At 55.1% G+C, this 57,671-nt stretch carries 30 protein-coding genes, 1 tRNA gene and 2 pseudogenes (1 of these 33 only partly in view); 16 read left to right on the top strand and 17 right to left on the bottom strand.

Annotated elements, in window-relative coordinates:
* The first annotated feature begins 556 nt into the window (after positions 1 to 556).
* The gene (locus CGZ80_RS02030; RefSeq protein ID WP_143543695.1) at positions 557 to 1,546 is read left to right on the top strand and encodes a hypothetical protein; all 990 of its coding nucleotides are present in this window, start codon (positions 557 to 559) and stop codon (positions 1,544 to 1,546) included.
* Positions 1,547 to 1,554: 8 nt separating this feature from the next.
* Here CGZ80_RS02030 and CGZ80_RS02025 read toward each other — a convergent pair whose 3' ends face one another.
* Both CGZ80_RS02025 and CGZ80_RS02020 read right to left on the bottom strand, forming a co-directional pair.
* A complete protein-coding gene (locus tag CGZ80_RS02025) occupies positions 1,555 to 2,205 on the bottom strand; it encodes a PEP-CTERM sorting domain-containing protein (protein ID WP_094411099.1) in 651 nt (216 codons plus the stop codon).
* Positions 2,206 to 2,265: 60 nt separating this feature from the next.
* The gene (locus CGZ80_RS02020; RefSeq protein ID WP_158222512.1) at positions 2,266 to 13,995 is read right to left on the bottom strand and encodes an SdrD B-like domain-containing protein; all 11,730 of its coding nucleotides are present in this window, start codon (positions 13,993 to 13,995) and stop codon (positions 2,266 to 2,268) included.
* A gap of 553 nt (positions 13,996 to 14,548) precedes the next feature.
* On the opposite strand from CGZ80_RS02020, the gene CGZ80_RS02010 reads away from it, so the two are divergent.
* On the top strand, positions 14,549 to 15,001 hold the full coding sequence (locus CGZ80_RS02010; RefSeq protein WP_198953606.1) for a TM2 domain-containing protein: 453 nt from the start codon (positions 14,549 to 14,551) through the stop codon (positions 14,999 to 15,001).
* 51 nt (positions 15,002 to 15,052) lie between these two features.
* On the opposite strand, the gene CGZ80_RS02005 is transcribed toward CGZ80_RS02010, so the two are convergent.
* From CGZ80_RS02005 to CGZ80_RS01990, 4 genes are all read right to left on the bottom strand, one after another.
* Complete coding sequence (locus tag CGZ80_RS02005; RefSeq protein ID WP_094411096.1) at positions 15,053 to 15,841, bottom strand: MotA/TolQ/ExbB proton channel family protein; 789 nt, start codon at positions 15,839 to 15,841, stop codon at positions 15,053 to 15,055.
* A gap of 77 nt (positions 15,842 to 15,918) precedes the next feature.
* Positions 15,919 to 17,772, bottom strand: coding sequence for a hypothetical protein (locus tag CGZ80_RS02000; protein WP_094411095.1), 1,854 nt, complete (start codon positions 17,770 to 17,772; stop codon positions 15,919 to 15,921).
* A gap of 49 nt (positions 17,773 to 17,821) precedes the next feature.
* Positions 17,822 to 19,936: a hypothetical protein gene (locus tag CGZ80_RS01995; RefSeq protein WP_094411094.1), complete on the bottom strand. Its 2,115-nt coding sequence runs from the start codon at positions 19,934 to 19,936 to the stop codon at positions 17,822 to 17,824.
* 9 nt (positions 19,937 to 19,945) lie between these two features.
* The gene (locus tag CGZ80_RS01990; RefSeq protein WP_158222511.1) at positions 19,946 to 22,018 is read right to left on the bottom strand and encodes a serine/threonine-protein kinase; all 2,073 of its coding nucleotides are present in this window, start codon (positions 22,016 to 22,018) and stop codon (positions 19,946 to 19,948) included.
* 393 nt (positions 22,019 to 22,411) lie between these two features.
* On the opposite strand from CGZ80_RS01990, the gene CGZ80_RS01985 reads away from it, so the two are divergent.
* A complete protein-coding gene (locus tag CGZ80_RS01985; RefSeq protein ID WP_094411092.1) occupies positions 22,412 to 23,995 on the top strand; it encodes an RNA polymerase sigma factor RpoD/SigA in 1,584 nt (527 codons plus the stop codon).
* A 111-nt stretch (positions 23,996 to 24,106) separates the two neighbouring features.
* Here the strand turns inward: CGZ80_RS01985 and CGZ80_RS01980 are convergent, their stop codons facing one another.
* A complete protein-coding gene (locus CGZ80_RS01980; RefSeq protein WP_094411091.1) occupies positions 24,107 to 24,757 on the bottom strand; it encodes a hypothetical protein in 651 nt (216 codons plus the stop codon).
* 357 nt (positions 24,758 to 25,114) lie between these two features.
* Positions 25,115 to 25,187 (bottom strand) — tRNA-Thr (locus CGZ80_RS01975).
* Between the two features lie 463 nt (positions 25,188 to 25,650).
* Here CGZ80_RS01975 and CGZ80_RS01970 point away from each other — a divergent pair.
* The 4 genes from CGZ80_RS01970 (at position 25,651) to CGZ80_RS01955 (ending at position 29,154) form a co-directional block, all read left to right on the top strand.
* Positions 25,651 to 27,030 carry a tetratricopeptide repeat protein gene (locus CGZ80_RS01970; protein ID WP_233148169.1) on the top strand — a complete coding sequence of 460 codons (1,380 nt, stop codon included), beginning with the start codon at positions 25,651 to 25,653 and terminating at the stop codon, positions 27,028 to 27,030.
* A 220-nt stretch (positions 27,031 to 27,250) separates the two neighbouring features.
* Complete coding sequence (gene tgt, locus CGZ80_RS01965) at positions 27,251 to 28,363, top strand: tRNA guanosine(34) transglycosylase Tgt (protein ID WP_094411090.1); 1,113 nt, start codon at positions 27,251 to 27,253, stop codon at positions 28,361 to 28,363.
* Positions 28,360 to 28,662: a P-II family nitrogen regulator gene (locus tag CGZ80_RS01960; RefSeq protein WP_094411089.1), complete on the top strand. Its 303-nt coding sequence runs from the start codon at positions 28,360 to 28,362 to the stop codon at positions 28,660 to 28,662. Before tgt ends, CGZ80_RS01960 begins: the two co-directional genes overlap by 4 nt.
* A 99-nt stretch (positions 28,663 to 28,761) precedes the next feature.
* On the top strand, positions 28,762 to 29,154 hold the full coding sequence (locus CGZ80_RS01955) for a hypothetical protein (protein WP_143543694.1): 393 nt from the start codon (positions 28,762 to 28,764) through the stop codon (positions 29,152 to 29,154).
* Positions 29,155 to 29,241: 87 nt separating this feature from the next.
* Here the strand turns inward: CGZ80_RS01955 and CGZ80_RS01950 are convergent, their stop codons facing one another.
* Positions 29,242 to 29,499 (bottom strand): hypothetical protein, encoded by a 258-nt coding sequence (locus CGZ80_RS01950; RefSeq protein ID WP_094411087.1) that lies wholly within the window; start codon positions 29,497 to 29,499, stop codon positions 29,242 to 29,244.
* Between the two features lie 489 nt (positions 29,500 to 29,988).
* On the opposite strand from CGZ80_RS01950, the gene CGZ80_RS01945 reads away from it, so the two are divergent.
* From CGZ80_RS01945 to CGZ80_RS01930, 4 genes and pseudogenes are all read left to right on the top strand, one after another.
* Positions 29,989 to 30,960, top strand: coding sequence for a LysR family transcriptional regulator (locus tag CGZ80_RS01945; protein ID WP_094411086.1), 972 nt, complete (start codon positions 29,989 to 29,991; stop codon positions 30,958 to 30,960).
* A gap of 47 nt (positions 30,961 to 31,007) precedes the next feature.
* A pseudogene (gltB, locus tag CGZ80_RS01940) lies at positions 31,008 to 35,586 on the top strand (glutamate synthase large subunit).
* Positions 35,587 to 35,653: 67 nt separating this feature from the next.
* A complete protein-coding gene (locus tag CGZ80_RS01935) occupies positions 35,654 to 37,153 on the top strand; it encodes a glutamate synthase subunit beta (RefSeq protein WP_094411085.1) in 1,500 nt (499 codons plus the stop codon).
* Positions 37,154 to 37,395: 242 nt separating this feature from the next.
* A complete protein-coding gene (locus CGZ80_RS01930; protein WP_094411084.1) occupies positions 37,396 to 38,583 on the top strand; it encodes a serine hydrolase domain-containing protein in 1,188 nt (395 codons plus the stop codon).
* A gap of 214 nt (positions 38,584 to 38,797) precedes the next feature.
* Here CGZ80_RS01930 and CGZ80_RS01925 read toward each other — a convergent pair whose 3' ends face one another.
* From CGZ80_RS01925 to CGZ80_RS01910, 4 genes are all read right to left on the bottom strand, one after another.
* The gene (locus tag CGZ80_RS01925) at positions 38,798 to 39,760 is read right to left on the bottom strand and encodes a nitrilase family protein (protein WP_094411083.1); all 963 of its coding nucleotides are present in this window, start codon (positions 39,758 to 39,760) and stop codon (positions 38,798 to 38,800) included.
* A gap of 8 nt (positions 39,761 to 39,768) precedes the next feature.
* Positions 39,769 to 41,418, bottom strand: a complete 1,650-nt coding sequence (locus CGZ80_RS01920) for a protein kinase domain-containing protein (RefSeq protein ID WP_094411082.1) — start codon at positions 41,416 to 41,418, stop codon at positions 39,769 to 39,771.
* Between the two features lie 81 nt (positions 41,419 to 41,499).
* Positions 41,500 to 42,459: an asparagine synthase-related protein gene (locus CGZ80_RS01915; protein WP_233148166.1), complete on the bottom strand. Its 960-nt coding sequence runs from the start codon at positions 42,457 to 42,459 to the stop codon at positions 41,500 to 41,502.
* Between the two features lie 75 nt (positions 42,460 to 42,534).
* Positions 42,535 to 43,446: a class I SAM-dependent methyltransferase gene (locus tag CGZ80_RS01910; RefSeq protein ID WP_094411119.1), complete on the bottom strand. Its 912-nt coding sequence runs from the start codon at positions 43,444 to 43,446 to the stop codon at positions 42,535 to 42,537.
* A 140-nt stretch (positions 43,447 to 43,586) separates the two neighbouring features.
* On the opposite strand from CGZ80_RS01910, the gene CGZ80_RS01905 reads away from it, so the two are divergent.
* Positions 43,587 to 44,537, top strand: a complete 951-nt coding sequence (locus CGZ80_RS01905) for a ThuA domain-containing protein (RefSeq protein WP_094411081.1) — start codon at positions 43,587 to 43,589, stop codon at positions 44,535 to 44,537.
* A gap of 118 nt (positions 44,538 to 44,655) precedes the next feature.
* On the opposite strand, the pseudogene CGZ80_RS01900 reads toward CGZ80_RS01905, so the two are convergent.
* Together CGZ80_RS01900 and CGZ80_RS01895 are read right to left on the bottom strand one after the other, a co-directional pair.
* Positions 44,656 to 46,121, bottom strand: a pseudogene (locus CGZ80_RS01900) (DUF1501 domain-containing protein).
* Positions 46,118 to 49,015, bottom strand: coding sequence for a PSD1 and planctomycete cytochrome C domain-containing protein (locus CGZ80_RS01895; RefSeq protein ID WP_158222510.1), 2,898 nt, complete (start codon positions 49,013 to 49,015; stop codon positions 46,118 to 46,120). Before CGZ80_RS01895 ends, CGZ80_RS01900 begins: the two are co-directional and overlap by 4 nt.
* Before the next feature lie 563 nt (positions 49,016 to 49,578).
* Between CGZ80_RS01895 and CGZ80_RS01890 the strand changes: the two genes are divergently transcribed.
* The 3 genes from CGZ80_RS01890 (at position 49,579) to CGZ80_RS01880 (ending at position 54,600) form a co-directional block, all read left to right on the top strand.
* The gene (locus CGZ80_RS01890; protein WP_094411079.1) at positions 49,579 to 49,773 is read left to right on the top strand and encodes a hypothetical protein; all 195 of its coding nucleotides are present in this window, start codon (positions 49,579 to 49,581) and stop codon (positions 49,771 to 49,773) included.
* A gap of 262 nt (positions 49,774 to 50,035) precedes the next feature.
* A complete protein-coding gene (locus tag CGZ80_RS01885; protein ID WP_094411118.1) occupies positions 50,036 to 51,301 on the top strand; it encodes a DUF1559 domain-containing protein in 1,266 nt (421 codons plus the stop codon).
* 164 nt (positions 51,302 to 51,465) lie between these two features.
* The gene (locus CGZ80_RS01880; RefSeq protein WP_094411078.1) at positions 51,466 to 54,600 is read left to right on the top strand and encodes an FG-GAP-like repeat-containing protein; all 3,135 of its coding nucleotides are present in this window, start codon (positions 51,466 to 51,468) and stop codon (positions 54,598 to 54,600) included.
* On the opposite strand, the gene CGZ80_RS01875 is transcribed toward CGZ80_RS01880, so the two are convergent.
* Positions 54,590 to 56,359 carry a tetratricopeptide repeat protein gene (locus CGZ80_RS01875; RefSeq protein ID WP_094411077.1) on the bottom strand — a complete coding sequence of 590 codons (1,770 nt, stop codon included), beginning with the start codon at positions 56,357 to 56,359 and terminating at the stop codon, positions 54,590 to 54,592. The genes CGZ80_RS01880 and CGZ80_RS01875 overlap by 11 nt on opposite strands.
* Positions 56,360 to 56,566: 207 nt before the next feature.
* Between CGZ80_RS01875 and CGZ80_RS01870 the strand changes: the two genes are divergently transcribed.
* A complete protein-coding gene (locus CGZ80_RS01870) occupies positions 56,567 to 57,535 on the top strand; it encodes a heme-dependent oxidative N-demethylase subunit alpha family protein (RefSeq protein WP_094411076.1) in 969 nt (322 codons plus the stop codon).
* A 5-nt stretch (positions 57,536 to 57,540) separates the two neighbouring features.
* Here the strand turns inward: CGZ80_RS01870 and CGZ80_RS01865 are convergent, their stop codons facing one another.
* On the bottom strand, positions 57,541 to 57,671 hold the 3' end of the coding sequence (locus CGZ80_RS01865; RefSeq protein ID WP_094411075.1) for an exonuclease domain-containing protein. It continues 922 nt past the right edge of the window; only the last 131 of its 1,053 coding nucleotides appear in the window; its start codon lies beyond the right edge, outside the window; its stop codon occupies positions 57,541 to 57,543.

The following is a 57,671-nucleotide window of genomic DNA, read 5'->3' as shown; positions in this document are numbered from 1 at the left end:
GCTGGGAACGCGGTTGTGGTTGGGCCGGCGGGAGCCTGCGGTGCAGTGCGTGACAAGGCGGGAGCCTTGGCACGAGGTTTTGGTGGGGATGGCAATGGGCAAAGAGTGAAATTGACCTTCGGCCAATGGTGATTGTGGGCAGCCGTGGTCCTACGGCGTTGCCGTAGGCTACGGTGAGTGAGGCCTTCGGCCAAACGTTTGTGGAAAACGCAAGGGGCATGTCTGCGGCAGGCGGGAGCCTGCGGTGCAGGGCGTGACAAGGCGGGAGCCTTGTCACGTGGACGCTGCTTTCGGCGGAGCGAAAGGCGACAATGGTTTGTTGGGTGATTTGGCTGGGAAGGCGGGAGCGTGCGGTGCAGTGCGTGACGAGGCGGGAGCCTTGATACGAGAGCGCTACTTTCGGCGGAGTGAAAGGCGACGATGGTTTGCTGCCGGTGGATTCGATTTGCGTGCAATTTGATGTCGCGTTGCTAGGCAAATTATTGGTATTGCTTGGTCGGACGGCAGGTCTTCGTCGGACTTGGCACCATTTGCAGCTATCCACTCGAGAGAATCGATGTACGACCGCAACGCAAGGATGCGTTTCTTTCTCTTCTTGACCTGGATAGCGGTGTGCTTTGTCTCCGGCGGTGCGACTTGTTCGAGACATGAAGCAGTACTGACCTTACCCCCACCGCCTCCCGTATTGACGACTTCTCCAGTGGTTGGCGATATCGTTGCGGCGGTGAACCGTACCAGTGCGATCCGAGAGCTTTCGACAAACACCGCGAGCGTCGACGTCTTGTCGATGCCGGCACTGCCGAAACTTTCAGCGACTGTGAATCTACGCCGGGATCGAGATTTCCGAATGAGAGCCCGATTACCTGTCGTGATGGGATCGGGGTTGGACATTGGCAGCAACCAAGATCTGTTCTGGTTCGAAGTCCCCGAGAATTTCAGCCGCACGCTTTACTATGCTCGCCATGACCAATACCAAAGACAACTCAACCGTGCAATCTTGCCGGTCGACCCCACTTGGCTGATCGATTCGTTGGGCTTGGCCCAGATCAACCCGAATCAAATCGATCAACCCTTGCAATACACTGGCGACGGCAAGCTAGTCTTGCAAACCGCTGTACCGATGGCTGCTGGAACGTTTCGACGGATCTATATGATCGATGCGGCCGGTGGACACGTGATCGACCAATTCGTGTACTCGCCGGCGGGACAGCTGATCGCGGAAAGCCATGCGTCGAACCACGAGTTCTTTGCCGAGCACGGTTGTTCGCTTCCACATACAGTCCGGTTTAAATTGACACCTGCGGCAGGCGATCCGCTTGAAATGCAAGTCGATATCGGAATGTACGCGATCAATCAAATTTTGAGCGGGGATCCAAACCTGTTCGTGATTCCGCAGGGCGCGGCCAATGCGGTGGACTTGACCACGATCAGTCCCCTTGCGATGCCGCCGACGACGGCGGCACTCCAACCGGTCAACTATCAGCAAGAACTGACAGTTGGTTACCAGCCAGAACTGCCGAACTCACCTCAGTTTCGCGGCATGTAGTCGATCGACTATGACGCCTTACGACGCCGGCGTCGTGAGGCCGCGAATAGTCCCAGGGCTGATAGGCCCAACAAGGACGAAGGTTCAGGGATAGCAGTGACGGTGAATTGGGCCGATTCAAAGCTGACAGGTCCGGCAGGGAAAAACTCGTCATCAAAAAAGACGGTGCCAAGTTCCGTAGTGGGCGACAAACTTAGGGCCGCCGTTTCGCCAGCGTTTCCGACGACTTGAAAGGTCACCGTGCCCACAAGGATTTCGTGTGAAATTGCATTGTTGGCGATCTTGATACCGGAAATCGTTGACCCGCCTAAAACAGCAGAGAAGTCTCCATTGTTGATCTCCGTGGGAAGTGTATCGGTGAAGTCACTGTTGATCACGATGTCCGAATTGCTGGCGATATTCAAGACGTTCGCTTCTGGGGCGTCCGGCGCGTAGGTCAGAGTGACGGGGCCGAAGGACGTCAAACCAAGTGCGGAAGATGCAAATCGCAGCTCTTCTCCAAACGTCGCTGTCTCGCGAAAGATCACGCTCACGCTGATGGTAGAACCGGATTCAGCTTGATACGAAGACTGATCAAATCGGAAATCATAGATTAAGTCAGCTTGTGAATTGGACGCACCTAGAAGCAGCACGCCAACCAACGTTAAAGCGCGGAACATTTAAATTGCCTATCGGCTAGAAGGAGGGGAATCGAATGTGAATAACGTTGAAGGGTAGAACTAAAACAACAGTTTTTTTCCGTACTGGCCGCGGAAGTATAGGTAGTCCGTTCCGTTGACCGTACCGTCCTGATTGTAATCAAAGCGATCGTCAAAACCGGGTTGCCCTGAGGACTTTGCATAGGTCCCACGGAAGAATAGGAAGTCGGTTCCGTTGACCGATCGATCACCATTGACGTCACCGTAGAAACGGAAAAACTGGTCGCTTTCCTGATCGCCGAACACGAAGTCATCGCCGGCGAGCCCGTCACGGTTTGCGTCTAATCCGAAGCCGTCAACGGACACAATCTTTGCCGCGTCGACCCGCAATTCGAAGTTGCCATCGACAAGCGAGCCGTATTCGGCAAACGCTCCTTCAAATGCCAATACAAAGGTTCGGCTTGGGGTCCCAGAGGAAGGCGAAATGATCGTCCCGACCAAGCCTCCATTCGTGCCCCGTCGATGAACGGTGATCGCGCCGTCTTCTAAAATCACGTCGGTATCGAATTCGACGGTGACCGACTGGACTTGCGAGCGTTGACCGCTGCCGTCGTTAATCGTGACGTCGGCCTTGTCAATTTCGATCAGATTGTTGACGTCGACTTGAATGGCTTTTTCAAACGACAGACCGGCGGTGTCTGTCACGCGTACTCGAATTGAATAAGACGGCTTGAATTCATAGTCCAGTACGGTGTTTTGCCTGAATCGCAAACCATTGCCATCGATTAAGAAGTCTGTGTTGTCGGCGTCACCATTGCCACTGACCAGCTCAAACGTATGGGAGTCGTTTGGGTCTTGATCGAGTGCGGAAAGCGTCGCGAACAGCAGGTCGGCTGCAGAAGTATCCGTGTTTTCGTTGACCGAAACCTGTGACAACAAGATGTCACTGGGCGAGTGTTGCGGGGCCAGACCGAAATCGAGTCCCGATTTGATCGTCGGTAAGGAAAGCGAAACGGCATGATCACCAGACGAGGGAGCGGTCAATTGCCAACTGGGCGGAACGACGGTTCGTACGATCAAGCTGCCGGCACCGAGCGGCTGCCCAGGAGCTAGTTCGGTGAATTGATAAGTCCCGAGTTCGTTCCAAGGTGTCGCAGGATCATCATCCGCGGTGGTTTGCGTGGGTTCGTTCGTATTAAGCAGGCCATCGCCGTTGAGGTCCAAGTAAACCGTCTGTCCCGCCAGCCCCAATTCATTTGAATCCAAGTTGCCATTACGGTTGTCATCTTGCCAAACCGTTCCAGACAAGGTTGTTATCGGATCGATGCGTTGATCGACCAGTTGAAAATCGAGATTGGCAAATTCCGCGTCGGGGTAAACGCTGGCGGTATGGTAGGCCACGTCAGAAAGATCAGCGGCAAGTCCGTCGGTCTGGTACCCAATACCTAGGAAACGCAAGGTGAGACCGGTAAGCGTTTCTACCGAGATCGCGTTTTGATAAGAGCTATAGAACTCGCCGGCTGCAGATGCCAAGGCGACTCCACCGGATGGTACCGAGAGGCGTTCTTCGACAATTCCGGTTTCGGGATCAATGATGTAGCCGACACCGAATGCATTGCGGGTATACAAACGCGTGCCATCCAGCGTCGTGCTAAGGTTGCCGCTTGTGAATTGGACATCCTGGTTCAATGCATCGATATCGAGCGTTTGCACGACTGAGCCGCCTTCGACATCGATACGTGTGATGGTACCGAGCGAGCGATCAAGGACATAGAGATCGCCGCCGAGGACAGTCATGCCACCGTGATTCCCTTGCGGCAATTCGATGAACGCTTTTGTCGCTCCCGTTATGCGATCAAGCATCCAGACGCCTTCGCGAGTTGAATAGTACAAACCGTGATCATCCAGTGCCAAACCAGGGCTTGAAGTGTCTATCCCTGGTGCATCGAACGTTCGTAGAATCGATCCAGAATATGGGTCGTGTTGATGAATGACGGTCGGGCTGCCAGTCGGCTGCTCGATCGAAAACAATTCCACCCGGGGTTCTGACGCGATGACGCGATCAGGTGAAACGACGCGGATGCGATAGTCGCCGGGCAAGAGGCTATCAAACGAGTACCCGCCACCTGCATCAGTTTGTGTCCAAGCTTCGTCTGGGTCTTGCAGATCGTTGCCATTGGTGTCCAAGAATACCACGGCGTCGGCAACCGTTTCTCCCGTATCAACTATTCCGTCACCGTTGATATCGCGTCTGACCACACCAGCGATGATTCCATGCGTCGAACGATGAGCCTGATTGAGAACGGTTGGCGTCAATGCGCTGACCAACAGCGGCGTTCCGGTTTGCAGATAGCTGCCACCCGTTAGTCCATTCGAAAACAATGCATCACTGCTTTCGACGAAATCGAAATTTTCGTCCAGCATGAGACGCCCGCTTACAAACGACTGCGCCGTGACGGCATATTGGTTACCGATGATTGCAGCACTGTAGACCCAGCCATCGGTTACGGGGACATGCTTCACCGAAGTGATGCGAGCGGTCTTTGGGTCGATCACAAAAACGCGATCGTCGAAACGTGAGAAGACCACCAGCGACTTGCCGTCAATCGACTCGGTCATCGTCGTTGACAAGTCGAGAGGATTGCTTTGCGACGGATCTTCAAATGCGGTGATCATGCGAGCTCCATAGAGCTGCTGCGTAAACATGTCGAACCGCATCAATACGCCCGCCCCAGTTCCCAGCAGATAGGGAGTCTGGTCAATCACGGCCAAGCTGTACCCTCGAATCAATCCGCCATTGAAGTATTGTGGAAGCGGGGTTTCGCTGACCAAAGACCCGTCCAAAGCCACTTGCAGTAGCACGCGCCGTCCATTGTCGACAACCAGCAGACGATTGCCGATTTGCGTCACCGATTCCGCGCTGAGCACCTCCGTTTCCGTCACGACACTGTTGATCGTGGTCCCATATTCGCCCGGGAAAATACGAAGGAGCTCCAAAACGTATCCCGAATCGGTCGGTCCGTTGACGCGAGAAACGCCAACGATCGATTCAACAGCCGGAGCGATTGCGACCGGCACGGATCCTGGCGTGGGTTCCGTATCGATGATGTGAAATCCAAAGGGTACGTTTTCGATCGCATAGGCTCCTGTCGCGTCGCTGACCGCAAAAGGTTCGCCGGCATCACGATGCCCATTTCCGTTGTAGTCGGCAAAGACGGTGAGCCCTTCGAGAGGTGAATCTCCGGCATCGAAAGTTTGATTTTCATTGGCATCAAGAAATTGAATGCCTGTGACAGTTCTTGTTGACGGGGCGAGATTAAAGTCAACGTTTGTTTGGTCGATTTCGGCTTTCACCCGCAACGGAAATGTTGTTGCCTGGGTGCGAATCGCGGCGAGACCACCGAGTGATCCTTCACCAAACACCGGAAGCCGCCGGACGATCTCGCCGGACGCATTCCGCACGTCATAGACCACGAATTGATTGTTCTGAGAGAATCCGAATTCGAACCATTCACCTCCTGCGCCAGCCGCGCCGCTTCCCATGTTGATGTTCGCGAAGGTCGAACGGATTGAACCGTTAAAAGGATCGACTGCCAGCACATCACCGGAGCTGAGCCCGACGAGCAATTCATTCCCATTCGCCGATTCGGATAAAACACCGTCGATGTCGTAGTTGCCGGGGACGCCCTCGTTAATCACGCTGAGGTCCCAAATAGCGTCGATCCGTTGCCGCGCCAAATCAACAACCGCGATTGCGTCGGTCCCCGAGTGCGATACGAATGCTCGATTTCCAAGCACGGCTAAACCGTCATCAAATCCAATTGGCAGCGCTATCGAACGTTCGACCTGGCCGGTGGACTTGGAAAGGAAATCCAAGGTGTGGTTGCGAACGAGGAACAACCAGTTCATGTCTGCCGCCAATCCGACCCATTGATCCTGTGGATAGGGCGACGGAAACTCGTTCAGAATTTTGCCTGTCTTAGGATCGAGTTGCTGAATGACCGAATTCGCATCAGGCCGCCCGATGTAGGCGAACAATTCTGTCACGGGGTTCGTGTTGGCAGATACAACGGTGTTTTCGGGCGGCACGACGTTGACGACATACTCGCCCGGCAACACGTCGCCGAATGTGTAAGCTCCGGTCTGATCCGTGATCTGCGTCGGTTCACCTTGATCGAGCATCCCGTTTTGATTGAGGTCAAGGTAGACCTCGACGTCGGCTGCACCTGGGGCTCCGCCGACAAAGACTGTTCCAGAGACGTTCGACCGAGTCGAAACAACTGAAAAATCTTGTTGCGAACCAGCGTTCACCATCGCTTTGGCAACGCGATGCTCGCCGGCCGCAAGGCTGTACTGCCGATGGGGCACCGCGAATGATCGCAGCAACTGCGATTGATCATTGAACACGCTGACATTGAAGTTGGTGTCGGCGACGAAAAGCTCTTGGCCAAGGGTTGCTGCACCGATCTCCTCGAGTGCCCCCAATGGCTGGGGTGCTGGCGCGAAAGTAGCGATCGCTGTAACCGGATCAAGATCGAACCATTGGTCATCACTCGTTCCGATCAAAATGGATTGACCGTCGATCGATTCTGTCACTGCACTGACGGCATAGGGTGCCTCCGCCGCATGAGTCACTGGGTATTGGAGCGTGACTGGACGTTCGCCGATGAATTGGTTTGTTGCGACGTCGTATTCTGCGAGCGTCAACGATCCAAACACGCCACGACGGACCGTGAACACGGAGCCACCGATGAAGGCGGGGCCAAGGTCATCGACTGGGGAGTAGGCAGGACCGGAGATGGGAGGATGTTCGATCAGTTCCCCAAGATGCAAGCTGCTGATGAGTTGCCCATCAGTCGTCAATTGATAGATCATGTCGTCCGCGTTGTCGACCAATAACAGCCGGGTTCCGTCGAACGCCAAACTGATTTCACCGTTGCGGAGTGGGATGTCAGTCAAGACATGCTGCAATACGTCACCGTCTTGCGGATCAAATTCCCAGAATTCAGCCGAAAGTCCTGTGGGTGAGTTGGAGTCTTGATAGAGTTCGACACCGAACAAACGGCCTTCTGGGGTGTAAACATCGCTGGCCCGATAGCCGACCGGCGGTAACACGCTGACTTGATGGCTTCCGGGGCTGATGTCTTCGAACGTGTACGCGCCGTCAGTTCCAGTGACAACAGACGCTTCCCCGCTATCTGGCCATCCGTTTCCGTTGACATCGAGAAAGACAGTCGCGCCGGCAACTGTGGTTTCACCCGCTTCAATGACACCGTTGCTATTCGTATCGTTTCCAACAACACCGGAGATCGTTGCGGCGAGTGACAGATAGCCATGATCCAACAAAACATCCGTTGTCCCACTGATCGGTGTACCAAACTCGTCGAAGGTGGCGACAACAAATCCATCGATGTAGGGCGTATCAAGTTCACGAACCAGCGTTTGGTTTTGGTCAAAGACCCAAATGTCACCATTGCTTTCTTGGTTACGCAGGTAGACTTCGTCGTTAAATGTCGACGCAGACCAAAGCGTCTGAGCTGTGAATGGGTAATCAAAATCACCGATGATCTCGGCAGTGGTTGGGTCGAGAACCAGCACGCGGGATTGCTGGTTGACGAACATCCAAATGAAGTTGCCATCTGGAGATTCTGTGATGACTCCAGATGGTGGAACGGATGACAGCGTCGATTGCATGGAGGGTGCAATCGTTATCGGTCGCTCATTCGTCAATTCACCGGTGCGCGGATCGACGGTGCGAATTTTGAATTCATAGCCGGTGATCCAATAGACCGTGTCATTGATCACGGCAGGACCTTGGCTGTAGGGGATTCCCCCTGTGCTGAGCATGGGGACCGGGATTTCACGAACCAAGCCGCCTTGAGGTGTCAGCTGGATCAGGACTTTGCGAGTGTTATCGATCGTGTAGAGATAGCGTCCGTCGGTGGTAGTGCGATTCGGCCAAATCGATTCAATTTGGGTCTGAACGACGCCAATTGATTCTCCCGTGATCGGGTCGTATTGGTTCAACGCCAAGATGCGTCGATCGGGGTCGGCCGGGTCGCTGACATCATTGGACGCAATGACCAAATCAACGGACGATTCGACCGACGACGGTGTAAGCGACGAAGGCCAATCACGCCGAATCCAAAGATCGCCACGGGGAACGTTTTCCAAGACATAGCTGCCGTCGATCCCGCTGACCGCCGAAGGCTCCGCGCTGTCCGGCAATCCGTTTTCGTTCAAGTCCGCATAGACCAAGATTCCTGCAAGAGGCGACTCACCGGGATCAAGTATCCCGTTGCGATTCGAGTCGAGGAATTGCTGTCCCGAGACGGTACGAATCGCGATGTCGATCCCAAAATCGTTGCCGGTGGATTGCTGGTCCAGACTTAGATCCAATCGGTGAGACGTATCGATGTAAACCCCAGCCGCGGCAGATCCTGGGATACAGTCCAGCGTTTCGGATTGCAAAACATTGCCAGTTCCATCAAGCGTCGAAATGTAACTGGGCGCGTCATGGGTAATGTAAACCTCGCCGTTCACACCAGCCAGTCCTTGCTGGCGCCTGCTGGCCGGAGGGATAGGGAAATCGCTCTGAATCAGTCCCGTCTGTGGATCAATCACCAAGACGTTGTCCGAGGCGTTGCGGGCAATCAGGTTAGTACCGTCAGCAGATTCGCCCAGTGAATAAAACAGATCAAGTTCCGCCGAGCTGTAGCCGGAATTTGCGTTCAGATCATCAATTCGCATCGTCCGTTGGGGCGACAGCGTTTCGAGGTCATACGCATAGATCGTGTCGTCGATGGATGCCATCAGATACAACGTGTCGCCGATAACGGCAGCACCATCCGGTGGGGAATTGGAGGTGTAGAAACGCTTCTGTTCTACCGTTTCGAACGTCAACGGATCGATTTTGATGATCCCGGGAGATTGGCCGTTGTAGTATCCGGCGGCGTAGAGGAATTCGCCATCGAACGCTAACGCACTATCGGCGACGTAATCTTTTAGCGGTCCCGTCACGAAGTTATCGCGGAGTGCAATTCCCGTTGTCGGGTCGACCTGCTGAATTTGATTTGAACCGTGCATCACATAAACCTGCGTTTCTTCCACGCGTGGTGATGTGACCTCGGCTTCTTGGGCTAGAAGTATCCGAACGCGAGTTTGCCCTGGAAGAACGTCGAGAATTTCATAGCTGCCATCAGCCGCTGATGTGTCCGCAGGCTCACCGGGATCGAATTGTCCGTTGTTGTTCACATCAACATAGGCAGTCGCGCCGGCGAACGCCGTTTCACCTTGGTCTTGAATGCCGTTCCCGTTGGCGTCGGCATAGACCGTTCCTGAAATTTTCGTCAGGTTGATATGAGCCGCGAAATCAACCGCTGCTTGGGAATCAGGAACGGTTAGTTCGACAAGCTGTGACGATTGACTGGTGATCGCCCATCCGGGGCGATGTTCAACCGTGACGCGGTGGTAGCCGAGATCAAGCCGATCAAATTGATAGGCTCCCGTCGCCGCATCGGAGACGGTGTAGCGTTCCGCCGGATCGCGAACGCCATTGAGGTTTTCATCGAGGAAGACAATCCATCCTTCAAGTCCGTCATCGCCAACGTCACGAAGTCCGTCCCCGTTTTGATCCTCGAACACCGTCCCACTGAGTTGGGTTTGATTTGCGACAAGCCCGAGATTGAATACTTCTACTTGATCGATGGAGTCGTAGTAACGCGTTGTGACCGGATCGGTCGTGGGAAACCAACTGTCGTTTGGATCGAATCGAAAGACTGCGAATTCCGAATCTGGAGGAACGTTGTCGAATTGAAGCGATGCGATTTCGTAGGTTCCATCCGATGCCGAGAATGCGTTGGATTCGTAGCTGTCAAAGGCTTGGTTGAGGTTCGAATCACGATAAAGTCGCTGCCCTTCGATTCCGGGCTCACCTGTGTCTTGAACGCCGTTCTGGTTCAGGTCTTCGAACACGACGCCGCGAACCGCAGTGTTATTTTTTTGGGCAGGCACATCGACAACAAGCGGCCCGTCACCATAGCCAAGTTCCACCGTCACGGGAAAATCGGGAGAGCTGACGTAGGTTGACCAGTTGTCTTCCACCACCAGACCATACGTGCCTAGCGGAACATCGTTGAAAGTGAAAACCCCGCTTTGATCGCCCGGCAGCTCTGGATTGTCGGCCAACACGCGTTGCCGCGGTTCGCTTAAATCGCGATTCCCATCGCCATCAATATCCAGGAAGATGTCAGCCAAGATGGCGGGCGGTTCGCCAACATCACGGACACCGTTGTCATTGAGATCGTCAAAGATCACGCCCGTGATGGTTCGAACAGGGTTGCGTACAACAGTGACGACGGTTGAGTCGGTGAAACTGCCGTTATCGAGGCCCGAACCGCCAAGCGACACCTCGTTCCCGCCGACAATGCTGTCGTCATCATCCAAAACCAGTTGTAAGGTCCCGTCACCCTGGCCGGCATCGACGGTCACCGTGAAGGTATCACTTAGTCCGTCTGGCGTGATCGACACGATCGAAGCGCCAGTCACACCGCCGGAAAGCAAACTGAAGTCACTCGAATCCACTCCAATAACGGGCGTATCAAACGTCAATTGATACTCAAGCGATCCATTTCCCAACGGACCTTCGCCGAGGAATAAGTCGCTCGTTGACAGACCTATTACAGATGGCGCCTCATCGTCCAGGACAGCTACTGAATCTTTGGCGCTGATGAAACCTTGTTCCAAATTGATTCGCGCGACGCGGAAGTCATCGCCCCAGCCAGACAACACCACAAGGTTTTCATTGGCATCGAGTTCTGAATCGAATGCCCGTCGGGCCGAATAGACGCTGGCTTGATAGTCAAGCGATCCGTCGCCGGTAAAGCTTTGGTCGAGCGATCCATCACCGTTGTGGCGTGTAACAATGATCGAATTTTCTGTTCCGCCGGCGTAGCCCGACGACACGATCTTGCCGCTTTCAGTGATATGGAACGACGTCAGTGTGTGGCTGAACGAATCGAAATGAAAGGTACTGACGAGACCATTGAGTCCGAATGTTGAATCAAGTGCACCGTCTGGCATCACCCTTGCCAAACCGAACTTCGTCAGAGTTCCTGCGACGGTCCCGCCGAGCACGATTCGATTTTCATGATCGATTTCGATTGAATCGAGATAGAAGTCATCAGCGAAATCGATGGTTGCGACACCGGACTCGCCGAATGACTCGTCGATCACGCCTTCCGAATTGGTTTTGACGAGGGTGGTGACCCCGCTTATCGATCCGGCAATTAGCAAGTCACCGTTTGGCAAAGATTTGATCGACGTCCCCGTAGAACTGATCGAGTCAAACGTACGGATTCCTGATGGGCCAAAACTTGTGTCTGGCAGACCATCGGCCGTCACACGCAGTACCTTCAAACGGACGGTGCCGCTGATTCGGAGTGAAGCAAGGATACTGCCATCGTTTGAGAAAGCTAAATCAGACACGCCGACGCCGTTGACGCCAGAAACGTTCGCAATGCCGTCGTTTCCGAAACTACTGTCTGGTGTGCCATCGGCATTGAAGCGGACGACGTATGCCCTCAAGGTTCCGGATCCGAACTTCCCACCGACAACAATCTTGCCATCGGGTTGAATCAAGACTGCGGTCGGCACTGGATAGGAGTTCGACATGGCAATCGATGCCAGGCCGCCGGTGCCGAATGACGGATCGGGAGAACCATCCGGCAGCATTCTCGACACGCTGAATTGGTTGAGCGTGCGATCTTCAGCAACGGCGACGATCTTGCCGTCCTCCTGGACCGCGATCGCAGCGGTGGGCGGTTGGACTCGCATTCCAAGTCCAGTCGCCGCAAATCCGTCGTCACCAAAGAATCGGTCCAGGCCGCCGGAGGACTCCGTTAACGTGGACGCCGTGACCGTGACCGTTTGTGTACCATCGAACAGCGAATCGTCAATCACATCGATCGGAACCGAGATCGATTGTTGTCCGGCTGGTATCGACACGGATGCAGGAACTTGCAGTTCGCTAGTGTCGCTGCTGGAAAGCAGGACATCGACGACCTCTCCGGTTTGCAAGTCATGCGAAACGACAACATTGGTCGCCGCTGGGCCAGCCGACTCGGAAAGCGAATCAGTCTCGATTGTCGCCGTCAAAGCAAACGTTTGGAACGTTGCCTCGTAACTCGGTGATCCCCACCCCGGGCCGACACCGACGCCGGTGAAAGGGTTGCCGATCGCATCGACAATCGTATTGTCATCGTTGATGAAAAGCTGCAACGTTCCGGTGCCACCCAAAACGGTCCCCGTGACGAAGTACTCATTGCCTGAACCGCTGACCGCATCAATGCGTGCTGACAGATCGCCGCGCGTTGAAAGCAGAAAGTCACTGACATCAACGCCGGTAACTTGCGAATCGAACACAACCTGAAAAGCAAACGTTCCCGAATCGATCGGCGCATCGCCGACCAACGAACTCGAATCAAGCGTCGGAAAACGCGTATCCACCGTATACGCAGGGTGACCGATCGAGTCGGCTGCCAGTTGATGTCCGGCAAGGTCCGTCAGCGTTTGGCCAGCCAACAAACTGACTGTGACGGTTCCCTCGTAATTGAGAACCGAAAGCCACACACGTTTCTCGCTAGGTGAAATCGACTCAATCGATTGCACGAAAGGGTTCGGCATTGACGACGCAACGATCGCGATGTCGGCTGTCGAGAAGTTGTTGATCGGCGCGCTAAAGGTGACCAGGAACGGTACCAGATCCGAGTTTGTCGGCGAGACTTGTTCGGGTTGCACGCTGACCACTGTCGGGGCAGTTCGATCGATTTGCCAGACACTACCGCCGGCGTCCATCGTCTCGGGGACGTTGCCAGCCAAATCGGTCACGTTGGACAACGGGTTCACGAAGCGAAGGTACAACAACCCGTCGCCGGTGCCAGTGTCCAACGTCAGCGTGTAATCCGCGCCGCTGCCATCGACTTGAGTCACCGACATTCCCGCGATGGTGCTTTCGGGGCCCGTGGTAAATAGTTCAAAGTTTTCTGCTTGAACGCCAACCATCGGTTCAGCAAATGACACCTGATACTGGACCGTCTGTGCGCTGCTGTAACCGCTTCCAATCACCGTCGCGGTCAATGGTGTCGCGATGCTGCGATCGATCGTAACGACGCCGGATGACTGGGCTGAGCTTACCGCATTGCCAGCCAGGTCCGTGATGGTTGCCGTCGGTGCAGCCGACAACATGATTGTTCCGTTACCGACGCCGGTATTGACCGACACGGTGAAGTGATCAGCACTGCCAGTAATCGAGCTGATCGATGCCCCACTGAGTCCTGTGGTGGTCAGCTCAAAATCATCAGCGGCTACCCCGACAACGGCCTCGCTAAATTGCACAACAAAATCGATCGAATTCTGATTCGTCAGACTGGGCGATTGTTCTTGAATTGCCACGATCGTTGGAACAACATTGTCGACCGTGTACGTTTCACCCGATAGGAACGAACCGTCGCGGTTCCCCGACGTCCCTGAACCTCCTAACGGTTTATTGCCATCGAGAATCGAATCGTCGTCGATCAAGTTCAGCTTCAACGTGCCCTCACCGACGCCTGTGTTCAAAGTCACGACATAGCTCGAACCGCTACCAGTCAAGGACGCAAACGATGGATCGGTCAGCCCAGTGGATTCGATTTGAAAGTCGCCAGGGTCACCCGTTGAAGGCAGGTTCACACCGGTGACCGATGCGTCAAAGTTGACTTCGAACGCAACTTGATTGGTGGTATTCGGGTTGGCATCGATCGCAAGAATGGACACGACATCCGGTCCCGGGCCGGCGAGCAAGTGTCGTGGTTCGAGACTCTCAAATCGGCGTTTGAATCGACCCGTCTTAGCCGCTTGAAGCTGGTTCGAAAAACGCTGCCGCTTTGTTTTTCGCAGTGAACAACGACTGTGCCTGTATCCCATCTTTCTCACACCGCCTTTGATACGCCTGTTAAGCACCCAATAGGGTGTGCAGACTACCCTAGACGAGGATACAGATGGGCTACTCCGCACATGTTCAGTGGTGATATCCGCTAAAAAGTTCTGCGCCCGTAAGCAATCACGCCGGACGGTGGCGGGATATCGCCATCCAGGGTCCAAGATCTGCGTTCAAGAAGCGAAGCGGTCGTCGGTTGGGTCGCTACGGAGCTGTGGGAGTGACTCGTTTCTGGTTGCGTAAAAAGTCGACGCATTCGCCACGAGATCACCAAGATCGGAACGGTAATTGCGAACCAAAAGTAGTGACGCAGCAAGACTGCCAAAGCACACGCCGTTAACCAATGCAAGTTGTTCGGCGGATTTGATGGACGAAAGGAGGATCACTGCAATGCAAACTTATCCAGACGCATACCGCGCTTCGCCAACCGAGATGGCATCGGTGTCACCACCGACGCACTTGGACGTTGCCGCGTATCTGTATTGGATCCTCGGTATCTTTGGAGCCCACCGGTTTTACTTGGGCAAACCAATCTCCGGTACGATCTATTTTTTCACAGGCGGCTTATTATTGATCGGTTGGATCGTCGACTTGTTCTTGATTCCTGCGATGGTGCACGAGGCAAAACAAAGGTACCGACCCGGCTGGATTGACTACACACTCGCCTGGGTGTTGTTTACCTTCCTGGGCGTCTTTGGCGTCCACCGCATCTATATGGGCAAGGTGTTTAGCGGGGTGTTGTACTTGTTGACCGGTGGCCTGCTTGGCATCGGTGTCGTGTACGACTTGCTGACCTTGAACAGTCAAATTGACGAGCTTAACCGTTCTGGAAACTCGTATTGATAAGTACGGGGGACGCCGTGATGCGTTGTGATTCGCCGTGATGCGTGGCGCTCACTGACCGCTGGGCTTCATCGGTTTTGGCGGGGCGACCTGTTTTGTCGGTCGCCGTTTAATGGGCGCGAGCGCGTGCTGCGATTGAAAAGCGACGTCCGCGATCAGACTGTCGACTCGATTGCGGGCAATCGCATAGGCGGCCAGCGATGGAATGGCAACGACAAGTCCGCCAACCGTTGTAACGAGTGCCTGGTAGATGCCTTCGGCAAGGTCGCCCGCACCGGCTGCACCGCGCGTTGTTGCCACTTGCTGGAATGCGAAGATCATCCCGGTAACGGTTCCCAGTAGTCCGACCATTGGGGCGATGTTCCCAATGACGGAAAGATACTCAATTCGCCGCATCATTCGCGAAGACTGTTCGGCGAGGGCATCTTCGACAGACTTTTCAACTTGCAACCAACCGAAGTCCATCTCGGCTAGACCGCTCAGCAGAACGACACTGAGCACACTGGGCTCTCTGCGGCACGCCGCGTCGGCTTCGGCAAGCCGCGAGGTCAACAGTGCTTGACGGACGGTTTCGCTCAATCCATCGGGAAGGACTTCACCGCGGCGCAGCGTCATGACTTGATCAAACACGAGGTAGGATGCAAAAAAGCTAAGCCCGAGCAGCACGATCAGGATCAAAGCCCCGGTAATTCCGCCGCTCAAGAGAATGTCCGACCAGCCGGCGGGTTCGGCATCAGCACCGTGACCTTGCCACGCCAAAAACGTCGCCGGAAGCGCGGTCCATGTGGAAACGAAATTGGTGTGGAAGTAATTGATGGTTGCGTTGCAGAATTGGATCATCGTCGGTTCGTCAGAACGGGAGGTCGACGGATTGGCAGCCTGTTGATGTTCGCAGTCTATCGCAGGATGCCGATCGGTTACATCCTACCAACGGTCATCAGGAATTCGGCGTCAGACAGCAGCGGTTCGTCCCAACGGAGACGCAAGACGCCTTCACGCTGCAGCTTGGCAATTGCTTCATCGTGCTGATCACGGATCTGCTTGATTGCCGCTCGGGTTCGGCCTTTGGACTGGGCAATCGAAATCGCGATCATCGCGAAAATCGCTGTGGGCAAGACAGAGAGCACGACACTGGTTAACACCATTGCGAACTCTGGTTTTGGAAAACGCTCCATCACATGTTCATGAAGCTGCCCCGTCGTCGACAACGAATTGAAACTGGCGCTAAGGTATTCTTTGTAGAGCGCTACAAACGGGCCAGCCATCAAGGACCAAAAGATCAGCGTCCCGATCAATGCCAGGGGCGTCGCCCAACGGATCGAGTTTTGTTCGATCGCGTCTTCAAAGATGAACTGTGATTGCTCTTGTAGAGCTTCGATTCCAGAAAGGGAGGCGACTTGTGAAGAATCGTTCCGCGCAGCAATGGAAGCGGTGGCGTTTTCCCCTGTGTCAGCCGAACGGAGTAGTTCGAGCTCATCGCGGAACTGATTGGCCAGTGGGCCGAGTCGATCGCTGACGGCGGCTGAGCTACGTCGCTGCAACCCGGTGCGAATTTCTTCGCTGGCGTCTCGATCCCCAGCCAAAGTCTTCGTTGACGTCCAAATCGTGCTTAGCAGTGACGGCAGCGATCCGGAGAGCGACAACAGCAATCGGTCCCACGCACCACTCGTCAGATTCAGGATGCCTAACACGGTCCGAAAGGGAAACCAGATCGCGCCGATGGAAGTCAGCAGCGACAGCCTCAGGCGACTTCGCACAGCTGCCGCGAGCGGACCGTTTGCGCCCACCAATGTCTGGGCGACTTGCCCGGGCAACTTGGTGGCCTCGTCGTTTAATCGATCGACCGCTTGGGTTAGTCCTGGCAGTTTGCTTGCCAGAAGTCCGCTCAGCACGGCGCGAAAGCGATGGTCGAGCGCGTCCAGACGTGCCGAACGTCGTCGATCACTGTCTGGGTTGTTTTCCAGCTCACTTTTCAACCGCACCATCACATCATGAGCAACCGTTTCGCCGATCTGCTCTTCGGTTTGTTGCGAGACGAAAAAGTCTTCGCACAAGATTGGCCGCGCGATCACGCTGGTCGGTGCCACCGAACGCAGGTTAGCGACGAACGCATCAACATCGGCTCCAACCGCGTCGTCTTCGGCAGAGACCGCGTTGATCACTGGCAATACGATCGTTCCTTCACTGGCAACGGCAAGCACACTGGGGGTCTGACCGCGGATTTGGTCACGTCGAACAACCAGCACGATGGCTGACGCAAGCGATAACGCTCGTCGGGCAACGTCGACGATTGCATCACGATCGTCGGTCGCACCAGGAGCATCGACCAACAGATACGGCATGCCGAACGGTTCCATTTCGTCGCTCGAAACTCGGATATAGGTTTCGTAGCGACCGTCCAAATCCGCAGGCGGTTGCGGTCCAACCCAGACCAACTGTTCGGTCGTCTGGTCCAAATTATTGCCACTGCGAATCGAGTTTTTCATCGGCGAGTGACGGATCAACTGGCGAACCAACCAGCTTTTGCCTTGACCGGTGGCGCCAACGACGGCCAGCACCAGCGCACCGGCGGCGCGGTCTTGGCAGATCAGGTTTCTAGCGGCTGCGTGTTCGTCACAAAGGGCGCGGACTTGGCGGCCCGTTTCGCTATTGCCCAGCACCGTGGTGGCCGCATGGCGAACGCGCCGCAGGAACTCATTGCCTTCGTTCTCCATCGGCAAGGTCGCGACGTGTTGGGCGGCGACGGGTTGACTGGTTACGTTGCGGTCCATGGACGGATGGTGGTTGATGCGATAGTTAGCGGAATGACAGTGGACTCAATCAAGAAGCGGTCGGCGGCATCAGACTGTTCAGTTCCTTGAGGAAGACTTCGTTCGTACGGTAGACCGAAAGCTTGGGAGTTGTTTCGTGAACTGATGCTTTGTTGACGTTTGGAACCGGCAATCGATAAGACTGCGGCCCAAGTTTGATGGTCGGCATCGGATCGCCGGGCGCGACACCGAGATGCTGGCACAACAGAACATAGAACATCGACATTTGTTCGAGAGCCGCTTGGGCGGTCAAGATCTGAGCGTTCTTGCCGCCAGCCCAGTATGCCGAAAACGCGGTTAGCCCGGCCGCAGCGAAGAGTTCCACAATCGAAGCGTTCGCGATGATTGACGATCCAAAGTCAAACGGCAACATCAGGATGCTTCCGAAGGTTGCCAGCAGTGCAGCAAGTGGAGTCAAACCGAAGGCCAGCTTCTTATGCTTGGGGACATGCAGCCACATTTCTTCGGCAACCTTTTGCAATTGGTCACCATCGAATTGCACGCGGTCATTGATCGCGAATGCCTGGAGCGTGTCTTCTAAAGTGGTGTTCCACAGCGCCGCATCGATCGGGTCGTTTTCGTCACCGAACCAATGCCGCAGCGTCAGCGGCGCTCCGAAGCGACGCAGTGTCGTGTCCAGGTCATCGGGGGCGATTAGATGCCCGACCTTTTTTGCTTTGAATTTTTCTTTGAACGACTCCGCATAGCTCTCCGCAAGTGCCGTGGGGGCATACTGCGTCATCAAGTCCGTCGCCGCTTTCGCTTTCTTTTGAATGAACGTGTTGATGCGTACGCCCAGTCGCGCGTACCACGGTGCGGCCAGGCAAAACGCATCGGCAAGCTGCTGCACGATATGTTTGGACTGGTGCATGCGGATCTCGGTTCCGCCTTGTCCGCTCGGCTTGGTAAACAGGCTGATGGTGGATTCCAAAATCGTTTGACGAGCACGTTCGCTCAGTCGCACTGACTGTTCGCAATCCTGTTGCAGCTGATTTAACGAGACGTCCCAGACCGATCGACGCAGTGCCGCAGTTCTTCCGCGAAGGAATCGTTCGAACGACTCGGGGCAATCGAGTTCCGATGACAAATTGACAAGCAAGCGGCTGGCATCGATCTCAGCCGGTGGGTTGTGTTCGGCGCGTGCGTCGATCGAATAGAAAACTGGCACCGGATCATCGACGTTCTGTTCGACGGTGACGACTTGATCGCCATCGACGACTTTTTTCGGAATGTACGGATCGCTCTTGGGGATCTCAAAATCGTAGGCCCCATAAATCCTTTCAACACCGAACTTGTCCGTTTGGGGCGCGAACGACTCAAGGATGTCTTCGGGTTCTTGGCCAGGGCGAATCTTGTTGACCGCCAGCAGCCTTGGGATGCCCGGCATCAGATCGGAAACCGTTTGCAAGATCTCGCCCAGAGTTCTGTCACGCGCCATCGCGGGCGTGGACACGATCATGAAGGCGCTACAAAAGGTCGACGCTTTCCCCAGCAATTCCCGCCTTCGTTGTGGAGAACCAACGCCGAAGACTTCGTCCGACACGATGTCGGGACAGTCCAACAATCCGATCCCAAGTTCGTCGAGCGCCGGGTCTGTCGCGACCAACGGCACTCCCAGGGCATCGACACCACCGCTTCGGTTGTTGTATTGCTCGTGCGCCAGTTCCGGATCGTCGTGCAACAACTCCGGCGCATTGCCAACCGCGTTGCCAAAGTCCTCCAGCAACAGTGACCATAGTTCGGGTTCCTCGCGCCACCGCTGTGGCATCCAAAGGACGAAGCGGTGCGTGCCGTGCCGGTTGGCGATTCCCCGCAAAGTTCGGGCTCGTCCGGAAGGGCTGAGCAGGCTCGCCACCAAGCTCGTCTTGCCACTGTTGAGCATTCCGGCGATCGCCAGCGTCGGGTACTCAGCCAGTTGAGCGCCATGCTGGACTTGGCGGCCGAGCGAGACCAGATCATTCGCTTGCTGCGGCGCAATTCGCCGCAATGCGGTCAAAAAGCTTTCGCGACGAGGCTGTGGAAAAAGCCGGTCGATCGCCGCTCGTTGGTCATCGTCTTCCAACAACGCTTGAAGGTGCGGCCACTGGACCGTTTCGGTTTTCTTTCGTCGTTTGTAGCCAAACATCGTTCTTTATCAGCTGGCTGTTGTTCCGCCGGGGGCAATTTTCGGTGGGCGTGGCGCGTTGACGGCCGTTTCGCCGCGAGTGTGCCCATCGAGAGTCGATTGCAATACCGCTTCGAAATCTTCCAAATACGGGCCGTCAAAAATCTCTTGCCACCATATCCCCGCATCTGTTTGCGTCCAATGGGGACTATCGGCACATGCGAGCAATCGCGCCGCAAGTTCTTTCGCCGATTGTGGACGTTCCTTGGGATCGCGTCTCAAGCATTGCATTAAAACTTGCTGTAGATCATCCGGGATCGTGCCACCAATGCGATAGTGAGGCAATTCAGGATCGGCGTGTAGTTTTTGTGCACACACATCCGCCGAGTCGCCTGCGAAAGGGGGGGACCCGCACAACAGAGTGTACCCGACCGCGCCAATCGAATAGATATCGCTGAGGACTCCCGCCGTCGACGCGTCCCGGATCGACTCGGGAGACATATAGAGTGGCGTGCCTGTTAACGAATCGGTTCGTGTCAGCTGGACGGATTCGTGATCGAGCTGTTTGGCCAGTCCAAAGTCAACCACTTTGATCAGGTCGTGAATGCCACTTCGCGATGTCAGCAGAATATTCGCCGGTTTGATGTCGCGATGAACCAGCCCAGCCGCGTGGGCTTCCGCGATCGAACCGCAGATCTGAACAAGCAAATAGATCACTCGGTCTGGGGGCTGGCGGTCGTAGTAATCGACCAACTGTTCCAGCGAAATGCCTTCCACGAACTCCATCACATAGTAAAACGTTCCATCGGGAGTGCGGCCAAAGTCATAGATGTCGATCGTGTTGGGATGCATCAATTGTGCAGACAGCCTTACCTCGCGGCGGAATCGTGCGAGAGAGCGTTCAGTCGCGTCGGCGTTTTCGAGCACCTTGATGGCGACACGACGTTCCAGTGGTTCGTGTGTTGCCAAATACACAGTGCCCATGCCGCCACGGCCGATCCGCTGTTGCAGTTCGTAGTCGCCCAGTCGGCGCGCCGGAGTGCCCCCTGAGGACGAGGATGACGCTGCAACCCTCTGTGCATTCCGGGGAGAAACGTAGAGCAACCCTAAGCATCCGGTGATAATCACTAGCACGATTGCCGTTCGAACCCACATCGCCTTTAGCGGCGCATAAGCTTCTTCCGCAGACATCTCCGTCGCGATGCCGAGGTCGAAGTCTTCCAGCCATTGCCAGCTACCGATGACGAGTTCGCCATCGTGATTTCGGTAACCCGATAAGTCCGTGTCAGCTCCGCCACGGGTTGCCGAGTCCGCCATTCGTGTTAGCCGCCGCGAGTGATCAAGCTGACTTCTATCGTGCGTCGAGCTGATCGAATGATTTAGGTTCGTACGGGTCAAAACGGTAGCGTCGCGATCGAAAGCAAACGTTCTGCCCGTCCTCCCAAAACCGGATTCGACGAACAGGTTCGTGAATTGAGAATCGGCTGGCTGGATGATCGCGATTGCCCCAAACGTTTCGACGCCATCGCGAAGCGGAACGACCGAAGCATGGTATCGAACTTCGCGAACATTGCTTTCGCGGCTTTTCGTTTCGCCATCTTCCGTTTCATTCGACGGATTCCGGTCATTTGAAAGAACGTTGCTGGCAGAAACGTCGCTGGCAGAAACACGGAACGGTTTAATCCAAGTGGCATTCCCGTCGGCCAACAACGCCAAGTTTCGTCGCGTCAGTGGCAGGGAGCGATTGGAAAAATCATCTGACGAGGCGGTTAAGACTTGCCCCGTGTTCTGAAGCAACGCCCAGTGCCAGGACCTCCGTTGCCAGCGTTCGGCAAGACGAAGATTGTCCCGCTCCAGCGTTTCGGTGGTTTGCCGTCCGCCTGAGGCATCAAAGATCGCGTCACGATGGACATCAGCCATCGATGCGACTTCAGTCGCGATCGCTAGTTGCTCGTCGAGCCAATTTTGGAACGCCGCGACGTTCGCGCGATGAGTTGATTCGAGGGTTTTCCGTACCTGCTCACGTAGGCTGGCATGGAAATAGCACGCGACATAGATCATGCCAGCGAGGCAGACACCACCGATCAAAACTCCAACGTTCAAAACTCCAACATGCCGAGTTGAATTGTGCCGAGGTGAGTTTTTGAGGCTCAGAGCCGTCCCGTTGGTCTTGATTGTCGCGTCTGTCCAGGGGGATCGGTCGCACTGTAACTCAGCGTTGGGCGAACCGTTGGACGGTTTGAAGTGAAAGGCGCTCGAGTCCGGTGCGGTCATTGAGCCAGTATAGCCTTAAGTCAAGTTAACCGTACATTCGCCTTCGCGGTTAACAGACCAAGATTAGGGGCATCGATTAAAAGCCGAAAAAAAATCTTTTTGATCGTTTGTGCTCACCCTCACGAGGCAAATTGCCCCGCAAGGAACTTCCCTTTTACCGAATCGTACTAAAGAGGGTCTGCAAGAGTCCTTTAAACAACGCCAACGCCAAGAGGCACCGCCATGGTCATCCTGGCCGATACACAAACCGAATTTTCAAACTTGACTGCTAATGCGGGGGTCGCTTCGACGCGTCTCGACCGCGACGCAGCATTTTCACTTCGTGCGGGGCACGTTCCCACGACGCATGGAACCGATAGCGTTCCAGCAAGCATTGCCGCGGGACAGGTCCAAGCCCGACGTTCACGTCGCAGCGATCCGCTTCGCGAGTCGAACGATTCTTATCAAGCGGATCTAAAAACTCGACGTCAAATCAATCGCCCAGGTCGAGGCAAGCTCGATACTGCCGCTGGAGATCCCGTTGATTTGTACCTTGAGCAAATCGCGAAGCGGTCGTTGCTGACGCAAGAGCAAGAGGTGGCGATCGCAATCGAACTCGATCGTGCGAGAGCGAAGTTTCGTAAAGAGTTACTGCGCATCGCTGCGGTGGCGGACGGGGCAATCGAATTGCTGGAGGCGATTCTTGAGGGCAATCGTCGTCCTGACCGCGAACTCGATTTCTGTGTGTCCGATCACGACGCAAAGGACTCGATCATGGGACGTTTGCCGATCAACCTGCGTACGTTAATCGCACTGCGAAAGAAACAGCGTGCGGCGTTCGAAGAACTACTTTCGGACAAGCTCGGTAAGCGAGAGCTTGAACGCAAGAAACTGGCCTTCGTTCGCAATCGTGAAAAGATTGTCGAGTTGATCGAAGAGATGCAGATCCGAATCGAATGGTTCGAGGACGTCTTCGAAGAGGTCGCTTTGTGTCGTGGCCGGGTGGTCGGTCTACATGAGACGGATCATCAATTTGGTATGCTGGCACAGTTCGAACAAGAATTGCACGGCATCCGCAACCGGATTCGAAAGGTGCGTATGCAGCATCGCCGTTACGTGAATGCACGCGGGTTATTAACCGAAGCAAACCTTCGGTTGGTCGTCTCCGTTGCCAAGAAGCACCTTGGCCGCGGCATGGGGTTGCTCGATCTGATTCAGGAAGGCAACGTCGGGTTGATGAAGGCGGTCGAAAAGTTTGACCATACGCGTGGCTTCAAATTCTCGACGTACGCAACGTGGTGGATCCGTCAAGCGATGTTTCGATCGTCGTCGTCACATGGGTTTTCGATGACGATCCCTCAGCACGCGATGCAAACGATGAAGACCATGCTCAGCGGGGTAGAGAACCTTAAAAATGAACTCGGCTATCGTCCTAGCCGAGGCGAGGTTTCCGAGGCGTTAAATATCAGCGAAGCACGGCTTCGTCATGCGGAGACGTTGCTGTCTGGAACGACGTCGGTTGTCCGCGACACCGATGAAGACAACATGATGACTGCGATCGAAGATCCGAACTGCAAACCAGTCGAAGACGCGATGCACCACCAAGAGGTCGAACGTCAGCTTGGACTTGTGCTTGATAAGCTCAATGCTCGCGAGCGGCGGCTATTGCAAATGCGTTATGGACTTGGCGGCCAAACTCCTCAGACCCTCAGTCAGATTGGATCGGAATTTGGCATTGGACGTGAACGAGTTCGTCAAATCGAAAAGCGGGCATTGGAGAAAATCCGAGACAGCCATTTGGTCGACGGATTGATGATGACACGCTAAGCCTATGCGATACGCGACCTTCATGCGACATTGCCAGTAACGACTTGCCGCAGCACGACGATCAACGTGCTGATCGGCAAGGGTTGGCTGCTCGCTGACGACGCGGACGCTCTAGCGTCTACGCCGTACAAACATTGGTATCCCAATCGACGCCAAGAAAATCGCAGAGGTGGGCTCCGGAATCGCGACCGGTGAAACCGTTGCGATGATGTTGTCGAGGTACTGGACCGGAGTGCCAGCGCTTCCGGCGCTATAGATTCGGCGAACTGCTAACTGGACTTGTTGGCTGCCTTGCCCAACCCGGACTGTCCCGGAAAGCTGATCACGAATGGTCTGATCGACTGTCATGTCACCGATATCGATCGTCTCAAGTATCACTCCGTTGACAGATAATTCGAACTGTCCCCCTTGGGCATTGTTCCCGGTTGAGAACACAGCGATATCAACTGAAATCGACAACTCGCCGGACTCCGTCTCAATCGTCTGAGAAATTCCACCACCGGCGTTTTCGACGGGAAACCCGTCTCGCCCGACGCGGAACTGCACTGCCAACGATTCGCCGTTTCCGGTCACGTCAAACAAGTTTACTTCGGGCGCGTCGTTCGAATTTGGGTCCCCATTTAGGATTCCGTTCGCGTCTCTAAACACTGTCCATCCGGTTAGATCGCCACTCGAGAAATCGCCGTTTACCACTGCCGCTTCGGCAAAGTTCGGGAGACAAAAGAGCGCGACCAACAGCGGCAAGAACAATCGAATTCGCATTTTGATTGTGATGGTGGGGAAGAGGAGGAAGAGAAGTCGGCGATTCATCGGCCCGCGATCCCTCCTGGGACGCGGTGTCGCCGTTGCAAGATTCAACCAGCACCCGTCTAGGTGCGATACCACTGCCCAATCCTAGCTACAACAGGTGTCGTAAGCAAATTCACCCATTCGGTTCGTCCGGTCCTGCCTGCAGCGCGAGCCTTGACTTACAAGAAATGGGGCTGCAAAGAGCCACCGTGTAGAAAGCGGCCAGTAACAAAACGGCGTTCATCAATGCTGGGCGGCGGAAGCAATTTTGAAAAAATCGCGAGCCCAAGAGACGGGCAGAAGATCGGAGATTGCACTCCGACGTTGCAGAGCCGATGGCCGGATTTGAACCGGCGACCTGCGCATTACGAATGCGACGCTCTACCAGCTGAGCTACATCGGCAAGGTCTTGTCCCGAGGATATCGGTCAGCGACCCTCGGAACGTCCAGCAAATTACAAAACGAAGTCGGACTCGACCAGGGTGCTTTCCAATTGTTTTTCACATCGCTGCGGATCAGGCTCCGTTCCTGTGTTTCGGCCACGGTTTCCAATCCCATTAGGCGTGCCATCATGGTGGCCTATGCGAGGGGATGGTGGTGCTGTGAGTGAACCACTTGGCTGTCAGCTAGTGTTTCAGAAAAGATTTCCGACAAAGTGAAGTCGCTGCGAACGATTGGTGAATCCCGCGAATTTGTCACTTTCGGCGAAGTTTTGGCAAGGATTTGTGCCGGAATCTGAGCGATCCGCGTGCCACGACTCGACAAAAAACTTTTTTTTCGGTAAATATTCCAATCCTGGGGAGATTCCCCACGCGTATTGCCCCAGCTACGGCAGACCTCGACCGTTGAGATCACCGGAAGCCTATATGTCCTTCAACAGCCCATCTCGGATCGGGCAGGAGAAACTGGACCTGATGAATGAAGTCGAACTGGACGTCGTCGACTTGAAGGAACTCATTCTGTCGAACAATTCGTTCGGCCCGAATGACGTAGTGGAGATTCGTCAGATGATCGCGGAAAACTACGGTCATTTCGCAGAGCTCCGCGATGCCGTGTCCGAAATGGAACACGACGAGAACATCACTCCAGCCGGCAAAACCAAAATGGGTGTTTGCCAGTTCTTGCTGGGCCGTTTCTCGGAGTCATTGAGAACTCTCCAAGCTGCCGATGGCAGTGCGACCGCATTGTTCTACGCCGCTCGCAGCATGTTTGAGCTGAAGCGTTACGACGATGCGATTCAAACCTACGGAAAAGCACAAACGGCTGGTTACAACGAAGATCAATGCAAGATCTTCATCGCTGAATCCAACCGCTACGCCGGTCGAATCGAAAAGGCCATGATGTTGCTTGACGACATCTTTGGACCTGCCGAGCAAACTGCCGAATACATGTACCAACGCGCGTCAACGGTTGCCTACCTTGGCGGTCGACGCGACGAAGCGATCACGCTTTATCAACGTGCCGTCCAAACCGACGAAAACCATGCAGGCGCCCTATTCGGGCTGGCGTGGGAAAACGATCGCATGGGCAACGACGAAGAAGCCATTCGACTTTACGAGCGTGCCGCGAAGGCGTTCCCAACCGGTGTCGGCGCCCTGATCAACTTGGGACTGATCTATGAAGATCGCAACGAGTTTGACAAGGCACAAGCTTGCTACAAACGGATCTTGGATTCGCACCCCGACGATCCACGCACCCGCTTGTACGTCAAGGACGCTTCGGCGAACGGCAACATGCTGTACGACGAAGAAATGCAGCGTCGCAACGATCGCCTGACGCAAACCTTGGCGATGCCAGTTGCGAACTTCGAACTTAGCGTCCGCAGCCGCAACTGCCTGTCGAAAATGGGCATCGAAACCGTTGGCGACCTGACTCGCACGACCGAATCAGAACTGCTGTCGAGCAAGAACTTTGGCGAAACCAGCCTGATCGAAATCCGCGAAATGCTGACGTCCAAGGGACTGAAGCTGGGTCAATTCGCTCACGAAAAGAAGACAGCCGATCCGCCAGTCGATACCAGCCACCTGTCGCCCGACGAACAGGCGATGCTGGAGCGTCCGATTTCGGATCTGAACCTGTCGGTTCGTGCTCGCAAGTGCATGGCACGTTTGCAGCTGAACACCATCGGCGAGCTGCTTCGCAAAACTGGCGACGAGTTGCTCGAATGCAAAAACTTTGGTGTGACCAGCTTGACGGAAGTCCGTGAGAAGCTGACCGACCTCGGTTTGAAGCTTCGTGGTGACTGATCCGGACGCTTATCGGATCGCCGCGTCACACACGCAGGCGGTCCTATTGTGATCTACTGACCGGTCGGGTCGAGCATCATGTGCCGACCCGACCGTTCTTGTTAAGGCCCTGGAGTTGAGTACCTGAACCTGGGCCCAAAACTTTTTTCGGCATGACTCTGTATGCTTCTCGGCAAGACACAGGTGATTGCGCTGCTCTGAACCAAGTCGATCTTGCTTGATGTCGTTTCGCTTTGAATTGCACCAGACCGATCCGCAAACCGGTGCGCGACGCGGAACCTTCCAGACGCCCCATGGTCCTGTTCAAACACCGGGCTTCATGCCGGTCGGAACGCAGGGAACGGTCAAAGGCTTGACAATCGATCAAGTCAAATCGACGGGCGCTCACATGATCCTGGGCAACACCTATCACCTTGGATTGCGCCCCGGCCCGGAGATCGTTCGCGCACTCGGCGGGCTACACGCCATGTTCGCGTGGGACGGCCCGATTCTGACCGACAGCGGCGGATTCCAAGTGTTCTCGTTGAAGGACATCAGCAAGATCAACGAACAAAGCGTTGTCTTTCGCAGTCACATTGATGGTGCGATTGTCGATCTAACGCCGGAGTACTCGATCGAGATCCAAGAGGCACTCGGCAGTGACGTCGCAATGGTGCTTGATCACGTTGTCGCATTGCCGGCGCCCGATGGCGAAGTCCAGGACGCAATGGAGCGTTCGATCCGCTGGGCGAAACGCTGTCTAGAACATGCCAGTCGAGCCGACCAAGCCAAATTCGCGATCGTCCAAGGCGGCTTGAATACCGAGCTCCGTCAGCAATGCGCGAGAGAACTCGCAACGATGGACTTCGAAGGATTTGCGGTCGGTGGCTTGAGCGTCGGTGAAACGCCGGACGAAATGTACCGCATCACCGCGGCGACCACGCCAGAGTTGCCGGTCGAGCGGCCTCGTTACTTAATGGGTGTCGGACGACCGATCGACTTGCTGGAAAGCATCACGCGAGGAATCGACCTTTTCGATTGTGTGATGCCGACGAGAAACGGACGCAACGGATTCGCGTTTACCGAAAACGGGCACGTTAAAATTCGTAATGCAGTTCACAAAACGGATACTTCCCCCCTCGATCCGACCTGTGACTGCTTCACTTGTACGCGCCATAGCCGAGGCTACCTGCGACACCTCTTTATCGCAGGCGAGATGCTTGGCCCGAGCTTGTTGTCGCTTCACAACCTGCACTATTACCAGCGAGTGATGGCCGGGGCGCGAACGGCAATCGAAGCCGGTACACTGACTGAATACATCGCCGAAAAGAAACGTTTGTGGGGGATGCAGTGAGACAGATCATCGCCGTCGTGCGGCCGCACCTAGCCGAACTAGTTCTCGAATCGCTCAAGCGAGCCCCGCTGGAAGCGATCACGGTCAGCGAAGTCAAAGGGTACGGGCGTCAGAAGAGTTATCTGGACGAGTACCAAGAAACAGAATTCTCTGAAGCGTTCTTGCCGAAGGTCGAAATCGCGATGTGGGTCGACGAGTCTCGCTACGAAGAGATACTCGAAAAAGTTGTCTCAGCAGCGCGGACGGGACGCATCGGCGACGGCAAGGTCTTCACCCTGCCGGTCGAGGTCTTTCAGTAAGCGACCGCAGGTTCGGCGCAGACAGATGGATTGCCCACTGTAGCGAACTATGATTGCTGAAGCAGACTTTGCCCTTCACAATCCCACCGACGCCCTGCCATGACTCGCCGCCGCACGTTGACCGTTTTCGCCGCATTTTTAATCGCCTGCTGCATGGCCTCCCCCGCAATGTGTGGCAACCCTAGTGGCCGCTGGATCGGAAGCTGGACAAGCCAGACATCGGGACATACCGGCCCGCTTCGCGCACGCATTCGCCAAGTTGATTCAGACACTTACCGCGCCTTGTTTGCGGGGCGGTTTGCCGTCGTGGTTCCGTTTGTCTATCCCGCCAAACTTGATCGCGTGCCAGGAACGTTTGATCTTTATCGATCAAACACACGCTTGCCGCTGATGGGCAACTACGGCATGACAGCACGAATCTCGGGCGGCCGATTCAATGCCGTCTACAGCAGCAAAAGCGATCGCGGTGTGTTTCGCATGAACCGTCGATAGCGAAATCAAAAAAGCCGTCTGGTCGAACCGGGAAACCCCATCAGTTCGGCCACACGGCTCGGTGAGTATCGCTTTGGTACCGGCTGATTATCCGGCAGCTTGGAATCGCTTGGGAAGCGTGAACGAGTAGATCACGGTCAGCGATCCGACGCTCAGGACCAGCCAAGGAAACCACTCTTTGGGTTTCCATGTGGTCACCGATTGTCCGGGGATGGAAGAGGGGTCCAAGAGTTCCTTTGGGCTCGACCCACGATTGGAATAGAAGTCGGCGCTTTCGATAATCAGCGACTCGAATCCAATGATGATGGCCATGATGCCCAAGGCAATGAAGAACGAACGCCACATGGCTTAGGGCTCCAGAACTTGGGGGGGAGGAGGATTGGTCAGTAGCCGAGGGGAGGTTCGGCCAAAACACACTGTCTAAAAAACACACTCTGTTTCGATATCGACAGTGTGGCGGGCGAAGATTGAAGGACAGCGCGGGGGACTGCGCAGGCCCTACGTTTGCACCAATCGTCAAGGGGCCGCTGACCCGAGAAGGCCACTGATTCAGGGAAAAATGCGATCCCGAATCCCCGGTTTTAATGCGCCTGATCAGGCGTTTAGTCCGATCCGGGCCAGCATTGGCATGATTTCGCTGAGGGCCAAGCCTCCATCAAATCATCCTTCGGCGGCTTTATCGGCCAATGGTGCGCTGATTTGCACCATTGCTGCCGGACCTCCCCCGCTGGATACCCGGTGTCTTGACGGGAAACGTAGTTCTACTACATTCCGGATTCGCCGGTGCTTAAAATCCGGGATTTGAATTATAAGTTTTCCTAATGGTGTTTCCCTTTGCAGCTTCGCACGCTCGAAATTTTTTGCGAGATCGCCCGCCGACGCAGCTTTTCAAAAGCTGCTGAGACGCATGGTGTCAGCCAGAGTGCTGTCAGCCAGGCCGTGCATCAATTGGAGCAGCAACTGGGAGTGCAGTTGATCGATCGTTCGACGCGACCGTTATCGTTGACCAGTGCGGGTGACACGTTTCACAGCGGACTGGTTGAGATTTTGGGGCGTTACCATCGGCTGGCCGAAGAGGTTTCTTCGGCGGGTCGTGAGATGACCGGTCAGTTGCCGATCGCGGCGATCTATTCGATCGGACTCAGTTATATGCCGGACGCGAAAGAAGAATTCGCGCGACTGTATCCGGACGTTGATGTTCGCACGCACTATGGAAGCAACGAGGTGGTGATCAAGGATGTGATCGCCGGGCACGCGGAACTAGGCTTGGTCAGTTTTCCGCGTTCGAGCAAAGAGATTGTCGCGGTGGCTTGGCAGAAAGAACCGATCCGTTTGGTTTGTTCTCCCGCGCATACCTTGGCCGACAAAACGGAAGTCAAACCGAAAGACCTTGATGGTCTGGAGATGGTCGGATTCGAATCATCTTTAGAACTCCGTCAGATGATCGATTCGGTCCTGCGGCGCTCTGGCGTTCGCATCGACTTTCAAAATGAATTCGACAACGCCGATTCAATCGTGCGTGCCATTCAAGTCAACGAAAGTGCCGGTTTCTTACCCGAAGCTGTCATCCGTCGCGAAGCGGCCAACGGCGCCTTGCGTGTCGTCGCCTGCCGAGCGCTCAGCATGACCCGTCCGCTGGGGATCATCTTCCGAAGATCGGATCGTCCCAGCCGCGCGGGTTACGAATTTGGTTCCATGTTACTGGGACGTCCTCTTGAGCCTGATCGAGAGAAACGCAGCAGTGGCAGTCACCGCAAGGCGGCAACGAACCCTTCGCTCGACAATCAAACTTCGATTGTCGCTTAACCCGAAAAAGCTTCTCCCCATTCCTCCGTCCCCTGAAGTTCTCTTTTATGTCCTCCACAGAAGCTGAACAAACCCAACAACGACGATTCCACCTTCCCGAAGCACAAGGTCTTTATGACCCTGAGTACGAGAAGGACGCGTGCGGCGTTGGATTTATCGCGCACATCAAGGGCGTGCCGAGTCACCAAAACGTTCTCGACGCGGACGAAATCCTCTGCGCGATGGACCACCGTGGGGCCTGTGGTTGCGAACCCAATACAGGTGACGGATGCGGAATGATGTGTGGGTTGCCACACAAGTTTCTCAAACGAGTCGCGAAAGAAGACCTGGGCGTCGACCTGCCCGAGGCCGGACGTTTCGCAGCCGGTTTGGTGTTCTTGCCACAAGACGAAACGGAACGCGAGTTCTGCAAGTCGACGATCGAAAAGTTGATCGCCGATCGCGGCCAAGTTCTGTATGGCTGGCGTGACGTCCCACAAGCCACCGACCTTGCAGATGTCGGCCCAACCGCACGTGCGGCCGAGCCCGTCATCGAGCAATTGTTCGTCGGTGCATCGGAAGGACTCGAAGGCGACGCGTTCGAACGCGAACTGTACTTGATCCGCAAAAAAGCGAGTCATCGTCTGCGCGGCAGCGAAGACCTGAAGCAAGCGTTGATGTTCTACATCTGCTCGCTCAGTACCAAAGGTCATTATCTACAAAGGGATGCTGACCCCGGCACAGTTATTGCCATATTATCCTGACCTTCGCGACGAAGACTTCGAAACCCACTTGGCGATGGTCCATAGTCGGTTTTCGACCAACACGTTCCCCAGCTGGGACCGTGCACAGCCGCTGCGTTTCATGAGCCACAACGGCGAGATCAACACGCTCCGCGGAAACAGCAACTGGATGCGTGCCCGCGAAGGTTCCGCCGCTAGCGAACTTTTCGGCGACGATTTGAAAAAGCTTTTCCCTGTGGTCGAGCCACACTGCAGTGACTCCGGAACGTTTGACAACGTTTTGGAATTCATGCTGATGACCGGCCGCACGCTGCAAGAAGCCATCATGATGATGGTTCCCGAAGCATGGCAAAAGCACGACACCATGGACGAAGAAAAGCGTGCGTTCTACGAGTATTTCTCGTGCATGATGGAACCGTGGGATGGCCCCGCGTCGATCGTCTTTACCGACGGAAAATACATCGGCGCGACACTGGACCGAAACGGCCTTCGCCCCAGTCGCTATTACGTGACCCACGATGATCGCGTGATCATGGGCAGCGAAGTCGGTGTGCTGCAGGTTGACCCGAACAACGTCAAATTGAAAGGACGCTTGCAACCAGGAAAGATGTTCCTGATCGACTTCCAAGAAGGACGATTGATCCCCGATGAGGAACTGAAGTCTTCGTTCGCCAAGAAAATGCCGTACGGCGATTGGCTGCGGCAAGAACGAATCCGCTTAGCTGACCTGCACCCCGAAGGCGAAGCACACGGTTTCGATAGCGAAACGCTTTTGCCACGGATGCAAGCGTTCGGTTACACGACCGAAACGATGAACTTCATGCTTCGTCCGCTGGTTCGCGACTTGCGTGACCCCGTCGGCTCGATGGGCAACGACAGCGCGATCGCTTGTCTGAGCGACAAGCCACGGATGATCTATGACTATTTCAAGCAACTGTTTGCACAGGTGACCAACCCCGCGATCGACTCGATCCGCGAAGAAGTCATCATGTCGCTGGAATGCTACATCGGTCCGGAGCAAAACCTGCTGACCGCGACCCCAGAGCATTGCCACCGCTTGTTGGTTGAACATCCGATTTTGACCAATGAAGAACTCGCCGCGCTGTCCCACATCAACTACGAAGGTTGGAACAGCAAAGTGATCGACATCACGTTCGATCGCAGCGAAGGCAAAGCGGGACTGGTCAAGGCAATCGATCGCATCTGCCAAGAAGCCGAGAAAGCGGCTGACGATGGTATCCAATTGGTCATTTTGTCGGACCGAAAGATCGGACAAGATCGCGTTCCCGTCAGTGCGTTGCTCGCGACAGGTGCGGTTCACCACCACTTGGTTCGTGCCGCCAAGCGAACACGTATTGGCCTGGTCATCGAAACCGGTGAAGCTCGCGAAGTTCATCACCACTGCTTGCTGATCGGTTACGGTGCTGACGCGATCAACCCGTACTTGGCGTTCGAATCGCTTTGGCAAGCCCGTCGTGACGGCCTGATGGATTCGACGTTGGATGACGAGAAAATCGTCGCCGCGTACCGTAAGGGCGTTGCCAAAGGCATGCTGAAAGTGATGGCCAAAATGGGCATCAGCACACTGCAAAGTTACAAGGGTGCACAGATCTTTGAAGCGCTCGGGTTGCGTGACGAAGTCATCGCGAAGTGCTTTATCGGAACGGCAAGCCGCATCCAAGGTGTCTCGTTCGATGTCTTGGCCGAAGAAACCATCCGTCGTCACGAACTGGGCTATCCAAAGCGTGCGACCGACGCGTCGAAAGCCTTGCCGAACTTGGGCGAATACCATTGGCGTGCCGAAGGCGAAAAGCATGCTTGGACGCCTGAGTCGATCTCGAACCTGCAGCTTGCTGCTCGCACCAACAACGAAGACGCTTACTGGCGTTTCGCCGAGAAAGTCAACTTCGACAACCGCTCGCGTTGCACCCTGCGTGGTCTGCTGGACTTTAAAGCGTCCGACAATTCGATTCCGCTGGAAGAGGTTCAACCTGCCTCCGAAATCGTCAAGCGTTTCTGCACTGGTGCGATGAGCTTCGGCAGCATCAGCGCCGAATCACACGAGTCGCTTGCGATCGCGATGAACCGTTTGGGCGGCAAGAGCAACACCGGCGAAGGCGGTGAAGACCCTGTCCGTTTCCAAACGCTGGAAAACGGCGACAGCAAGCGTTCGGCGATCAAGCAAGTTGCGTCGGGCCGATTCGGCGTCACGATCGAATACCTGACCAACGCGGACGAAATTCAAATCAAGGTTTCGCAAGGTGCAAAGCCTGGCGAAGGCGGCGAGTTGCCCGGCAAGAAAGTCGACAACAACATCGCTCGCATTCGCTACAGCACGCCTGGCGTCGGTTTGATCAGCCCACCGCCTCACCACGACATTTACTCGATCGAGGATTTGGCGCAGCTGATCCACGACCTCAAGAACGCCAACCGCAACGCTCGTATCAGCGTCAAGTTGGTTTCAGAAGTCGGCGTCGGTGTCATCGCCAGTGGTGTTGCCAAGGCCTTCGCCGATCACATCCTGATCTCCGGTGACACTGGGGGAACGGGTGCATCGCCGCTGACCAGTATCAAACACGCCGGTTTGCCTTGGGAGCTCGGCATCGCCGAAACGCACCAGGTATTGGTGCTCAACGACTTGCGTAGTCGCGTGGTGCTGCAAACGGACGGCGGATTGAAGACCGGCCGTGACGTTGTGATCGCGGCACTGTTGGGAGCCGAAGAGTTCGGTTTCTCGACCGCTCCGCTGGTTACGCTTGGCTGCATCATGATGCGTAAATGCCACTTGAACACTTGCCCGGTCGGGATCGCAACGCAAGACCCCGAATTGCGTGCGAAGTTCAACGGCAAACCCGAGCACGTCGTCAACTATCTGTTCATGGTTGCCGAAGACGCCCGCCGCATCATGGCGAAATTGGGCTTCCGAACGATCGACGAAATGGTCGGTCGCAGCGACATGCTGCATACCGACGAAGCGATCCGCCACTGGAAAGCTGACGGGTTGGATTTGACCGCGATCTTACGTGTCGCGACGAAGCCACATCCCGAAGTCGGCGTGATTTGCTCGATGGCTCAAGACCACGGTTTGGACAAGTCGCTTGACTTGTCGGTGATCCTGGACAAGGCACAGCCCGCGATCAAAGACAAGACGCCCGTCGTGATCGAGTCGCCGATTGTTAACATCAACCGAACCGTCGGTACGATCTTGAGCAACGAAGTGGCCAAAGTTTACGGACAACCCGGTTTGCCGGACGACACGATTCGATTGAAACTGAACGGTTCGGCGGGTCAAAGTCTTGGTGCGTTCTTGGCCCACGGGATCACAATCGAACTCGAAGGCGACGCCAACGATTATGTCGGTAAGGGACTTAGCGGTGGACGAATCGTTGTCTATCCGCCGAAGGGCAGCACGTTTGCGTCTCAGGACAACATCCTGATCGGTAACGTGTGCTTGTATGGTGCGACCGGTGGAGAGGCTTACTTCCGCGGCGTCGCGGCAGAGCGTTTCTGCGTTCGAAACAGTGGTGCTCGCACCGTCGTCGAAGGGGTCGGGGACCACGGCTGTGAATACATGACCGGAGGTCGTGTGGTCATCCTAGGCCAAACGGGACGTAACTTTGCGGCCGGTATGTCCGGCGGTATCGCTTACGTCTGGGACCGTGCCGGTGATTTCAACTTGCATTGCAACCTGGCGTTGGTCGAACTGGAAAAGATTGAAGAAGCCGAAGAGGAAGCAGATGTCAAAGGCATGATCACTCGCTTCCGTGACTACACCGGAAGTGAAGTCGCCGCTGAAGCGCTCAACGATTGGGACACGTTCCTATCGCAGTGCGTCAAAGTTATGCCTGTCGACTACAAACGCGTTCTCGAAGCACAAAAAGATCAGGCCGCAGTCGCGAACTGATCACGCTCGACAACCCGTTTTTCAAATACTTCACAAGACATCGACCACCGGAAATAAAGAGACTGTTATGGGTAAGCCAACTGGATTCAAAGAGTTCGATCGCAAAAAAGTGCCATGGCGTCTGCCAGTCGTTCGCCTCAATGACTACGACGAGATCTACACCGAGCACAAAGTGGACCACTTGCGTGAGCAAGGTGCGCGTTGCATGGACTGTGGTGTTCCGTTCTGCCAATCGGCGAGCGGCTGCCCGATCGACAACTTGATCCCTGAATGGAACGACTTGGTCTACAACAATCGCTGGAAAGAAGCGATTGAGCGTTTGCACAAAACCAATAACTTCCCCGAGTTCACCGGACGTACCTGCCCGGCACCTTGCGAAGGCTCGTGCGTGTTGGGCATCACCAACCCGCCTGTGACGATCAAGAACATCGAAAACGCGATCGTCGACCGTGCCTGGGAAGAAGGCTGGATCGTTCCCGAACCGCCAAAGTCACGCACCGACAAAAAGGTCGTGATCGTCGGCAGCGGACCGTCTGGTCTTGCCGCAGCGGATCAGCTGAACAAGGCCGGTCACACCGTGACCGTTTTGGAACGAGCCAACCGGTTGGGCGGATTGTTGCAATACGGCATTCCGAACATGAAACTTTCCAAGGAAGCCGTTCAGCGCCGCATCGACAAAATGACCGCCGAAGGTGTGACCTTCAAGACAGGCGTCAACGTTGGCAAAGACGTCGACCCTAAAGAACTGGTCAACGAATACGACGCCGTCCTGCTGTGCTGTGGTGCGACCAAAGCACGTGACTTGCCAATCGGCAATCGCGATGCCAAAGGCGTTCACTTGGCAATGGAGTTCCTGACTGCCAACACCAAGCAATCCGTCCACGGCGACAACATCGGCGATGAGTTTATTAGCGCCGAAGGTAAAGACGTGATCGTGATCGGCGGTGGTGACACCGGTACCGACTGCATCGCGACCAGCCTCCGTCACGGTTGCCGCAGCATCGTGAACTTCGAACTGTTGCCCAAACCGCCGGAAGAGCGTGCGTCGGACAATCCATGGCCCGAATGGCCACGCATTTTCCGCGTCGACTATGGCCACGAAGAAGCTGAAGCGAAATTTGGTCGCGATCCGCGTGAGTACCAAATCCTGAGTAAGGAATTCACCAAGGACGCAGACGGAAACGTCGCTGGCATCAAAACCGTCGTCGTCGAATGGGAAAAGGACAGCGATGGCAAATGGCAAATGAAAGAAGTTGCCGGATCGGAAAAGGAATGGCCGGCACAATTGATCCTCCTTTCGATGGGCTTCCTGGGCCCAGAGCAGTACCTGCCCGAGTCGCTAGGACTGGAAGTCGATCCACGCAGCAACTTCAAAGCCGAACACGGTAAGTTCGCGACGAACATCGATAAGGTGTTCGCCGCAGGTGACTGCCGTCGTGGACAAAGCTTGGTCGTGTGGGCAATCAACGAAGGCCGCGGTGCCGCACGTTCGATCGACCAGTTCTTGCAAGGCGAAAGCCAATTGCCAGCACCGGGGATCACGATGGGGACCACCATGCAGGTCTAGTCGCGATACCTCGTTCGCGTTTTCAATAACGCAGAGTTACTGGAGAGAGCCATCCATCTCCGGTGACTCTGCGTTTTGTTTTGCGCGAGTGCGAAGTCTGATCATGAAGCTTTGATGTGACTTGTATCGAATCGGCTGAGGTTGATCACAGGCACGCAAAGTCGATCGTGTGCAGAGCCTACAATGCTCGCCCATCGACCGCGTAGCAAATTGAACACCTCGACTTCCGCCCGTTTCGAATCATGTCAAACGCTCGTTCTTTCGCCGCATCGGCATTTCTGTGCACTCTGCTTTTTGTGGTCGCGATTCAAGCTGCGGATGGCCAAGATGCCGCATCATTTGATTCGGTCCAAGCGTTTGTTCGCGAAGCGGTCGAGTCCGGTGAAGTGGCGGGCGGAAATCTGCTGGTTTTCCATGATGGCGAAGTCGTCATTGAGACGGCGTTTGGATATGCGGATATCGCCACGAAACGACCTTTCGAAATCGACACTCCGGTCATCATCGCGTCGGTCAGCAAACCCATCATGGGGACGCTGTTTTATCGGTTGGCAGACGAAGGCAAACTTGAGTTAGAGCGTCCAATCGAGTCTTACCTGCCCGAGTTCGCGAATCGAGTGCTGCAGTCCGGCGAAGCCGCACTGCGATCGCCGACGATGACAGAGTTGATCACGCATACGTCAGGGTACCAGCACGATGAGAGCCCCAACGGCCGAATTTGGTACCAACCTTGGGCTACCAACCAAACAATGGAGTACGTGGTCGGGCGGATTGCGACAGACTATCCACCGATTCGCCAACCCGGGGAAGCGTTCGCATACAGCGGACTCGGCACCGAAGTCGCAGCGCGCGTTGGTGAGGTAACCTCTGGACTGCCACGCAATGAAATGCTGCAAACCTATCTGTGTGAACCGCTCGGGATGTCACACACGGCTTACCGTGACCAGGCTGCGATGGAACGTTTCGATGTCACCATGCCAACACGATATTACCGCGGGTCTAAAAGTGGAAAGCTTTGGGTGTCCAAAGTCCGTCCGGTCGCAGAAACGAATCACTACAGTTCGTCAGGAGGTTCGATCATTTCAACGTCACATGATTTGTTGAAATGGTTGCGAATGATCTTGGAAGGAGGCCAATTCGAAGGCGAACAGTATCTCACAACCAACATGCACCAGCGTTTTTTAACAGAACACGAAATCGGCTATGCGGCGAAAGGCGGGCTATTAATTCGAGGCCACGACGACTTGGGAAAACCAACGCGTTTGAGTCACACCGGCTCGAGCGGCACGAATGTATGGATTGATTTCGAAACCAACACCATCGGCATCATGCTGACCCAAACTCGCGGCTCCGACATCCGCCCCTTCCGCAAATCGCTGGAAGAAAAGGTAAATGATGTAGTCGCAAATTTGCAACTGGCGGAACAGAACTAGAAAACACAACGCCTACGTGATCTCGACACACTTCTTTGTGAATTGACGGTAATTGTCCACCGCAAGGTGATTGGCAGCAGCACTGCCCTGACGCTCGTCATCGGACGCGTCTTTGCAAGGTGCCAGCAGTGTTCAGAATTCAAGCCCGTTGACGTGCGTTGAGCGACGAGGCTGTCACAGCTACCTACGTGGGCTGATCGAACTGCTTACACTGTCAAGTCACTTTTCGAAATCGAACCGTGCGGGTGTCTTCTTCGATGCCGGTTGGTTGAGTGAGTCGTTTGTAGAGCTCTGGCCGTCGAGACTTTAGCCAACGCCGACCGGTACAGTTGACTTGGATGTCCGGATCCAAGTCCGCGACGACCATCGCGTCCTTGGCAACCCAGGTCTCCGCAAGCGTCTCGCCGTAGGGATCCAAGATCATTGCGTTGCCGGTTCGCACCTCGTCATCATCAATGCCAACACCGTTGCTGAAGATCAAAAACAGCCCGTTGTCGTGAGCACGCGCCGGTAACCAACGCTGCAACCATTGCCGACCCTTGGGCCCTTTGAACTCGGCTTCGATCGCTTGCGGGTCTTCCTTGCGACGCTCCCAAAGTTCTCGGTCAATGACACCCATGCAGCCCGGGCTCGGCGAATCGCAACCGCCGGTTTGATGCGGTGCCAACAGAATTTCAGCGCCCAGCAACGCAGTCATCCGAGCGTTTTCGATGATGTTGTTGTCGTAACAAATCAGAATGCCGACACGCGTTCCGTCGGGCAATTCGAATACGGTGTAGGCGTCGCCCGAATCAAAGTGTTCGCTGATAAAGCAATGCAGTTTACGGTGAACTGCGACACCACCGTTGGGCATCGCGACGACATAGCTGTTGAACAACCGGCCGTCGTCAGCGAGTTCGATCAGACCAGCGCCGATCGAGATTTGGTGCTGTACCGAAAGTTGCTTGAGGGCACGAACCAGTGAGCCACCCTGAACAGGCTCGGCAAGTTCACGGCATTGTGATTCGGAAAGATTGCGTACGTGCCAGTAGCCGGTCAAACACATTTCAGGGAACGCGATCAGCTGCACCTGTTGCGAGGCAGCTTGATCGACGAAATGCCTGACTCGATCAAAGTTATATGCTTTGTCGCCGGGACGATGATTGAACTGGACCGCAGCCGCTCGGATCGGATTCATGTTGTTGCCTAGGAGTCACGATTCATCCCTAGGATAGCATGTTCGCTCATGGTGAAGAGTCGATCGAACATCTCGATCGCATCCGAATTCCCGGCCAGCAGTTCGGCGTAGAGCGATTCGAATTGTCGCTTAGCTTCATCCAAACGTTTTTGGTCACGCATTTCGTTGGCGACCAAAACGCGTCGTGCCCAAGCGATCAGCAAGTACTTGCGGTCAGTACTCGGATCACTCACCAAGTCAGCCAACACCTTGTCGGCTGCTTTCCATTGATCGTGTTCGTCGTACCAGCGGGCGAGTTGTAAGTTGGCTTTGACGGCGTACGCCCGATTGGTGGAGTTGTCTTGTGGCGGAAAGAATCGTGGGATCGCTTGCCAATACGCGACCTTATCTTTGGAGACAGCTTCGAGGAACTGTTCTTCGACGGTGGCAAGCTTCTGCACTTCATCTGGCGTTAGGAATTCAGCCAGTTGCGGTTGCCGAACCTGTGAAGCGAATGCGACCCCAAGTCCTAGAAAGACGAACGGTAACAACGCAATCAACACGACTTTCCGGCGCGCCTTCGCGGATTGCCGGCGTTGCTCGTCCGCGACACGCTGCAAACGTGCCGTCGCGGTGGCGGCGCCGACTAAACGTCGCGCGCGACCTTGGTGATCGACGTCGTCACCGGAGAGAGCTTCGAGCAACTCGGCCGCTGATTGGAAACGTTCGTTCGGGTCTTTACGAAGCAGTTTTAGGATAATGGCGATCAACCATTCCGGGATGTCCTTGTCACCACGAACGCGGTCGATCGGACGTGGCGTTTCGTTAACGTGTGCAAACGCCAAAGCCAGAGGATCTTCCGCTTCGAAAGGAGGGCTGCCGGTGATCAGATGATACATCATCACGCCGAGCGAATAGAGGTCGCTGCGTGGATCGACCGGGCGACCTTGAACCTGTTCCGGACTCATGTAGCGTGGCGTCCCCATCGTCAGGCCAGCTTGCGTCAGGTCAGCGCGGCTGCCGTCACTATCGCCGCCGAGACGGGCAAGTCCGAAGTCGGCGACTTTGACGGCACCGCTTTTGGACCACATCACATTTTCTGGTTTGATGTCACGGTGGGTGATACCTTCGATCGCGGCGGCATCCAAAGCGGACGCGACACCCAACAGGACCTCGATCGCTTGTTGCGGCGACAACGCACCGTGACGAAGCAGGTACTCTTTGAGGTTTTGTCCTTGGACGAGTTCCTGGGCGATGTAATAGCGTGAGTCGACTTCGCCAACATCGTAAATCTGAACGATGTTGGCATGATTCAACTTTGCCGCCGCTTTTGCTTCACGGCGAAACCGTGCAATGTAGTCGCGATCGGTGGAGAGCTCAGGGCGCAGAACTTTGACGGCGACGTCGCGTTCCAGGTTCATATCTCGAGCGGCGTAGACGTCCGCCATCCCGCCGCGTCCCAAACGGCTGAGGATCAGATAGGTCGCCAGGTGTGAACCAACGAGACTGCCACCGGTGCCATGATTTGGAACAGTGATGGTCGACGAATCGGTTCCAGCGACGCCCATTTCTGTCGTCGCACCAAGATCGAGCCGCGGAGTTCCCCCGGCACGATGATCTTCGCGTCGGCGCCCATCGTGGCCCTCCGGCTCGTCGGATGGCGATTCGAATTCGTTCATACGGTTTTGGTCGCGTCTATCGCGGTGGGAGCAGCCCAATCAATCTTACTGACCCTTCAATCCTTTCGTTTCCCACGCCAATTACTTGGCAGAAACTTCGATCGAAACCAGAGGACGGTTCATGCTTCCGCTCTGAAATCCTTCTAGATCAACCGTGACGTACTGAAATCCGATTGACCGCAGTCCAGTCGCGATATGCTTCATCGCGTCGGGGACCAGCAATCGTGGAATCAATTCCGCTGGAACTTCGATCCGCGCCAAGTCGCCTTCGTGCAGGCGAACACGGCCGTTTTCGACACCTAGCTCTTTCATCAGTGTCTCCGCCGATTCGATCATCTTTAACCGAGCCGGGGTGACCTCAACTCCATAGGCAATTCTACTGGCCAAACAGGGGGACGCGGGCAAATCGGCATTGGAAAGTCCCATTTCGGCAGCCAGCTGTCGCACAATCGATTTGCCAAACCCTAGCTCAGCCAACGGCTTCCGCACGCCCGCTTGATCACCCGCGGCGATCCCGGGCCGATAATCGCCCAAATCGTCCGCGTTTGTCCCGGACACAACAACTTGGTTGCAGTTGGATGCCGAATCCGCCTGTTTGGGCAACAAATTTTGCCGAGATTCCTCAACCACCGTCACATCCAACGCGTCAGACAGCCCTTCAGACAGTGTTTCGTACAGCGTTTCATACAGTGTCGACTTGCAATGAAAGCAACGATTTCGATCGTTGACGCGATACTCGGGCAGTTCGACCTCCGACGTTTGAATCAGTCGGTGTTCGGCACCTAATTGTTCGGCCACCTGTTTGGCGATCTCGATTTGCCAGCCAGCGACACTTGGCGAAACCGCCGTCACAGCAACAACCCGCTCCGCAGCACTGCCCAATGCTGCGGCCAGCACGACACTGCTATCAACGCCCCCTGAAAAAGCAACGACGACGCTCTGATTCCCGAACCATTCACGCAATCGGCCCAACTCGTCGCTGCAATCGCCAGCGGATGTCGTCGCCGAGGAATTCGAAGGTTCAGGCCGAACGTTTGACAATGGAGCACTTGGGTAAGGTGGTGGCGATGACGCCACGGACGAGCTTAGCGATTCAAGCTGGGAGGTTTAAGCTGCTTAGCGGTTAATGGCAAGCCGTACAAAAAAGCCAAAATCCAACTGACGCCCTGAGCGGTCGGTTAACGTCAAGCGATCGTATTCGAGTTGATCGGTCAGTTGTCGTGGGCTGACCCCAAGCCGTTCCGGAAGCTCTGCGTGCAGGTAATCTACCACATCGGGGGCGCCGACTTGCGGCGAATGGCCGGTGATCAGCAGACGAAAACTGTCTCGGTCGAGAAGCTCAACACATTGATCCAGCAATGGCCAAAGGTCGCGTTCCAACCGCCAAGCTTTCCCCCGCGGCGAGTGCCCATAAGCTGGTGGGTCCAAAACGATGGTGTGATAAGTCCGCTCCCGCCGGACTTCGCGTGTCGCGAACTTCGCCGCATCGTCGACCAAGTAGCGGACCGGATGATCTGACAGCCCGTTAGCGCCTGCGGCAACTCGTGCCGCAGCGACATTCGGCTTGGCCGCATCGACGTGAACCACTGACATGCCACTGCTGGCCATCGCCATGCTGCTTGCACCGGTGTAGGCAAACAGGTTCAGGCCGCGAGGCATCTCATCGGGTGATGACATCGCATCAGAAGTGACCGGAGAGCTTTGGCGTAGCCATTTCCAATTACCTGCTTGTTCCGGAAAGACGCCCAGATGCCCGAATGGCGTGGGCTGAATCGGCATCACGAAGCCGCCGCAATCCATCTGCGAATCTTCAGGCCACTTGGATTGATGGCGCCACTGCTTGGCTTGCTTGTCAAAAAACGAATCGACATCGCCCCAAAGGTTGGGGTGCTTCCGCCGCTGAGCTTCGGCGGCGGGCGAAGGACGATCGATCAATCGCCCGCAAACACGCTCTAGCTTTCGCGCGTTTCCAAAGTCGATCAGTTCGTAGCGACCGAGTTCATTAAAGGGACGCGAATTATCAATCATTTTGTAAGCGTGGGCTTTTGCGTCCACCGTGTAAAGGAGACTAAAATGGCAGGCTACCTCGCCTGGATTGCTGTTGATATTCCCCACCGTCTGCCCAGGCTATCCCCCACCCCATTCTTTTTGCCCGCCAGGTTGACTCAATGGCTTTTGAACGACTCAAGCTCATTCTTGCCCTATCCGCAGCCGTTTATACGACGACCGCACTTCCGACGCCCTCGTATGCTCAAGATGACGCTTGGGAGCAACAAAAGGCAGAGCGTTTCAAGCCACTTTCGGAAACCCAAAAACACGCGATCAGCGATGCCGTCCCCGAAGCGGTCGCAACGCCAGCTAAAGACCGCCGCATCCTGGTGTTCTATCGCTGCAACGGATTCATCCACACTTCGATTCCACACGCCAACGAATGTGTCCAGGCGATGGCCGACAAAACGGGCGCATTCAAAGTCGACTTTGCCGACACCTACGACGTATTCACCAAAGAAAACTTGGCCAAGTACGACGCGATTCTGTTGAACAACACGACCAATATGATTTTTCCCAGCGGGGCAAATCGTGACGCCTTCATGGACTTCATCATTGGCGGGAAAGGTCTGATCGGTTTCCACGCCGCCAGCGATAACTTCAACCGCCACCCAGATTGTTTGGAACTCGTCGGCGGCACTTTTGCCGGGCACCCGTGGGGGGCCGGTGGAAAGTGGGCATTCAAGCTGGACGATCCCGACCATGTCTTGAACGCCGCATTCGAAGGCAATGGATTTTGGCACACCGACGAGATCTACCAATACAACCCCAAGTCCTATGTCGGCCCGGAAGTCCTGCGGATTCTGGTCAGTTTGGACATGACTAAAGACGCTGTGTCCAGCCGCATCGATGACGGCCCACGCGAAGTCCCAGTGTCTTGGGTTCGCACCGCAGGCGACGGACGCGTGTTCTATACGAACTTCGGACACCGCGAAGATACGTTTGCGAACCCCGTCATCGTCAAGCACATGCTGGATGGCATTCAATACGCACTCGGTGACCTAAAAGTCGACGTGGTCCCGACCGCCAAAGCAGAATCGCACGAGCCAGCGTTCGCCCCAGAGCGTTAGAACGCCGAGCAATAGAAGCCGGGCACTGAACGAAAGAAGCTTCCGCGAAACCGTATGATTTCGCGGAAGCATTGGCTCTCTTCACATGCCGCAATCTGCGGCGTCTAATTTCTCGCCGCTATGCGAGGATCTCGTTGATCACACGGGCCGGTTTCACGCCGACCAGTTTCTGATCCAGGCCTTGAAAAGGATACACGAGCTTGTTGTGGTCGATTCCCATCAGGTGCTGCATCGTGGCGTGAAAATCACGTAGCTGCACGGGGGCATCGGCGACTTGGTATCCAAGTTCGTCGGTTTCGCCGTACGTCATCCCGGTGCGTACGCCGGCTCCCGCCATCCAAAACGTGAACGCGTTTGGATTGTGATCCCGGCCTTTGAACGGGGCTTCAACACCGCCGCGATTTTCGGCCATCGATGTCCGTCCGAATTCGCCGCCCCAGACCACGAGTGTGTCTTCCAACATCCCGCGACTTTCCAAGTCATTCAGCAGCGCCGTCATCGGGCGATCGATCTGGCGACATTTGTTGACAAAGCCTTTCTCAAGCGCTTCGCTGGCGTTGCTGCCGTGGGTGTCCCATCCCCAATCGAACAACTGGATATAGCGGACGCCGCGTTCGGCCAATCGGCGAGCCAACAAACAATTGTTGGCAAAGGACTCCTGTCCGGGCTCAACGCCATACGCTTCATGCGTGGCCGCTGACTCTTGTGACAAGTCCATCGCTTCGGGCACGGCAACTTGCATCTTGAACGCGAGTTCGTATTGCTTCATACGAGTCAACGTTTCGGGATCACCGAAGCTCTCGTAGTTCAGTTGATTGAGTCGATCAAGCGTACGCAGTGCCGTCGCGCGTTCGTCGCGTGTGATGCCATCCGGATTGGAAACATTCAGAACCGGATCGCCTTTTGAGCGGCATTGCACGCCTTGGTAAACCGACGGCAAAAAACCGCTGCTCCATAAAGCTTTGCCGACACGAGGCTGGCGACCGCCAGACAACAACACAATAAAACCTGGCAGGTCTTCGTTTTCACTGCCGAGTCCCCACGTGGCCCACGAACCGATCGACGGATAACCGATCCGCGGCTGCCCACACTGGACCATCAATTGCGCTGGACCGTGATTGAACTGATCGGTTTGCATCTCTTGATAAAGCAGACCTTATCGACGACTTTCGAAAAGTGTGGCAGCTGATCCGACACCCACGCGCCGCTTTCACCGTGTTGCTTGAACGGATAGATCGGGCCTAGCAGTTTTGGCGTTCCCTGGATAAAGGCGAACTGTGCGTTTTCGAGAAATTCTTCGGGACAATCCTTGCCATCGAACTGCTGCAGCGCGGGTTTGTAATCGAACAGTTCCAGTTGGCTGGGCGCACCGATCATGTGCAAAAAGATGACCCGTTTGGCTTTGGCGGTTGCCAAGCGGAATGCTTCAACTTGCCCGGACCCGGCAGCCTGTTGCTGTGCCATCCAAGTCGCACCGAGCCCGGTTGCACAGGTGCGCATGAACTGACGCCGCGTGTCCAAACGCAAACGTTCGGCGGTCGCTTCTTCGGTCAACGATTGACGCTTTGCGGATCGAAAACTCATTTGCAAAGTACCTCGTCCAGGTTCAGCAGGACGGTTGCGACCGAGATGAATCCGGCCGGATCTTGGGAAGACGAATTGGCGTAGCTTAGTTCCAGCAACGCTTGCAATTCCTGATTGTTAGGGACACGACATGTCGCCAAACGGAATCCATGACGAAGCTTTGTCTCTAAGTCACCTTCGTGGCGATTCATTCGTTCGGCAAAGGCGTTTGCGGCTTCGACAAACGTCGTGTCGTTCAGCGTCATCAATGCTTGTGTCGGCGAATTTGACGGTAGCCGACGTACCGAACAGAACTCTCGCGACGGCGCGTCGAACGATGCCATGATGGGATACGGAATCGTTCGCTTCATGTACGTGTACAGCGTGCGACGGTAGCGATCCGGATCAGAGTTTTCCGGGGTGCGCCAACGATCGCCCGCGTTGAAGGGGTTCCAAATCCCGGTCGGGATCGGCGGATGCACCGGTGGACCGTCCAGCGTTTCGCTCAGTAATCCAGCAATCGCTAACGCCTGGTCGCGAATCGTTTCTGCCGGCAAACGGGTACGAGGCCCGCGAGACAGCCATCGGTTAGACGGATCAATGGCCAGCTTGGCTTCGCTAGCCGCCGATGATTGACGGTAAACGCTGCTGATCAAGATCTCACGCAGCAACTGTTTGACGCTCCAGTCCATTTCAAACTGGAATCTGTATGCCAAATCGTCGAGCAGTTCGGGATGCGTCGGGCTTTCACCAGCGATCCCAAAATCCTCTTCCGTTGCCACCAGGCCCACTCCAAAAATCCGTGACCAGACACGATTGACTGCGACGCGGGCGGTCAACGGGTTTTGAGGGCCAACGATCCAGTTGGCGAGGTCCAACCGTGACGCATCCTGATTATCGGCGCTAACACGTTCAAGATCGGGTAAAAAACCAGGTGTACCGGGCGAGACGGGATCCGTCTTGGTCAGCTGATTCCCGCGATCAAACACAAAAGACGGTCGTTTTAGTTTCTCAGGACGTTCCGACATGACGGGTGTGCTCGTCGACCTGATCCGCCGACGTTGACCATTGAGTTGGTCGAGTTCCTTTTGAATGGCTTCGACCTTGGAAAGCCAGTCGGTCCAAGCGGGGTCGCTGCTAAGTTGTACGTACCCGCGGTGTGCGACCAATGGAAAGGCACCTGTTTCGACACCATTAAACGTCAAGCTGATTTCCAACCGCTCGCCTGCTGAAACCTCTGTCGGTTGTTCCAAAACAAACGTGGTTTTTCTTGGGTAGTGAATCCGGGAGTAGGGCCCCGCACCATTTCTGGTTTTGGAATTCAAACTGTCGTTCGGGTTCAGAATCGGGTGGGATTCATCGGCCGCAACACGGGCAAATTTGAGCGGTCGCTTCGCGCCATCGCTATTGATCACGGAAGCTTCGAAAAAGCTAATGAGGTAGCCCCATTCGGAATGAGCTTTTGCGCGTTCGGTGTCCTTGGGCAAGCCCGTGAATTGGACTGCGGTCAACATGCCGTCGTCGTGCAGCGTGCCTTCTAAAACCACTTTGGTGTTCTTCGCCACTGTGCCTACAGTTTGATAGCCGCTGTGTTGATAGCCGGCCTGTTCAGCGATTGTCGCAACGTCAGCTTTGGTTGAATTGTTGGTGGTCGCTTCCGACACATTCCAGGGTTGCCATTGATGATCGATCCCCGCGGCACCTTGGGTCAGTTCCCAGATCTGCCGCTCTTTGGCTTCGATTTGGCGGTCGAGTTCCAACGCTTGCTGGAAGTCATCTGGATCGAGCGGAAAGGCGAAGTTAGGAGCATCATTTCCGAGGTCACTATCGACGCTGTTATTAAAGAACGCGAGGAACTGATAGTACTCGTCGTGCTCAATCGGATCGTAGGGATGCGAGTGGCATTGGACACAGCCAAACGAGAGTCCCATCCAGGTTTGCCAGGTCGTATTCACCCGATCCATGACCGCTTCGGTGCGAAAGGTTTCGTCGTCCGTTCCGCCTTCCTCGTTCGTCTGGGTGCTGCGATGGCAAGCGGTTGCAAGCAGGTCATCAAGCGTACGCTGATCGATTAGATCGCCGGCTAACTGTTTGACGGTGAATTGGTCATACGGCAGGTCTCGATTGAACGCGCGAACGACCCAGTCACGGTATTGCCAGATGTTGCGGCGGCTGTCGAGTCCCAAACCTCGTGAATCGGCATAGCGGACAACGTCCAACCAAACGCTCGCCCATCGTTGGCCGAATCCTGGTGAAGCCAACAAACGGTCGAGAGCTTCTCCAAAAGCCGCTTCACCTGATCGTTGAACCTGCCGCTTAAACAAATCGACTTCGTCAATCGTGGGTGGCAACCCCGTCAGGTCCAGTGCTACACGGCGAAACCAACGCGTCGCATCGGCTTCATCATTCGGTTCCAAGCCCGCGTCACGCATCTTAGCCAAAACGAATTTGTCCAGGCGGCCTCTGCTGAACGCGTCGTCGTTCAACACCGGTACCGTACGTGCACGCAGTTCCTCGTAAGACCAATGTTTGCCCCACTTTGCCCCGGCATCGATCCATCGCCTTAAGACGTCGATCTCTTCTTCGGTAAGCGCACGCCCATGTTCCGGCGGTGGCATCCTGGATTCGTCATCATCATCCAGCAGTACTCGGTCGATGATCGCCGAAGCATCACTGTCGCCAGGCTCGACGACGTATGACACGCTGTCTTCGTAGACAAAACTAAGATCACCAGCTTGTTTGACGCCGCCGTGACAGGCAACACAGTGCTCATTGAACAGTGGTCTCACATCACGATTGAAATCGATAGTGGCTTCCGCTGAGGAGTCAACTGCGTCATCCACCGACTGGGCAGAACAAAGCGGACTTGTCCCAATTCCAATCACCGCAATCGTGATCAGAACTTGAGGGAGCATGGGCTGCATGTTGGATACTCTGGCTACGTCCTCGCGACAAAACGGGCAGCGGATTTGCTGCACTGCAGGCCGTCTATGGTAACGGAAACACCGCAACCATCCAATTCATGGGAGCTCCTTCACCGTTACGGCAAACCGCTCGATAACGCTGCCTAAGTTGTTCGACAGCACTATCTCCCCCACGCCGCCACGACTGGTTCCGGAACGCGAGGGCGTTCAACTTGCGTGGCAATCCTCACCCCAAAACTGCGTCAACTCTTAACAAATTGAAGGCGACTTGGCGCCAATGACGCAATTTTTTGCAGACTCGCGAAACTTTTTAGCTGGGGGATCGCTAAGTTCTGTTGCAGGCAAATTACCGTAATTTCCGGGCAAATTAGCAAGTACAAATCGCATTTATCGCCAGACCGTTCGCGAATGCGACGAGAATTACCATTGCGAGTGCTTGACGCGGCCAAATCCATCGTTGAGACTCAATTGGTTGGTGGCGGCCCACCCCCTTGCAGTTGGTGCGACGGAAGGTCGCCGATTCTCATTCTCGTTTTCGGTTGGTTTGTTAAATCATGACCTTCAAATTTTCGTTCTCGGTTCTCGCATTGGTCTTCGCGGGTCTGCTTTCGATCTCAGGTTGCACTCAGAGCGGTGGCGAAGCTGAGTTCACCGAATCCGCAGCACCGACGGAAGAAGAACTCGCAGAAGCCAAGGCTTACGAAGAAGCAATTAACGCCGCGGCCCAGAGCACAGCGAGTCAGCGTTAATTCGGAATCGCTTCACGTCCCCACTCTGATCGTCATGCGGGGCAATCGGTGCGATTCAAATCGAACGGCACCCACGCAGCGTCGTCGGATAGAGGAATTCGTCGGAACGGTCATTCCATTTCGACTGCCTACTCCAAGAAATCTGTCATAAACACCTTTTCCAACCGTCCGTATGGAGCCGATTCTTACTCAAGGAGGAATTAGCGTCGGCAATCTTTTCCGTGTCCTTGTTTGGGAAACCAGTTTTTTTAAGGAGCGTTTTATGGTTGTGACTCGTCATCGGCGAGGGGGTTTCACCCTTGTCGAGCTCTTGGTGGTAATTGCCATCATTGGAATTCTGGTGGGCCTGTTATTGCCCGCCGTTCAGGCTGCACGCGAGGCGGCCCGTCGCATGAGTTGTAGCAACAACTGCAAGCAGATCGGGTTGGCTTTGCATAATTATCACTCTGCCTATAAACGGCTGCCCATGAACGCGGGCGGTACGTACAACACGGGCAGTGGTGGCGACTACAACAACTCGCTCTGGCTGAGTTGGATGGTCGGGATTTTGCCGTTTATCGAGCAACAGGGTTTGTGGGACCAGATCAGCAATCCTTTGAACGTCAATCGTGACGGAGCGATTCGTACTGACAATGGTTTGCAACCCTACGCGGCGATGGGTCCCGTGCCTTGGCATGAGAACTACCAGCCGTGGCTGACGCAGGTTCCGGCATACCGTTGCCCAAGTGACGCAACGGTTGCTACGCCCGCGCGTGTTGCATTCACCAACTACTCGGCTTGCATCGGCGATGCAATTTTCGAGCAGCAACACGGTGGTGTGAACGACCAGGGTGTTCCACAAACAGATGGTACCTGGGGTGACGAAGCAGGTGCGCGTTGGGCACGCGGCGTATTCCGCGCCCGGCACTTCACTCGCTTCCGTGACATCAAGGACGGTTTGTCGAACACGATCGCTTGCGGCGAAAACGTCGTGGGTGACCGGACTCAACTTGCCGCTGGTACGGTAATCGTCCGTAAAGACGATGTTTGGAACCTGCCGCCTGCTCAAGGTCTTCAGTTCATGGATCCTGAGCGTCCGAAGTATGTCAACACCGACCAAAACAACGGTGGTTTGCCACCTTGTACCGGTTGCTGTGGTGACGGAATGGGGCCAAACCCATGTTACGACGAAGCGGCAAACCACCAACGTGGACGTCGCTGGTCGGATGGTCGTCCTATGTTTAGCGTCTTTACCACAATTACGCCCCCCAACAGCTACAACATGCAGCGTTGGCACGGTGGTGGTGGCGTTCACTGTGCGTCGAGCTTCCACCAAGGTGGTTGCCACGTCATCATGGCCGATGGTTCGGTTCAGTTCATGACCGACTCCGTTGATTCGGGTGACCAAAACCACGTTCCTTACGGTCGTGATAACAACGACGGTCGAGGCGCGAACGGTGGTGCAGGACGTGAAAGTCCTTATGGTTTGTGGGGTGCTTTGGGTACCAAGGCTTCGTCGGAAACGATCGACGAATCGCTGAACCAATAGCGTTCGTTCTCGTTTGCTAAATGTGAATCCCGTTGCGGGTGTGATTCTACGATCACGCCCGCAATTTTTTTTGCTTTCGACGTTTGCGAGCACCGGACTCGCGCACCGCTTCCTACGACGATGTGAATCTGCGCTAAAATGGGATCGGTGAGAGGAATTCGCAAATGCCTGCCCACATCGACTCCGAAATGTACTCGTCGAATAACGCATCATCTCTTTCTCGTCGTCCAACCTTCCTGTCGCCAGCCCGAGTGTTTCAATGCCTTTGTTTGGGGATTCTTCTTACACAGTTGGGATGTCATTCTGAATCCGCCGTTCAAAACTCAAATTCATCCATAGAATCTTCAGAAAAGAATCTCAACATCCCATCACAAAGCGGCCCAGAAGCGAAGACGCCTTCCATTGCTGAGATCGAACACCCGCAAGAAGCGAAGGGAGAATTAAGTCGAGAAGAAAGAATCGACCGCGCGATTTCGCTATCAAACGCCAATCAGCTCAAGGCAGCAGAATCACAACTCGAACAGCTTCTGCTACTTGATCCTGACGATGCGGAAGTCATCTTCCGCTTGGCAAACCTGAAAGCGCAACAGGGCAATCTGGATGCGGGTGTCGAACTGCTCGATGCAATTCCATCGAGTCATCCTCAAGCCGGTCTCGCGGCAATCGGTCAATCAGCCGATTGGTGCATGGATTTACAACGGTACCAGGATGCCGAAAACCGGTACCGCAAAGTTCTGCAGTTGGCCGGCGATGTTCCAGTCGTCCATCGGCAACTCGCTCACCTGTACAACCGGCAGGGACGACGGCACGAAGCTGCCGTTCACTTGCGTACGCTTTGCCGCCTAGGCAACATTCAGGAGCGGGAACTGCATTCGCTGTTCGTCCTCGGCCATGCGATATTTGATGACCCAAACGCACCCGCGGAAATGCAGACAGGACGCGACGCGCAGCCGTTTTATCCGATCGGTCCCGCGGCCACCGCACGCATGCTTTACACCGCGAATCGTCATGTCGAAGCCCTCGAAGCACTTGAAGAATCCGTCCACGCTGGGTTCGAACCCCCGTCAATTGTTGCATTCTATGGATTGCTCTGCGTCGAAGCCCAATCGACAGAACGATTCGGTTGGTGGCTGAGCCACATCGGACCAGAAACAAAGGAATTTGCCGAGTACTGGGCTGCGATTGGAGCCTATCTCGTCTCCGAAGGTCGCTATCAAGAAGCGGTCCGCGCGTTGGGTGAAGCATTGCGCCGGGACCCGACCAACATTGGCGCCATGCGTCGAATCAACCAATCACTAGAAGCACTCGGAGAAACCGAACTCGCCGAGCGATGGATCAGTCGTTTCGACGTTCAACGCGATGTGGTTTCGGCTAGCAACCAAGCCACCGATTCAACCCAATTGAGCCCGGAGGCGTACGAAACAATTGCGGACGGACTGGATCAACTTGAACGCCCACTCGAAGCAGTCACCTGGCGGTTGTTTGGCGCATTTCGACGCAACGCACCAAAGCAAGAGGTCGAATCGCTCAACCAACAACGTACAGCTTTGCTTAAATCCCCCGAAGCGTTTCCAGATCCGCAAGAATGTGTTTGCAACATCGATATTGATTCGTATCCGATGGCGTATCTTGGTACCGCGATCGTCGCCGCAACGGAAACGTCTGAAGAGCGAGACGCAGAAGACTATCAGCGGCCACGTTTTAAAAATGTCGCCAGCGAAGTAGGGCTTGAACACACCTACGATGTCGCGAGCAAACCGCAGCCTTATCAGTTCGCACTCTATCAATCATTAGGCGGTGGCGTCGCCGTACTTGACTACGACTTGGATGGCGCAGTCGATTTATATTTCGCTCAAGGCGGTGCCGACCCGCCAGACTTCATGAGCGACTCATCCAACATCCTTTATCGCCATCAAGACACCGGTTTAGTCGATTGCACCCAAGCATCCCATCTGAGTGAAACCCGCTACACCATCGGCGTTGGCAGCGGCGATTGGAACCAAGACGGCTTTCCGGATCTGGTGATTGCAAACATCGAACAAAAAGTCCTCTTGATCAACAATGGCGATGGCACGTTCCACTCCACACCGTTCGGCGAAGACCCAACACAATCGATATTGACCAGTTCGATCGCGTTCGGAGATGTCACAGGAGACGCCCTGCCGGACTTGTATGCGGTTCACTACGTGAACGACCATGCGATGGTCGATAAACCGCTGATGGGCGACGACGGTAACGTACTGACAATCTCACCCGCGTCGTTTCGACCCGGTATCGACGTAATCAGTATCAACGACGGAAACGGCGGCTTCGAACATCAACCAATCAGCGAATCAGATTCTGTTGCCAGTACAGGCCTTGGCGTGGTGATTGCCGATTGGGACAACACCCCTGGCAATGAGGTATTTGTCGGCAACGATATCCGAGCGAACCAGCTTTGGAAGCTCCAAGGTGACACGCATGATTGGGTCGACATCGCACCGATCTCCGGATGCGCGCTCGATGCGGCAGGCGTAGAGACGGCATCCATGGGAATCGCGGTCGCCGACTTTGATGGAAACGGCCAGCGTGATATCCACATCACGAACTTCTACCTCGAATCCGTCAGCCTGTTCATGAATCGTGGCGGCACATTCCAAGATCAATCGGTCAAGTATCGTCTACAACGCGACAGTTCAAACGTGCTCGGGTTCGGATGCCAGGCAATCGACTATAACTTGGACGGCAGACCAGACTTGGCGATCACGAACGGAAATATCGAAATCGCACCGGATGAACCACTTCAGCAACCTCCCCAATTTTTCGTCAACCTAGGCGGCCAGTTCCGTTTGGCGGATGTCGACGACGCTACAGGTTATTTCGCCGGCAAGTATCTGGGACGTAGCCTTGCGCGGCTTGATTTCAATGCCGATGGACGCCAAGACATCGTCGTTTCCCATATTGGGTCACCTTCCGCCCTGTTGATTAACGAAACGGAAACACGCAATCACTGGTTAAACGTCGAACTAACCGGCACCGCTTCCGAACGCGATGCGATTGGCGCGCAAGTTGAGATCCGGGTTGGCCAGGAAGTTCTGACGAATTGGATCGTTGGTGGCGACGGATACCTTTGCCACAATCAATCGATGGTGCCATTCGGGCTAGGTAAAAATCAAGAACCCGTGCAAGTCACTGTCACTTGGCCAAGCGGAGTTCGACAGATCTTTGACGCGATTGCGGTCGATCAAGCGGTTCGCTTCATCGAAGGACAAACTGAACCCGCGACGAGCACGCGAATTGAAAGTGCGGTCAATCGTTAGCGGCTTCTGCGACGTTTTGCAATCTCGTTTGATGCCTTACAGCCAAATCAGAATGGACGGCAGCCTGTTTTGTATCACCATTGCGTTCTAGCAAAGCAGCCAACAAGCGATGCGCGTCGATGTATGCCGGTGCGAGGTTGATGGCCCGTTGAAGTGACTGGATCGCGTCGTTTGTCTGTCCTGTGTTCTGCTCGGCGATGGCAAGTTGAAAATGGTCATGTGGTTCTGATTGCAGCTGCGTGAGTTGCCGATAATGTTTGACCGCGGTTTTAAAATTTCCTTGGTCGTAGGCAAACTGTGCGAGCAAACGGAGCGATTCGATACGTGCCCTCGAGGATTTCGTTTCCGTTCGGACAATCTCGCTGGCAAGCTCCTTAGCGATTGCAACTTGATTTTGACTTCGTGCGAGCATCGCCAACACGGCAGTTGCCTCCGCGTCTGCTTTGCCTGCGTTTTTAACATTGATCAAAGCCTTTGCGGCTTCGAACCCGTAGTCGCGAAAATTGGCGTTTCCCGGCTGCTCCTGCATGACCTGAAACTTGGCGATCGCGGCACAGCGGTCCTGTTCGGTTGGCGATAGATGGGCAAGATCTAAAACCGCGGTTAATCCCGTCGCGATTTCGTCCTCATCGACTTTACCGCGATGAATTCCGATTTGGTGGTGAGTCAAAGCGGTGTGTGGGACTTCGGTGTCCTTACGTGGCATGTGACACTGTGTGCAATCATTGTTTGCCATCTCTAGGCGGCGATCATACGACTCACCACAGGCTCCTTCGTCGTGACAACTGAGGCAGATATTGCGGTAGTGAAGAACCGTGTTCTCGGGGGTAACGGTGTGGTGTGGATCATGGCAAGTGATGCAGGTCAGACTTTCAGTTTGTTGGTAGCACTCGCTGGCATGCAGTTGCTCGACGTGGCCGACCACGCGCATCGAGTTGTCACCGAGTCTGTATTGGTAGTCGACACGAAAATCGGTCAATCGAAGTCCCGGACGAAAATCCCATTCGTCTCGGTTGGAAACCAACGCTTTTCCGGCAGCCTGCAAATGGCATTGTTGGCAAATCGACTCCGAGACTTCTCGAGGCAGTTTTGCAGGATTTACGATCGTAGAATCGGCACCGCTTGGCTTTTCTTCCTTGCGATAGCGTTCGGCATGAAGCTGTCCTGGTCCGTGACATCGCTCACAACCGATAGTGTGTTCCACAATTTCGAAGTCGCTGGGATTACGCTCCTTGCGGTCAATCGATCCTACGTGGCAGAAAAAACACTCCGACGTCAACTTTCGTCCGAAGCCGACATGGAAGGGCAGGTCGTAGCTAGGCGACATTTCCCAGCGTTTCGAATCCTTGTACCAGGAAATCGGTGATTGGCCGTAGAAGCCCTCATCGCGATAGACGTAACTTTTACCGTGTGCTCCAGATCCTACGGTGAAGACGATTTCTCGTTCGTTGGATGCGATCACCTTGTTCTCGGCTGACAATAACGACTCGCGATGAACTAACCGATCACCGCGGCGGAGGACTTCGTAGCGCGTTTGAGAAAGTTCATGGGTGAATGTTGCCGGCACTTGCTCTTTCTCTGGATCAACAACTTCCATCGATCGACTATGCAAGGTTTGCAAGTACGACTGATGCTCTGAGCGATGGCATTGTCGGCAAGCTTCCGTACCGATGTATTCCACATTAGCATCACTGTTCAACGGTGGCTTGCCGATTACAAGTCGATGTTCGGTACCGAACATCGTCAGAAAAGTCGCCATCCATACGAGTCGCAAATAACGCCGTGCGTTCGAATGCATCTCCACTCCCCAAAAGACGTGTTCTATTCACTTTCATCATAGGGGTGTTTGACGGGCATCGGGTTATTGAACGGGCGTTTGTGGTGATGTTTTCGACAAGCAAAATGAATTCTAGAATTGGCTGATTGACGCCATCACTGGAAGAACGCTTGCCTTGTAATAGACCTGATGCGGCGGCGATCCTCATTCGCAGAAATTGTCACTGTCGGCATGGTCGAACTCTGCCAGACGTCTTACCCGATTGTCCCTTCGACTGAAGCGATCCGAATGCTCGAACTGTTCCCTTTGCAGCATCAAGAATTTCGCCACCAATTCGGTATCGCCGCGTTGCCTGCTGGCCACCCCATCTTTAAGCCAGGTGCCGATTACCAGCGCGAACGAGACTTGCGACGTCGAACGCTCGATGGTGACTTTGTCGATCAATACATTGCCATACCTGAGTTGCCAGAGCGAGCACTCGAATCACTGATCACTTGGTGCGTCTCTCAAAGTGAGCATCTCCGCAGCATCGATAGCACGCTGGTCAATACAGAACTCGAAACACCGTCAAAATGCAGTGCGGCTGCCACGCCGGTTCAGCGGTTTGACTGGTTGGTCCGCAACCTCGTCGAAGACGTCGTGATCCTGACAAAGCAACCGCCTCATCAAGTCATCGGCGGATGCGTCTGCTTTCCCAGCGGTTGGTCCATCCGTGAAAAGCTCGGCCAACCTCTGCTAGACGTTCACGACGAGGTCCCTGGATTTACAGAAGAGCTTTGGAATCCAACGGAGCGTTTGTTTAATCGGATGAAACCCGACAAAACGGTGTGGCGCACCAATTGGGGAGTCCGTCCCTCAGGGGCGCTCGACCAGTCGACTCGCTTTCTCGATGACATACGACAGCACGCAGCCGAAATCACTTCTGATAACGCGCTTCGCCAATGTTACTTTCGCGTCGAATTCCAAACGCTGACATACTTGGAAAACATTGGCGTGGTATTCACGATTCGGACGACTCAATGCCAGCTTGAAGCACTCGCTCATCAACAACGCCAACTGCTGCTCGGAAATTTGGAAAGCTGCCCCGAGTCGACCTTGCGATACAAAGGCATCTGGCCAATGCGAATCCCACTCAGACAGGCGCTCACCAAGGGATAACGAAATCAGACGCCCAATCGTTTCAAAAAATCTGCTTCGCTAAGCACTTCGACTTGGCCTGCCGCTGGCACATCGGGACGGTACTTATCGGGTGCCGCCACCACCACACAGTTCGTTGCCGCGTCGGGCTTATCCT

This window comes from Rhodopirellula sp. MGV (genome assembly GCF_002251265.1).
Classification (GTDB): domain Bacteria; phylum Planctomycetota; class Planctomycetia; order Pirellulales; family Pirellulaceae; genus Stieleria; species Stieleria baltica_A.
This window is presented reverse-complemented; position numbering and strand designations above follow the sequence as displayed.

Coding starts and splice junctions, on each gene's coding strand:
- CGZ80_RS02030 (WP_143543695.1), top strand. CDS start 557: ATGTACGACCGCAACGCAAGGATGCGTTTCTTTCTCTTCTTGACCTGG.
- CGZ80_RS02025 (WP_094411099.1), bottom strand. CDS start 2,205: ATGTTCCGCGCTTTAACGTTGGTTGGCGTGCTGCTTCTAGGTGCGTCC.
- CGZ80_RS02010 (WP_198953606.1), top strand. CDS start 14,549: ATGCAAACTTATCCAGACGCATACCGCGCTTCGCCAACCGAGATGGCA.
- CGZ80_RS02005 (WP_094411096.1), bottom strand. CDS start 15,841: ATGATCCAATTCTGCAACGCAACCATCAATTACTTCCACACCAATTTC.
- CGZ80_RS02000 (WP_094411095.1), bottom strand. CDS start 17,772: ATGGACCGCAACGTAACCAGTCAACCCGTCGCCGCCCAACACGTCGCG.
- CGZ80_RS01995 (WP_094411094.1), bottom strand. CDS start 19,936: ATGTTTGGCTACAAACGACGAAAGAAAACCGAAACGGTCCAGTGGCCG.
- CGZ80_RS01985 (WP_094411092.1), top strand. CDS start 22,412: ATGGTCATCCTGGCCGATACACAAACCGAATTTTCAAACTTGACTGCT.
- CGZ80_RS01980 (WP_094411091.1), bottom strand. CDS start 24,757: ATGCGAATTCGATTGTTCTTGCCGCTGTTGGTCGCGCTCTTTTGTCTC.
- CGZ80_RS01970 (WP_233148169.1), top strand. CDS start 25,651: ATGTCCTTCAACAGCCCATCTCGGATCGGGCAGGAGAAACTGGACCTG.
- tgt (WP_094411090.1), top strand. CDS start 27,251: ATGTCGTTTCGCTTTGAATTGCACCAGACCGATCCGCAAACCGGTGCG.
- CGZ80_RS01955 (WP_143543694.1), top strand. CDS start 28,762: ATGACTCGCCGCCGCACGTTGACCGTTTTCGCCGCATTTTTAATCGCC.
- CGZ80_RS01950 (WP_094411087.1), bottom strand. CDS start 29,499: ATGTGGCGTTCGTTCTTCATTGCCTTGGGCATCATGGCCATCATCATT.
- CGZ80_RS01935 (WP_094411085.1), top strand. CDS start 35,654: ATGGGTAAGCCAACTGGATTCAAAGAGTTCGATCGCAAAAAAGTGCCA.
- CGZ80_RS01930 (WP_094411084.1), top strand. CDS start 37,396: ATGTCAAACGCTCGTTCTTTCGCCGCATCGGCATTTCTGTGCACTCTG.
- CGZ80_RS01925 (WP_094411083.1), bottom strand. CDS start 39,760: ATGAATCCGATCCGAGCGGCTGCGGTCCAGTTCAATCATCGTCCCGGC.
- CGZ80_RS01920 (WP_094411082.1), bottom strand. CDS start 41,418: ATGAACGAATTCGAATCGCCATCCGACGAGCCGGAGGGCCACGATGGG.
- CGZ80_RS01910 (WP_094411119.1), bottom strand. CDS start 43,446: ATGATTGATAATTCGCGTCCCTTTAATGAACTCGGTCGCTACGAACTG.
- CGZ80_RS01905 (WP_094411081.1), top strand. CDS start 43,587: ATGGCTTTTGAACGACTCAAGCTCATTCTTGCCCTATCCGCAGCCGTT.
- CGZ80_RS01895 (WP_158222510.1), bottom strand. CDS start 49,015: ATGCTCCCTCAAGTTCTGATCACGATTGCGGTGATTGGAATTGGGACA.
- CGZ80_RS01890 (WP_094411079.1), top strand. CDS start 49,579: ATGACCTTCAAATTTTCGTTCTCGGTTCTCGCATTGGTCTTCGCGGGT.
- CGZ80_RS01885 (WP_094411118.1), top strand. CDS start 50,036: ATGGTTGTGACTCGTCATCGGCGAGGGGGTTTCACCCTTGTCGAGCTC.
- CGZ80_RS01880 (WP_094411078.1), top strand. CDS start 51,466: ATGCCTGCCCACATCGACTCCGAAATGTACTCGTCGAATAACGCATCA.
- CGZ80_RS01875 (WP_094411077.1), bottom strand. CDS start 56,359: ATGGCGACTTTTCTGACGATGTTCGGTACCGAACATCGACTTGTAATC.
- CGZ80_RS01870 (WP_094411076.1), top strand. CDS start 56,567: ATGCGGCGGCGATCCTCATTCGCAGAAATTGTCACTGTCGGCATGGTC.